The following is a 57,671-nucleotide window of genomic DNA, read 5'->3' on the forward strand; positions in this document are numbered from 1 at the left end:
TGATGGCGGTCTTCGAGCGATGTATCAGGCCAGGGAGCCGGTGGGCCAGCCGACCGAGTTGCCGCTGGTCGATATTTCAACCAGTCGCACCATCCGCTCGGCGCCAAAGCACCCCTTGTAGGCGCTTTTCTCGCCATCTGATGCGTCAGGAGCGGTCGGGGACCTTCCCTGTCGTCCCCTGGGTCACTTCTGGCTGAGGATCCACTTGACCAGTTTGGTCGCCTCCTCGGGCTTGACCGACGGGTTCGGCGGCATCGGTACCGGGCCCCAGACGCCCTTGCCGCCTTTGATGACCTTTTCGGCCAGCATCGCTTCGTCGTTGGCGGTGTATTTCTTGGCGACGTCCTTGTATGAGGGACCGACGACCTTCTTGTCCATTGCGTGACACGACAGGCAGTTCTTGGATTTCGCCAGGGCTTCATCCGCCTGGGCAGCGCCAGCCGACAGGAGGCTGGCGGTGGCCAGCAGGAGGAGAGGGATCGCTTGCATGGTTCTTGCTCCGTTGAAATGGTGGGGTTGAGACCCTCGGGTTACGCCCGAGGGGCAGCGGTGGGAAGATCGGGCAGCGGCCGACCGGGCGCGCTGCCCGGTCGGCCGCTGCCACTGCTCAATAGACGTCGTTCTGTGTGTTGTAGACGTTGAACTTGCCGGTCGGCGTGACCACGCGCGGATCCTTGATGACGGCCTTGAGCTTGCGCGTCTTGTCGTCCACGACGACGATCGCCGACTCCTCGCTGCCGCTGCTCCAGACCGAGAACCAGACCTCGTCGCCAGCGCGGTTGTACTCTGGCTGAACCACCCGCTTGGCACCTGGTTTGACGCCGGCCCACTCGGCGATGGGCAGGAGCTCGAAGCCTTTGTCGAGTTGGTTGATGTCGAATACGGCAACCGATTGCGAAATCGCCGGATCAGGATTCAGCGGTGCGTCGACCCACAGGTTCCTGGACTTCGGATGCGTCTTCAGGAACAGCGAACCGCCGCCTGCGCCCTTGAGCGTTTGTACTACCTTCCCAGGCGTTCTGCGGGTTCTTCTTCGGATCGGTACCGATCAGCGAAACGGTTTCGTCACCAGGTGACCCGTTGCCCAGACCGGGCCAAACTTCGGATGAACGAAGTTGGCGCCACGCCCCGGGTGCGGCGTCTTGCCGACCGAGACCACACCAGCGAGCTTGCCATCCTTGGTATCGATGACGGCAATCTTGTCGGAAGCGTTGGCGGCATCCATGAAGTAGCGGCCGGTCGACTCGAAACCACCGTCATGCAGGAAGCGCGGCGTCTTGATCATCTTGACCTTGAGGTTCTCGAGGTCCGTGTAATCAACCATGTGCACCATGCCGGTTTCCTTGGCATTGACCAGGAATTCCGGACGGTAGTGCGAACCGACGATGGCGGCAACGCGCGGCTCCGGGTGATACTCGTTGGTATCCGAAGTCATGCCACGGGTGCCCACGACCTTGAGCGGCTTCAGTGTATCGCCGTCCATGATGGTGTACTGCGGCGGCCAATAGGTACCGGCAATTGCGTAACGGTCTTCGTAGCCCTTGTACTTCGAAGTCTCAACCGAGCGGGCTTCCAGGCCGACCTTGATTTCCGCAACCGGCGCCGGCTTTTCCATCCACAGGTCGATCAGCACGATCTTGGCGTCGCGGCCGATGACATAGAGGTAACGACCCGACTTCGAAATGCGCGAAATGTGCACCGCGTAGCCAGTGTCGATCACGTCGAGAATCTTCTTGCTAGCGCCGTCGATCAGCGCAATCTTGCCGGCGTCGCGCAGCGTCACCGAGAAGAGATTGGCGAGATCGATATTGTTCATCTTGACCTTCGGGCGCTGTGACGGCGGAACGAGCAGCTTCCACGACGCATTCATTTCCTTCAGGCCATACTCCGGCGGTGTCGGCGGCTCGTGTTGCACGTAGCGCGACATGATGTCCACTTCCTTCTCGGTCAGAGTGCCGGAACTACCCCAGTTCGGCATGCCTTGCGGTGAGCCGTAATTGATGAATATCTTTAGATATTCGGTACCGCGATCCAGCGTGATGTCGGTCGTCAGGGGCTTGCCGGTGGCGCCCTTGCGCAGAACCCCGTGACATCCTGCGCAACGTTCGAAATAGATTTTCTTGCCGATCTCGAACTCTTCCTTGCTCATTGCCGGCGACTTCGGATTCAGTGCCTGCATCATCTCGACGTTGCCGACCGGCGACGTACCACCGACCTGCATGCCGCCTTCTTCAACTGCCTTGACCTTTTCGGGTTTTGTTTCCTGCGCATTGAGGTTCGTTATTGCCAGGGCAATCACAGACAAGGCCACGGACCATTTCTTTACACGCATTTGCTTCATTTTTCCTCCCTCCGTTGATTTGGCGAACTTCTCGACCCGAAAGCCCACGCAGCCTGCAGGCATGAATATCATTGGCCCACAGGGCGGTCCCGGTACGTGGCGCCAGCAATAACGCCAATATTGGATCACCGAGCAAAGCAATCGGTCGTTGATCCACGTCAAATTAGTGGGCGAACATCAGCCCGGTCCACGTTCGCACCGCTGGCCGACCGGCCCGGCGGAGCGGCGCCGGCGGTCTCCGGTTTTTTCTTAATCCACATCAAAGTTTAGGCCGTTTCGCCGGCCTAGACTGGCTCTCGGAATCTCGACGCGACAGATCGGTGTCGAGACCGTCAATCGCGAGGGGCGCGCAGTGGCATCGGAGAAGTTCAAGCAATGGTCGGTGGTGACGGCGAGCACTACCTCGTTCACGGTATGTTTCATGGTCTGGATGATGTTCGCCGTCATCGGCATCCCGATCAAACAGTCGCTGGGCCTCAATGAAACGCAGTTCGGCATTCTGGTGGCGATGCCGGTTCTCACCGGTTCACTGATCCGACTGCCGCTGGGGATGTGGACCGACCGCTTCGGCGGCCGCATCGTGTTCCTTCGTCCTGATGCTGAGCACCGTCTTTCCGATCTGGCTGATTTCTCGGGCCACCGAATTCTGGCACTTCCTGGTCACCGGCCTGTTCGTCGGCGTCGCCGGCGGTTCGTTCACCGTCGGCATCGCCTACTGCGCGCGCTGGTTTCCGAGGAACCGCCAGGGGCTGGCCATGGGCATCTTCGGCGTCGGCAATACCGGCGCTGCGGTCACCAAACTCGTTGCACCGACGATCGTCGTCGCCTACGGCTGGGAGAGGGTGCCGCAGACTCTATGCCGTGTTGATGCTGATCACGGCGGTATTCTTCTGGTGTTTTCACCTATACCGACGCAGAACATAGCGCGGGCGCTTCGCACGTCACGGTCAAAGAGCAGTTGATGACCTTGAAGGATCCGACTGTCTGGCGATACAGCCAGTATTACTCCATCGTCTTCGGCGGCTACGTCGGCGCTGTCGTTGTGGATGACCAAGTACTACATCAGCGAGTACGGTTTCGACCTCAAGACGGCGGCGCTGCTGGCCGCCGGCTTCAGCATCCCCCGGCGGCTTGCTGCGCGCCATCGGCGGCTGGTTCTCCGACAAGTACGGTGCGCATTCGGTCACCTGGTGGGTGCTCTGGGTCGGGCTGGTGTGTCTCTTCTTTCTCTCCTACCCGCAGAGCGACTTCACGATCCACACCGTGTCCGGGCCGAAGACCTTTCACATCGGGCTCAATGCGACGCTGTTCACCATCATCATGTTCACCATGGGCATGTCTTTCGCGATCGGCAAGGCGTCGGTGTTCAAGTACATCTCGGACGACTACCCGCACAACATCGGCGTCGTATCCGGCATCGTCGGCCTTGCCGGCGGCATGGGCGGCTTTATCCTGCCGATCCTGTTCGGCGCGCTGGTCGACTTGACCGGCCTGCGTTCCTCGGCCTTCATGCTGATGTTCGGCATCGTCTGGGTCTCGCTGATGTGGATGTACTTCGCCGAAGTGCGGCCAATGAGCGCGGCGGAAAGCAGCAAGCATCCGGCAGCCGCGCCGGTGCCACCTTAACTAAAACCCGACAGCAGCCCGCCAAGGCCACTCTCGTTCGCAGTTACGAGTCGCGGTGCAGGATGCCGTGACTGCGAACAGCGAATCGAGTGCACCGCCTGTCGATCCCCGGAAAACCGGAAACTGGAATCAAGATGAATAATCAGCAACAAGCGGCTACCGCGAAGGGAACGGCCGGCCACAGCTTCGCCGACATTACCAAGTGGGATGTCGAAGACCACGTCATTCTGGGAGTCGCAGGGCAAGCGAATCGCCTACCGCAACCTGTGGATCTCGGTGCCCGCTCTGCTGTGCGGCTTCGCCGTCTGGGGCATGTGGGGCATCATCACCGTGCAGATGCTGAACCTGGGTTTCCCGTTTACCCAGGCCGAACTGTTCACGCTGACCGCGATCGCCGGCATCTCCGGCGCGACGATGCGTATTCCAGCCTCGTTCCTGATTCGCCTGGCCGGCGGGCGCAACACCATCTTCCTGACCACAGCGATGCTGCTCGCGCCGGCCATCGGCACCGGCATCGCGCTGCAGCACAAGGGACTGGCCGCTGTGGGCTTTCCAGCTCATGGCGCTATGGTCGGGTGTCGGCGGCGGCAACTTCGCCAGCTCGATGTCGAACATCAGCACGTTCTTCCCGAAGCGTCTGCAGGGCACCGCGCTGGGCCTGAACGCCGGCCTCGGCAACTTCGGAGTGACGACGATGCAGGTCGTCATTCCCTTGGTGATGACCGTCGGCCTACTGGGCGCATTCGGCGGCGAGCCGATGACACTGGTGAAGGACAGCGGCTGGATCCTCGGCAAGATCGCCGCCGGCACACCGACCTGGATCCAGAACGCCGGCTTTGCCTGGGTGTTCTCGCTGGTGCCGCTGTCAATTCTTTGCTGGTTCGGCATGAACAACCTGAAGACGGTCTCGCCTGCCACCGGCAGCGCGATTGTCGCGTTCGCCAAGATCACCTACCTGTACACACTGGCGTTCGTGCCGGCCATCTTCATGCTCTATCTGTATCTGCCGCCAGCCCACGGGCCTGGGCGTTGCTGAGCATGTGGGTGGCCATCCCGCTGGACGTCGTCTGCGCGCTGCTGGTGATGCGGCTCGCCGCCTTCGGTGAAATGAAGGAGGGCGTCGCTAAGCAGTTTGCGATCTTCAGCAACAAGCACACCTGGTCGATGACCGCCCTGTACATCGTGACCTTCGGCTCGTTCATCGGCTTCTCGATGGCGCTTGCCGCTGTCGATCACGGTGATCTTCGGCATCAGCCACGTTCCCGACGCCAACGGCGTGCTGCAGCACACGCTGAAGAATCCCAAACTCACCATCGGCGCTGACCTACTCGTGGATCGGCCCCTTCGTCGGCGCTGCGGTACGCCCCATCGGCGGCTGGATCTCCGACAAGCTCGGTGGCTCGATCGTCACCCAGGTGATCTCCGCGGTGATGGTGGTCGCCTCGGCAGCCGTCGGCTACGTGATGATGCAGGCTTACGGATCGGCCACGCCTGAGCAGTATTTCCCGGCTTTTCTCGGCCTGTTCATCGTCCTGTTCTTCGCCACCGGCATCGGCAACGGCTCGACCTTCCGCACCCATCGGAGTGATCTTCGACCGCCAGCAGGCCGGCCCGGTGCTCGGCTGGACGTCGGCGATCGCCGCCTACGGCGCCTTCATCGCGCCGGTGGTGATCGGCGCACAGATCAAGGCCGGCACGCCGCAGTTCGCGATGTACGGCTTCGCCGTTTTCTACGCGCTGTGCCTGGTTCTCAACTGGTGGTTCTACCTGCGCGCCAATGCCTACGTCAAGAACCCCTGATTGTTCGATGCCCTGATTCTCGTCTGCCGCCTGTATTCCAACCTGTCTGTATTCCAACGTAAACCCTCTGGGAAAACCGCATGAGCCACTTTCTCGATCGACTGACCTATTTCTCCCAACCGCGGGAAACCTTCTCCGACGGCCACGGCGTCGCCACAGGGCGAGGATCGTACCTGGGAAGACGCCTACCGCAACCGCTGGGCGCACGACAAGATCGTACGCTCGACGCACGGCGTGAACTGCACCGGGTCGTGCTCGTGGAAGATCTACGTCAAAGGGGGGCATCGTCACCTGGGAAACCCAGCAGACCGACTACCCGCGCACCCGCTGGGACATGCCTAACCATGAGCCGCGCGGCTGCGCGCGTGGGGCGAGCTACAGTTGGTATCTCTACAGCGCCAACCGAGTGAAGTACCCGCTGGTCCGCGGCCGCCTGCTGAAGAGCTGGCGTGTAGCGCGCCTCAATCAAGAGCCCCGGTGGAGGCGTGGGCCTCCATCGTCGAATCCGACGCCAAGCGGCGCGAGTACCAGAGCGTACGCGGGCTTGGCGGCTTCGTGCGCGCGAGTTGGGATGAGGTCAACGAGATCGTTGCTGCAGCCAATGTCTACACGATCAAGAAGCACGGACCGGATCGCGTCAGTCGGTTTCTCGCCGATTCCGGCCATGTCGATGGTCAGTTATGCCGCGGGCAGCCGCTATCTGAGCCTGATCGGCGGCGTCTGCATGAGCTTCTACGACTGGTACTGCGACCTGCCACCGTCCAGCCCGCAGGTGTGGGGCGAGCAGACCGACGTGCCCGAATCGGCCGATTGGTACAACTCCAGCTTCATCATCGCCTGGGGTTCCAACGTGCCACAGACGCGTACACCGGACGCGCACTTCTTTACCGAGGTACGCTACAAAGGCACCAAGACCGTCGCCGTCACGCCCGACTACTCCGAAGTCGCCAAGCTCTCCGACATCTGGCTGCATCCCAAGCAGGGAACCGACGCCGCCGTGGCCATGGCCATGGGGCATGTCATCCTGAAGGAGTTCTATTTCGACAAGCGCAGTGCGTATTTTGACGATTACGCGCGCCGCTACACCGACCTGCCGATGCTGGTGATGCTGAAGGAACACGCTCTGCCGAGCGGCGAGAAGATTCTCGTTCCCGATCGTTATCTGCGCGCGTCGGATTTCGACGGCCAGTTCGGTCAGGCCAACAACCCCGAATGGAAGACGGTGGCCTTTGACGAAGGCGGTGCGGTGGTGCTGCCCAACGGTGCCATCGGTTTCCGCTGGGGTCCCGATGGTCGTGCCGATCAGGGGCAGTGGAACCTCGAAGCCAAGGAGGCGCAACAGGGGAGTGACGTGAAGCTGAAGCTTTCGCTGCTCGAGGGTGAGGCCCCGGATAAGGAGACGGCGAAGGTCGGCTTTCCGTATTTTGGGGGCATCGCCAGTGAACATTTCCCGAACAACGTCCTCAAGGGTGAGAGCGGCGACGTGCTGGTGCGCACTGTGCCGGTGCAACGCATTGCCCTCGGTCAGAAAGGTGAGCAGGTCGAAGCGCTGGTCGCCACCGTGTTCGACCTGCAGGTAGCGAACTACGGCGTCGCACGCGGCTTGGCCGGCGAACTGGCCGCCAGCACCTACAACGATGACACGCCCTATACCCCGGCCTGGCAGGAGCGGATCACCGGCACGCCGCGTGATCAGGTGATCACTGTCGCGCGCCAGTTCGCCGATAACGCTGACAAGACCGAGGGCAGGTCGATGGTGATCATCGGTGCGGCGATGAATCACTGGTATCACAGCGACATGAACTATCGCGGCGTCATCAACATGTTGATGTTGTGCGGCTGCATTGGCAAGAGCGGTGGGGGCTGGGCGCATTACGTCGGGCAGGAAAAGCTGCGGCCGCAAACTGGCTGGACGGCGCTGGCTTTTGCGCTCGACTGGATCCGCCCACCGCGTCAGATGAACAGCACCAGCTTCTTCTACGCGCACACCGATCAGTGGCGCTACGAGAAGCTGGGCATGGACGAAGTCATCTCGCCACTTGCCGACAAGAAGCTGTACGGCGGCAGCATGATCGACTACAACGTGCGTGCCGAGCGCATGGGCTGGTTGCCGAGTGCGCCGCAGTTGCAGACCAATCCGCTGCAGGTGGTGCGCGATGCGGCGAACGCCGGTATGGACCCCAGGGACTATGCGGTCAAGGCGTTGCAGGACGGATCGCTGAAAATGAGCTGCACCGATCCCGATCACCCGGACAACTGGCCACGTAACCTGTTCGTCTGGCGATCCAACCTGCTCGGCTCCAGCGGCAAGGGTCACGAGTATTTCCTCAAGCACCTGCTGGGCACCAGCAACGGCGTACAGGGCAAGGATCTCGGTGCCGAAGTGGCCAAGCCGGGCGAAGTGGTGTGGCACGACAAGGCGCCGGAAGGCAAACTCGACCTGCTGGTCACGCTCGATTTCCGTATGAGTACCACCTGCCTGTATTCCGACATCGTGCTGCCCACCGCCACCTGGTATGAAAAGAACGACCTCAACACCAGCGACATGCACCCGTTCATCCACCCGTTGTCCACCGCGGTGGACCCGGCTTGGCAAGCCAGGAGCGACTGGGAGATCTACAAGGGCTTCGCCAGGAAGTTCAGCGAAGTGTGCGTCGGTCACCTGGGGGTCGAAAAGGAGCTGGTACTGACGCCCCTGATGCACGACAGCCCGTCGGAGCTTGCCCAGCCCTTTGCGGTCAAGGACTGGAAGCGCGGCGATTGCGAACTGATTCCGGGCAAGACGGCACCGAATCTGCAGGTCGTCGAGCGCGACTACCCCAACGTCTACAAGCGCTTCACCGCGCTCGGCCCGCTGATGGCCAAGGTGGGCAATGGCGGCAAGGGCATTGCCTGGAACACGCAGACGGAAGTGCGGCAGCTCGGCGAACTCAGCGGCCTGGTGAGCGCCGAAGGCGTGAGCTGCGGCATGCCGAAGATCGAGAGCGATATTGACGCCGCCGAGGTGGTGCTGATGCTGGCACCCGAGACCAACGGCCATGTCGCGGTGAAAGCTTGGGAGGCTCTGGGCAGGCAGACCGGACTGGATCACACGCACCTCGCGATCCACCGCGAAGACGAGAAGATCCGCTTCCGCGACATCCAGGCGCAGCCGCGCAAGATCATCAGCTCGCCTACCTGGAGCGGCATCGAGTCTGAAACCGTTTCGTACAATGCCGGCTACACCAACGTGCACGAGATGATCCCGTGGCGTACGCTGACCGGTCGCCAGCAGTTCTACATGGATCACCCGTGGATGATCGCCTTCGGCGAGGGCTTCTACCAGCTACCGGCCGCCGGTGGACCTGAAGACCACTGCCGGAATCCAGGGCATGAGGCCCAATGGCAACCCGGAAATTGCGCTCAACTTCATCACGCCGCACCAGAAGTGGGGCATCCACAGCACCTACACCGATAACCTGTTGATGCTGACGCTCAGCCGCGGCGGACCCTGCGTGTGGATCAGCGAAGACGACGCGAAAAGCGTGGGCATCGTGGACAACGACTGGATCGAGCTGTTCAACATCAATGGCGCCATCGCAGCGCGGGCGGTCGTCAGTCAGCGCGTCAATCCGGGGATGGTGATGATGTACCACGCGCAGGAAAAAATCGTCAATACGCCGGCGGCCGAGATCACTGGCGTGCGTGGTGGCATCCACAACTCGGTGACGCGCATCGTGCTCAAGCCGACGCACATGATCGGTGGTTATGCGCAGTTCAGTTACGGCTTCAACTACTACGGAACCATCGGCACCAACCGTGACGAGTTCGTCGTCGTGCGCAAGATGAAGAAGGTCGACTGGCTCGACACACCGGTCGCTGATGAACTGGTCCGCCCAGTGCAAGCCCAGGGAGAAGTCGCATGAAGATCCGTGCTCAAATCGGAATGGTCCTGAACCTGGACAAGTGCATCGGTTGCCACACGTGTTCGGTCACCTGCAAGAACGTCTGGACCAGCCGCCCGGGCGTCGAGTACGCCTGGTTCAACAACGTCGAGACCAAGCCCGGTATCGGCTACCCGAAGGAATGGGAGAACCAGGACAAGTGGAACGGTGGCTGGGTACGCAAGGCAAACGGCAGTATCGAGCCGCGCCAGGGTGCCAAGTGGAAGCTCCTGATGCGCATCTTCGCCAACCCCAGCCTGCCGGAGATCGACGACTACTACGAGCCGTTCACCTTTGACTACGGGCACCTGCAGTCGGCGCCCGAGATGAAGGCGGCGCCCACGGCCCGCCCACGCAGCCTGATTACCGGCAAGCAGATGGACAAGATCGTCTGGGGCCCGAACTGGGAGGAGATTCTCGGCGGCGAGTTCTCCGGGCGGAGCAAGGACAAGAACTTCGACGGCGGTTTTGCACAGGCGCAGAAGGACATCTGTGGCCAGTTCGAAAACACTTTCATGATGTACCTGCCCAGGCTGTGCGAGCACTGCCTGAACCCGGCCTGCGTGGCGTCGTGCCCCTCGGGGTCGATCTACAAGCGCGAGGAGGACGGCATCGTGCTGATCGACCAGGACAAGTGCCGCGGCTGGCGGATGTGCGTCAGCGGCTGCCCGTACAAGAAGATCTACTACAACTGGAAGAGCGGCAAGGCCGAGAAGTGCATCTTCTGCTTTCCGCGCATCGAAGCCGGCCAGCCAACCGTGTGCAGCGAGACCTGCGTCGGTCGCATCCGCTATCTGGGCGTGCTGCTTTACGACGCCGACCGCATTGAAGAGGCGGCCAGTACCGAACACGACCGCAACCTGTACCAGGCGCAGCTGCGCATCTTCCTCGACCCGCACGACCCCAAGGTCATCGCCCAGGCGGCCATCGACGGCATACCCGACAAGTGGATGGAAGCCGCGCGCAATAGCCCGGTCTACAAGATGGCGGTGCAATGGAAGGTCGCTCTGCCGCTGCACCCCGAGTACCGCACGCTGCCGATGGTCTGGTACGTGCCGCCGCTGTCGCCGATCAGCGCCGCCGTCAACGCCGGACAGGTGGGCAGCAATGGCGAGATTCCCGATGTCAAGCAGTTGCGCATTCCGGTCCAGTACCTGGCCAACATGCTGACCGCCGGCGACACCATGCCGGTCGAGCGCGCGCTGGAGCGCATGCTGGCGATGCGCGCCTACCAGCGCGAAAAGCACGTCGACGGGCGCCTCAACCAGGCAGTGTTGACCCAAGTGGGCATCAGCCAGGCCGAAGTCGAGGAGATGTACCACGTGATGGCCATCGCCAACTATGAAGACCGCTTCGTGATCCCCTCGACGCACCGCGAATACGCCGAGAACGCTTTCAGCGTGCGCGGCGGCTGCGGCTTTTCAGCTTCGGCAACGGTTGCTCCGAAGGGCGCCAGCGAGACCAGTCTGTTCGGCAGCGAGAAGAAGCGCACCATTCCGATCAAGGCGGAGGTTTGACCATGTCCGCCGTTGAACACCCCGGCCATCGATGTCGAAGAGCCTGCGCGTGCTTGGCAGCCCTGCTCGGCTATCCCGACGCGCTGCATGCGAGGCTATCTGCCGGAGATGCGCGCGCTGCTGTGTGACGAGTGCGCCCTGTCGCCCTACGTTGTGCAGAGCTTCGATGCCTTGATCGACTCCCTGCAGCACGAGTGACCCGCTGCAGACCGAGGCTGACTTACGTCGAGCTTTTCGACCGCGGCCGTGCCACCTCGCTGCATCTCTTCGAGCATGTTCACGGCGACTCGCGGGAGCGCGGCCCGGCGATGATCGATCTCGGCCAGACCTACGAGACAAGCCGGTCTGATCCTGGCCGCGGGCGAGCTGCCCGACTACCTGCCGGCGATGCTGGAATTCGTCTCGACCCAGCCGCCAGACCGAGGCGAAAGGCCTTCCTCGGCGAGATGGCGCACATCCTCAATGCCCTCTTCGGTGCGCTTGCAGCGGCGCAACAGTCGCTTACGCCAGCGTGCTTGGCGCGCTGCTGGACCTGGCCGGCGAGCAGGCGCGGCCGATCGTACCCGTTGCCGAAGAGTCGCTGGACGAGAGCTGGGCCGAGCCGGTGGTGTTCGACGGCTGTTCGGTAAGGGGCCAGGGCCAGCCCGGCCAGACGCAAGCGATCCACGTCGTCCAACCGCTGCAACCCCCCAAGGCCTCTCGCGGGCGACCAGTGCCCAGGCTAACCCGCAATCAGGAGTCGTCGCATGAACCCCGTCATGTCCTACCTGCACAACTTCTTCTTCAACGTCTACCCGTACATCTGCCTGGCCGTATTCTTCATGGGCAGCTTGGCGCGCTTCGACCGCGATCAGTACACCTGGAAGAGCGACTCGTCACAACTGCTGCGCACCGGCACGCTGCGCTGGGGCAGCAACCTGTTCCATATCGGCATCCTGTTCCTCTTCTTCGGGCACTTCGTCGGTCTGCTTACGCCGCACTGGCTCTATGAGCCCTTCATCAGCGCGCCGGACAAGCAACGCATGGCCATTTACTCGGGTGGTGCGGCCGGTGTTGCCTGCTTCATCGGTCTCACCCTGCTGCTGCACCGGCGCCTCTTTGATCCGCGAATTCGTCTGACCAGTCATCGCACCGACATCGCGATCCTGGTGATCCTCTGGGTGCAACTGGTGATCGGTCTGATCACGCTGCCGTACTCGTTCGGCCACACGGATGCCAGCGCGATGCTGATACTGGGTGACTGGGCCCAAGGCATCGTGACCTTCCGCCCCCATGCCGAAGGGCTGCTGCTGCTGGACTGGCCGTACCTGATTCACCTGATCCTCGGCATGACGATCTTCCTGCTCTTTCCATTCAGTCGCCTGGTTCATGTCTGGAGCGGCTTTGCCACGGTCGGCTTTCTCTTCCGGCCAAACCAGGTAGTGCGCAGCCGGCGCCTGAACGTGCCGGCCGGCCACAATCTGCCGAGCCAACCAGGCACCGGTGTCTGAGTTCCGCGGAGTCTCCACCATGCCTGTGCAAACTGTCGATTGCCGTGCCGCCGAGCCGGCCCTACCGGTGACGGTGGCTCGCATCAACGGCGTCGCCCTGAACAAAGCGGCCGAGTACGTCGCGCCCGAGGAACTACGCCAGCGGGCGTGCACCGAGCTGCCTGCGCCAGGCGGCCATCGAGGCGGCTCTGCTCGACGCCGACGACGTCGTATCTGACGACGGGGTGATCAGCGAAGCCGCGGCCAACGCCATTGAAGCTCTGCTTGGACAGAATCTTCCTTTGCCCCGAAGCTTCTGAAGAAGCCTGCCGCCGCTACCATGCCGCGCACGCGGGCGCTTACCGCAGCGGTGAACGCGTTCGCGTGCGGCACATCCTGTTTGCCGTGACGCCGGGGCTGAACCTTGCGGCCCTGCGCCAGCGCGCCGAGGCCTGCCTGCTCGACGTGCGTTGCCACGATCGGCAAACGAGCAGCAACGCCACTGATCGCTTTGCCGACTCGGCCCGCGAGCTGTCCAATTGCCCCAGTGGCGAGCTGGGTGGTGAGCTGGGCTGGCTCAGCGCGAACGACTGTGCCCCCGAATTTGCACACGAGCTGTTCGGTCACGTCGAGGTCGGCGTGCTGTCGCGCTGGTGCACAGCCGCTTCGGACTGCATGTCGTCGAGGTCCAGGAACGCGATCCGGGCGTGATTCAGCCGTTCGAGGCGGTACGCGGCACAGTTGCAAATGCCCTGCGCCAGCAGGCGTTCGTGACGGCGTTGCGCCAATACCTGCGCCTGTTGGCCGCTGCGGCGATGGTCGAAGGCATCGTGCTCGAAGTGGCCGACACGCCTTTGCTGCAGTAGCCTGGGCTTTTCGAGGTCGGAGTGCGCTGCGCTGGCTGCGAGCGGGGGGAGATCGCTGGTCGCCCGCCGACGGAGCAAGCCCCGTCGGCGACGTTTCAGTCGAAGCTGCCCTGGTCGACGCGGGCGGCCAGTTCCGGCGTTGCCTGGGCGAAGCTGATGATGCGCCGGCCCTTGTGGTCCTTGACGAAATCCTCGGCGTCGGCACGCGTGGCCAGCGGTACGAACTCGTTCCCCATCGGGCCAAGCGTATCCGAGCCGACGACGTAAAAAGCCTGACGGGCGTCGATCCGGGTCAGGCCATAGAACTCGGTGACCCAGATACCGGCAATGTCGGCGAGCTGGTGACCAGGTGCGTACTTGGGGACGTTGCCGAGATACTTGAAAAGGTCCTTCGCGCCGTCGAAGAAATGCGCATGGCCGTCCTTGTAAACGACGATCGCGAGCCAGTTCGGGTACTTGGCGACGAGCATCCCGCAGACCGGGCACAGATCCCGGTCGGAGGGTTTCGGTAGCTTGTCCGGGGCCGCGAAAACGCCCCCGGCAGCGCCTAGAGTCAGTGCAGCGAGCGTCAGCAGCAGCTTGCGGCGGCGCATCATCGGCTCGAGTTCTCAGCCCTGGCGCTGCGTTGCTGCGCGCTGCCGACGTTCTTCGCGGACCTTGCGGATCATCGAAACGTCCTGCGACATGTCGGTGTAGGCGGCGAGCAGGGCCTGGTCGAACCTGCCGAGTTCGCCGCCGTTGGCAGCCATCGCCGCTCTTGCCGCGGTTTCGCTGCCGTAGGCGACCTTGCTGCGTTTGCTCATTACGCCCTTGATCTGGCTGCCGATCAGGAAAGTCGCCTGGTCGACGTCGATCAGCGGCTTGATTTCCGCGGTGGAGGCGTTGTCGGCAACCCAGATCCGCTTCGGTTCGCGGTCCACGTTGACCGCCAGGCTGATCGCGGCACAGTGCAGCGAGCAGACGCCGTCCGGCAGGTCGTCGCTATACTGGATCAGCATGCGCGAGTGATGGTACTGACGGCGATCCATGCCGCAATAGGGACACTTGGGGAACTTGTCGAGGTCGTTCTCATACGCCTTCGGGTCAGCGGCTTTCTTTGGGATGAACTGTGCGGGTGTGCCGTCGGTGGCACACGACTGGGCATGGGCGGTGGCGGCGGTGGCCAGGCCGGCGGTAGCGAGCGAGAGTTTCAGCATACTACGTCGATTCATGATGACACTCCTTCGGTCGGTTCACGATGACACTCCTTCAGGTGGACGAAAGCGCGGCCGAGGGGCATCGGCGGTCATCCCGAATGGTAGGTTTTTCGCCGGCTCGCGTCCTGCGGCAAATCGTCGCAAGCGCTGCCTCTTCAGCCGAGCAGCCGCTGCATCACCAGGTAGTAGCGGATGCCCTGCCAGACGGTGGCGATGCCGAGAACGATGACGAACAGCGCGGCGCCCTTGAGCAGCCAGCCACGCGTCCTGACGCCGAGCCTGCCGAAGAGAAAACTCGCCGAGAGCATCGAGGGCAGGGTGCCGGCGCCGAAGGCCAGCATCAGCAGGCCGCCTTCGAGCACCGATGGCGCGGTCGTCGCCTTGACCGCCATGGCCATCGTCATCGAGCAGGGCATCAGGCCGTTGATCGCACCGCCAATGATCGCGCCCGGCAATACGCCGCGCGAAGTCGCCGCGAGAAACTGGCGGCGCAGCCAGGCGATCGGCGCGAAGCCGAGCGAGTTGCGCCAGGGCGAGACGCCGAGAAGGTCGAGGCCCAGCAGGATCACCAGCAGGCCGGCGACGATCTGCAGCAGCCCCTGCAGCTTGCCGAAGGAGCCGGTCTGCAGGAGGACCGTGCCGAGGGCGGCGGCGACCAGGCCGATCAGCGCATAGACGCCGACGCGCGTCAGGTGGTAAGCCAGATACGGGGCGAAGGTTCGGGTGCCGAGTTTCATGAAGAAGCCGGAAACCAGGCCGCCGCACATGCCGAGGCAATGGCCGCTGCCGAGCACGCCGGTCATGAAGGCGAGTCCATACGACAACTCGACGAGCAGCGGGTGGTGGCTGTGATCCACCGTTCAGCCCCGCTGCAGACGCAGCGAATTGGCGACGACCGAGACCGAGGAGAAGGCCATCGCTGCCGAGGCGACCATCGGGTTGAGGCGGCCGGCGGCGGCGATCGGGATGGCGACGACGTTGTAGCCAAGCGCCCAGAACAGGTTCTGGCGAATGATGCGCATCGTTTGCCGCGACAGCTGGATGGTCAGGGCAACGCGCGCAATGTCGCCGCCGGCGAGCGTGATGTCGGCGGCTTCCAGCGCGATGTCTGCGCCGCCGCCGATGGCCAGACCGACGTCGGCGGCAGTCAGCGCCGGTGCGTCGTTGATGCCGTCGCCGATCATGCCGACGCGTTTGCCCTGCTGCTGCAGTTCGCGGATCAGCTCGAGCTTCATTGCCGGCGTCGCACGGGCGATTACCCGCTCGATGCCGACCTGGCGGACGATGTGCTGCGCGACGGCCGCGAGGTCGCCGGTGGCCATCACCGTCTCGATGCCCAGGCGGCGGAGCGAGGCGATCGCTTCGCGCGCACCCTGGCGCGGCTGGTCGGCGATCGCCAGCAGTGCGGCGATGCGGCCGTCCACGGCGACGAAGACCGGTGTCTTGCCCTGTTCGGCAAACGCTGCCGCCTGCGGCTGCTGCGCGCTGCAGGAAACGCCGGCTTCGTCGAGCAGTGCGGCGTTGCCGATCAGCATCGGCAGACCCTGGCAGTGGGCGCGTACGCCGCGTCCCGGGATTGCCTCGAAATCGCTGCAGGCGGCCGGCTCGGCACCGCGGGCAAGGCACCAGGCAGCGATCGCGCGCGCGAGAAAGTGCTCCGAGCCGGCCTCGGCGCCGGCCAGACGGGCAAGCAGGTTCGCTTCATCGACACCCTCGACGGCGATGAAGTCGGTGACGGCAGGCTTGCCTTCGGTGATGGTGCCGGTCTTGTCGAAAACCACGGTCGTGAGGCTCGACGCCGTTTCGAGCGCCTCGCCGTTGCGGATATAGATGCCGCGCCTGGCGGCCTCGCCGGTGCCAACCATGATCGCCGTCGGCGTCGCCAGCCCGAGTGCGCACGGGCAGGCGATCAGGAGCACGGCGATGGCGTGTGCCAGGGCCGTGGCCGGGTGAGCGCGCGCCAGCAACCAGCCGCCGAGGGTCAACGCGGCGATGCCGCCAACCGCCGGCACGAAGCGCGCCGAAATGCGGTCGGCAAGCTTCTGGACCGGCAGCTTGCTGCCCTGCGCGTGGTCGACCAGGCGGACGATTCCGGCGAGCACGGTGTTTGCGCCGACGGCCGTGACGCGCAGCGTGAAAGTGCCGTTGCCGTTGAGGCAGCCGGCGTGCACCGTGTCGCCCGGCTTCTTGCTGACCGGCAACGACTCGCCGCTGAGCATCGCTTCGTCGACTGCCGAACTGCCGCAGACCAGCAGGCCGTCGGCCGGAATGCGGTCACCGGGGCGCAAGCGCAGCAGATCGCCGACGACGACCCGGTCGATCGGCACGACCTGCTCTTCACCATCGCGCAGGACAACGGCAGTTTCCGCCTGCAGTTCGATCAACTTGCGGATCGCCTCGCTGGCCTGGCCCTTGGCTCGCTCTTCGAGAAAACGGCCAAGCAGGACGAAACCGACAATCCCGGCCGCCGCTTCGAAGTAGACGTGATGCTGCGGCCGGAACAGCCCCGGCAGGCTGTACAGGTAGGCTGCCCCCGCGCCGAGCGCGATCAGCGAATCCATGTTGGCGCTTTTCTGCTGCGCCAGCTGCCAGGCCCTGGCGAAGATCTCCCTGCCCGGGCCGAACAGCACCGGCGTGGCCAGCGCGAATTCGAGCCCGCGCAGCGCCGGCGAGCGGTGCATCGCCATGCCCAGGAGCATCACGGGTGCAGTCAGTGCCGCAGCGACGATGACCCGCTTTTTCGCCCGCGCCAGCTGTTCCTTCTCGCGCTCGACGAGCAGGCGGCGTTGCGCCAGCGTGTCGATCGGCTGTGCCCGGTAACCGAGCCTGCCGATCAGCGCGAAAACGTCGTCGCGGCCGAGCGTGCCACGGACCAGCGCGGTCTGCGCGGCAAAGTTCACGTTCGCCACTTGCACCCGCGGATCCCGGCGCAGCGACAGTTCGATCAGCAGCGCGCACGAGGCGCAGCTCATTCCTTCGATGGCCAGCGAGCATTCCTGCAGGGGCGTGTCGTCGGCGACTGCCGCCGCCGGCTTCGCCGGCGGGCAGGCAATCAGGTTGTCGAGCAGGCCATCGACGATCGCCAGCAGGCGCTGCTCGGGTAGGCGGCGCGGATCGTAGTGGATCGCCAGCGAGCCAATATCCGGCACGGCCCGCACCTCGCTGATTTCCGGGCGCTTGCGCAGGAGGATTTCGAGGATGTAGCAGCGCTCGGCATTGCGGACCAGCGGCGGCGCGAGCAGGCGAACGCGCCGGGTCAGCCGGTGCACGACGCGGCAGTTCCGCTGGGCCTCGCCGCTCATTTGCCCGTGCCGGTCTTGCGATAGCGAACCAGCAGGAAGACCAGGTAGAAGATCGTCAGCCAGGCGTAGCGGAACTTCAGCGGCTCGCGCAACCAGCGCTGGGTGATCAGGTCCCAATGGACGCGGATCAGGTAGAAGGCCAGCAGGTCGTTGAGAAAATTGATGATCGCCTGCTCGGTCAGCGCGCTCTCGAGCATCGGCTGCACACGTTCCTGCACGCCGCGCAGCTGCGGGTGGCGCGACATTTCCTGCATCACCCGGCGCAGGGCCCGCCGGGCGCGCGCTTCGATGTTCAGGCTGCCGCCGGCGCGGCGCGTCTTCGCCGGCGACGCTGCAGTGGCCCGATCGTCGCGCGCCGCCATGGTCGCCGTATCGTCGCCCGCCGGGAGTTCGCCGAGCGCTGCGAACAGCCGGCGCGCGACGGCATGCAGATCGCAGACATGCTCGTCGTAGAACACCGACAGCTTGCGCTCGGCGGCATGGATCGTCACGCGATAGACGCCGTCCTGACGGCGCAGCGCGGTCTCGATGGCGTTTGCCGCGGCGAGGGAACACAGTTCGGCCGGCAGGGCGAAGCGGACATGGCCAGGATCGCGGTAGCGAACGACGATCTGTCTGGACAGGGCGTCTGGATCGGGGGCTGCAGTCATCGCCTGGCTCCGGTAACGCTGACCCGCATCAGCCGGCCTGGGTTGCCGGCTCGTCGACGCCGGCCGCAGCCGGGGCCGGCTGTGCCGCTCGCGCTTCGCTTTCCTTGGCCTCTTCGATCAGGTCGGCGAGGCTTTCCTTCTGCTGCAGGGCGAAGTCCTTGCCGATGCCACAGGCTTTCGAAACGGTCAGGGCGATTTCCTTGCGGTAGCGGTGCAGCAGGTAACCGGCGACGACACCGCCGGCGACGCCGACGGCCAGCAGCGTCAGCGGATTGACCAGCAGCGTGCGGCCGACCACTCCACCAGCCGCCGCGGCGGTGGCGCCCGTCGCGGCTCCCTGGGTAACCGGCTTGCTCATCAGGTGCCCGAGCGTTCCCATCGCTCCTTCGTTCATCATCATGTTCATGGATCTTCCTTTCGTTCTCAAACGCTTTCGTTGTCATTCTGCGGCGAATCCGGCGGTACTTCATTGATCTCGTGCAACATCTGATAGATCCCCCGACAACCTTCGCAGCAGAACGGCAGGCGCCGCTCCGCTGTGCGCAGGATCAGGGGCCGGAGGCCGCAGTCGAGGCCACACAGGGCACAGGCCTGGCTGTCGCTCACTGCAGCAGGTCCACTGCCAGGCGCTCGAAGGTGGCTTCGTCGGCTTCGCCAAGCACTTTGCCACGGATCCGGCCGTCGGCGCCGACGAAGTAGGTCGTCGGCAGCGCGACGACGCCGTATTGTCGTGAAATCGCCGCCTTTTCGTCGAGCAGCGCGGGGTAGGTGACCCCGATCCTGCCGATGAACGCGTCCACTTCCTGTCGGCTCTGGCCGGCGTTGACCGCGATCACCGCCAGCCCCCGCTCCCTGTGCCGTTGCCAGACGCGTTCGATGGCCTGCATCTCGTTTTCGCAGTAGCGGCACCAGTCGGCCCAGAAGCGAATGACGACCGGTCTGCTGCGCAGGTCGTCAGGGAATCTGACCGGGGCACCGCCGAGGCTGCTGGCGGTGAACGCGGGCGCGATGTCGCCGCTGTTCAGCCTGTTGGCGTTGCCTTCATCGCAGGCCGTCAAGGTCAGGACGGCGAGGAAGCTCAGCAGGGCGATCGGTTGCCGGAGCATGCTAGCCATCGAGCAGAATCAGGCGCGAGTTGAGGATCATCAGCGAAGCGACGGCGGCGACGACAACGAACATCGCTGCGGCCACGGTCGCCAGTCGCTTGCCGACGGCCGGTATGATGCGCTCCAGGCTCGGAATGCGGGCGAAGGGCTGCATGGCACCGACGCCCAGCCCGGCAGCCGTGGCGACGAAAAGCGGCAGATACAACCAGTAACCCTGGTAGCCGTATTCGGGCTTGAGGATGCAGAAAGGGCAATGGTGCTGCGGGTGTTCGTAAACGTAGAGCGAGACGAACGAGAGGATGCCGGCGATGGTCACGACGAAGGCCACGCCGGAGAGCAGCGCGACCAGCCAGGGCGCGCATTGCCGCAGGCGGTAGAGGAGTCCGGCGCCAGCGGCCAGCAGCAGTGTGAGGTAGAAAGCGATCATCGTCGGCAGCGGTGGCGCAGCGGCGACACTGGCGCTGAGGCTCGGCGTTGCTTCCGAAAACAGGCTGCCGCAGCAGGAAGTGATGACATCGGCCTTGAGCCCGAGAAAGTAGCGCAACTGTAGCACCGCGCTGGCGATGACGCAGGGCAGCAGGATCAGCAGCAGCAGGTACTTGACGCGCACCAGCGGGTAGTCAGGCGCGAGGGTGTCGACGTGATTGATCACCAGCCAGCTCGAGGCCAGGAAAAAAATGAGGATCTGCGCGATCAGTGCCGGGAAGCCGAAGGCATTGACCTTGAACGCGCCAACCGCGCACATCGCGCCGACGAACATCGACGACATCCGGTCGGCGTTGAAGACGAACAACAGCAGCGCGACGAGCTGGCTGGCGAAGAGGAAGGAGAGCAGGGTCGACAGCAGGTAGGTTCGGCGTTCGAGCACGAGCTGGCGTTCGCTGCCGCTGCGGATGTCCCAGTGGCGCACGAGGTCGATGGCCAGCGGCGCGGCGGCGAGCAGCAGGCCGACGCAGACCAGCGAGGCGAGCAGCAAGGCGATGATCGCGGGCTGGAAGATCATCCATTCCCCCCGGGCGGCGGTGGCACGATGCAACCGTCGCGCAGGTCGATCACCTGATGGACGATCGCCGAATCGACGACCAGCGGGTCATGACTGGTCAGGATCACCGTCTTGCCGATGCCGTGCAGCCTTTCCAGGATGGCCATGAATTCGAGCGCCAGCGCGCTGTCGAGATTGGCCGTCGGTTCGTCGGCGATGATGATCTGCGGATCGTTGATCAGCGCGCGCGCGATTGCCACCCGCTGCTGTTCGCCGCCCGAGAGGTGTTCGACGGCGGCCGCGCGCCGATGCGACAGGCGCAGATCACCCAGCAGGCGCTCGGCGCGCTCGTGCAGCGTACGCCAGTGGCCGCCCAGCGGGTAGGCCGGCAGCATGACGTTTTCCTGGGCCGAGAGGCCCCTGATCAGATTGAATTGCTGGAAGATGAAGCCGAAGCTCTGGCGCCGGATGTCGGTCAGGAAACGCTCGGGGAGTCCCGAGATGTCGCGGTCGCCGAGGCGGACGCGGCCGCTGGTCGGCCGTGAGAGGCAGCCGATGATCGACAGCAGCGTCGTCTTGCCCGAGCCGCTCGGCCCGCGGAAGGCGGTGACGCGCTGCGCCGGCAGATGCAGGTCGATGCCCTTGAGGGCATGGAACTCGTTCTCCCGGCCGGCGTTGAAGGCCTTGTGGATGTCTTTCAGCTCGATCATCGTTGGCTCAGCCGCGCATCACTGCGTCGGGGTCGGTAATCGCCGCCCGCCAGATCGGCACCAGGGTTGCCGCAGCGTAGGGGAAGACGGTGAAAAAGAACAGCGTCGCGACCTGGAAGCCGTCGATCACCGGGCTCAGTTCGAAGCGCGGGTAGAGCACCGCCCAGCCCTTGAGGACCGGTGCGAAGAGCGACGAAGAGAAGCGGAAGACGTGCAGGTAGGCAGTGAGATAGCCGATCAGGAAAGCCGCCTGCGAGATCAGGGCCCCTTCCCAGAACTTCATCTTCAGGACATCGCCGGTTTCCCAGCCGATCGCCTTGAGAATGCCGATCTCGCGCTTCTCGTCGGCCGACAGGCCGGAGGCCTTCTCCCAGGCGAGGATGGCGAAGGCGAGGATGGCCAGCGAGGCAAGCGCCAGGACGATGCCCTCGCGCCAGTTGAAGACCGACTCGTAGGTACGCAGGATTTCCGCACGCAGGATCGGCCGTGCATCCGGGAACTGCTGCGCCAGCTTGCTGGCGATGTTGCGCACTTCGAGCGGATTGGCGACCGACAGGGCGATGTCGGTGAAATGGCCGGCGGCGATGGCGAAGAAGGCGCGGAAGTCTGCTTCGCTCAGCAGCACCAGGTCGGCGCTCACCAGCTCCGAGTCGCTGGGCAGGATGCCGGCGATCGTGAAGCTGAAGAGCTGTCCCGAATAGGAACGGAAGGAAATGAGGTTGCCGACGGCGAGGCCGCGTGCCCGGGCCATGCCCGCGCCGACGAACAGTGTGCCGGCAGCGATCTCCTGATGGTTTGGCACCATGAAGGTGTAGTTGGCCTTGACCACCGGGTCGTAATAATAGCCCCAGAGGCGGCCTTCCTTCTCCTGCACGCCGCGGATGCGGCCGATACGTTCGAGGTAGCCGGGCGGGATCAGGTCGTGGCGGCCGGCGACCATCCGCTGCAAGACGATTTCCGGTGCGCCGGCGAGAACCTGGGTCGCGGCCTGCCGCAGCGCGTGGGTGAACAGCATCACCGAGGCGAGCAGAAAGACGATCAGCGTATAGACCAGCAACAGACCGAGGTTTTTCGCCTTGCGCCGCGCCAGCGACGAGAGTGTGAAATCAATCAGGTACTTCTGTTTCTCGATCCAGGCGTTCATTGGCGGCAGTCAGGCTGGCGGGCGGCGGGACCAGCGAACCGGTCGGAAAGTGTTCGAGGCCCAGCGGATGATCCTGGAACGCCGAATGCAGGTCGGCCTGCGACAGGTGGCGCGTGTAGCGGGCTTCGGTGAACAGGCAAAGGTCGGTCAGCTGCAGTTGGACGACCAGTTCGCCCATGCGCACGCCGGCAGCGGCGCGTTGCTGGCGCAGCCAGGCGGCATCCGCAAAGCTGGCAGCGACCAGGCTGACGGCGCAGGCGAGGGCAATCAGGGCGCGATGGCTGCGGCGGGCAACGGGCATGGCTTCAGGCAAGAAGCGGCCGCAGACGCCGGCTTGCGCCGATCACCTGCGGCCAGAAAAACCGGCAACCATCGCGTCAATGCCGCCGGCGGCCAGGGGCGAGTGGCGGGCGACGCCTGCCGGCCGGTAGGGCATCAAACCCGATTCGCAGCCCGCATCAGGGCGCCGCGCAGCGCGATCGTCAGGCTGCTGCCAATGCCGACGCGCTGCGCCAGCGCCGGCAGAATGATCAGGGAGGCAAGCGCGAAACCGGCACCGAGCAGCAGTGAGGTCAGTTCGCCATCGTCTTCGCTGCAGTCTGGATGGTTGTCTTGCATGGTGGGCCTCCCCTGGCGCGATCGGTTCTCAGGTCTTCGGATAGAATGGACGAATCTTAGTGTGCTTCCCGGTTTTGTTGAATGCGGCAAATTGTCGCAGCACCTTTCTCTGCGAGTCCTGCCCGATGATCTCTTCGCCTGTTCGTGTCGGCTTGCTGGCGCTGTTGCTCTTATCGTCCACCGGCAATGCGCAGCTGGCGGCGGAAGCGGTGGCGCCGTCGCCGGAGCGCCGGAAGGAGCTCATTCACCTGGTTCGTCAGGATTGCGGTTCGTGCCACGGCATGACCTTGCAGGGTGGGCTCGGCCCCTCGTTGAAGCCCGAAGCCTTGCGCGAGAAGCCGGTCGATTCGCTGGTCGCCACGATTTACGGCGGTCGCCCGGGGACGCCGATGCCGCCCTGGCATCGCTTCCTGACCGAGGACGAGGCGCGCTGGGTCGTCGATCAGCTGCTGGCGGGGTTTCCCGAATAAACTGCGGCACCGGAGATACTGGCCGAAAGGTTGCCCGCCCTCCGGCAGCCCGCCATCGCCAGGAGGGAGAGCCGGCCGGCTTGATGCCAACAAGGCGCACGCCAGCCGGTGCGGGCAACGGGTCTAGTAGACCGCCTCCCAGTCGCCGGCCGGATTGCGCACCACGACCATTCGCGGCGGGAATGCGCTATAGAGTGCCATGCCGGCACACATCCGGGCTTCCTCTCCCTTGATCTTCTGGAATTTTGCCGGGTCGGCTGGACGGAACAGATCGCCGCTCGTGCTGCGCAGCACCACCTCCGCGTTGCCGGTCAGCGTCGCGTCCAGTTGACCGGCCGTCGGAGCGTTGATGCGCACCCCGGCAGCGTAAGCCTTGTCAAGACACTTGCTCTTGCGGACGTCTTCGACCTTGATCTGCGGGCTGGTCTTGAGCGCCGCATAGACTCCCTCGAATGGCGGCCGGAAGCTGTCGGCACGCGCTTTCACCAGCGCTTCGAGGGCCTGCCTGTCGGCGCTGCCGAGTGCTGTCACCGCCGGCGCGCGATGCCAGGGGTATTCAGTGGCAAACGGCGCGTCGAACTCGCGCGCCATGCTGAGTTTCCCGGCCGCTGCCTTTTCCTCGACGCCTTCGCCGCTCTGATTGGTCGACGTGATCTGCCCGGCACTTCGCTGCTCGGTCGCCTCGTCATTGACGACAGCCCAGCGCAACTGGGCGCGATAGCTGGCCTTGGCATCGCCGGGCTCGAAATCAAAGCGAATGCTGTTCCTTCCCCGGCGCAGCGCCGGTCCGATGGAAGCCACGGGAACCCACACCGAGGGTGCGATCTCGCGCGCCTCGAAGAGTACCGGCACCTTTTCCTGGCGCACTTCCTGCTCGGCAAGGAAGATGTTGTTCAGGTAGACCCGCGCCTTGCCCGCAACGGTCGTCACCTGTTCGTCCTGCTTCGCATTGCCTGTGAATGGCGTGAACTTGAACTCGACGTTGATCACCGCCGCCGACGTCAGTGACGTGTAGACGTACATCAGAACCGCTAGCGCTGCCTTTTTCATGACTGGTCCTTTCCCTGTCGTGCGACCGCATTGATTGCTGAACTTGTCAGTCATTGCTTGACGTTCTTGCATGTCTGACTACTCCCACTCGATCGTCGCCGGCGGTTTGCCCGAGATGTCGTAAACGACCCGGTTGATGCCCCGCACCTCGTTGATGATCCGGTTTGACACCTTGCCGAGCAGGTGGTGCGGCAACTCGGCCCACTGGGCGGTCATGAAGTCCTGCGTCTCGACGGCACGCAAGGCGACGACGTATTCGTAGGTCCGGCCATCGCCCATGACGCCGACCGACTTGACCGGCAGGAAGACCGCGAAGGCCTGGCTGGTCTTCTCGTACCAGCCGGCCGCACGCAGCTCGTCGATGAATATGGCGTCGGCCCGGCGCAACAGCTCGGCGAACTCGGGCTTCACCTCGCCGAGGATCCGGACGCCCAGGCCGGGGCCCGGGAAGGGGTGACGGTAAACCATGTCATGCGGCAGGCCGAGAGCGATGCCGAGTTCGCGCACTTCATCCTTGAACAGTTCGCGCAGCGGTTCGAGCAGCTTGAGATTGAGCTGTTCGGGCAGGCCGCCGACGTTGTGGTGGCTCTTGATGGTGTGCGCCTTCTTGGTTTTTGCGCCGGCGGACTCAATCACGTCGGGGTAGATCGTGCCCTGCGCCAGCCACCTGGCGTTGCCGAGCCTGGCCGCCTCGGCCTGGAAAACCTCGACGAACTCGCGGCCGATGATCTTGCGCTTCTGCTCGGGATCGACAACTCCTTCGAGGTGGCCCATGAACTGCGCAGTGGCATCGACGTGTACCACCTTGACGCCGAGATTGCGGGCAAAGGTGTGCATTACCTGTTCGGCCTCGTTCAGGCGCAGCAAGCCGTTATCGACGAAGACGCAGGTCAGTTGTTCGCCGATCGCGCGATGGATCAGCGCCGCCGCCACGGAAGAGTCGACGCCGCCCGAAAGACCGAGAATGACCTCCTCGCTACCCACCCGGGAACGAATCCTGTCGACTGCCTCGGTGACGTAATCGGGCATGTTCCAGTCGCGTCCGCAGCCGCAGATGTCGCGGACGAAGCGGCAAATGATTTCCTTGCCTTTGAGGGTGTGGGTGACCTCCGGATGAAACTGCACGGCGTAGAATCCGCGGCGCTCATCGGCCATTGCCGCAATCGGTGTCGATGCGTTGCTGCCGATGACGCTGAACCCCGGTGGCAAGCCGGTGACCTTGTCGCCATGGCTCATCCAGACGTCGAGCAGCCCATGACCCTGACCATTGCGGCGGTCCTCGATGCCCTTGAACAAGGCAGAGTGGCCGTGGGCGCGCATTTCCGCATAGCCGAACTCTCGCCTGGCCGAGCTTTCGACCTTGCCTCCCAACTGCGCGGCCATGGTCTGCATGCCGTAGCAGATACCGAGGACGGGCACGCCGAGTTCGAACACCACCTGCGGTGCCTTGAAGTCCTCGACCTCGTAGACCGAATTCGGACCGCCCGAGAGGATGATGCCCTGCGGCTTGAAGTCGCGGATGAACTGCTCGGCGACGTCATAGGGATGCAGTTCGCAGTACACCTGTTGCTCGCGCACGCGGCGAGCGATCAGTTGCGCGACCTGCGAGCCAAAGTCGAGAATCAGGATCTTTTGATGGGACATCGTGCGGCCTCAAATGACACGGGCGGCCTGCCGCCGCCCGCTGATCGTCGCGTGCTGCTCAATCGACGTGATAGTTGGGAGCTTCCTTGGTGATCTGAACGTCATGGACGTGCGACTCTCGCACGCCTGCCGAGGTGATTTCGACGAAGCTGGCCTTGTCATGCATTTCGGCGATCGACTGGCAGCCGAGGTAACCCATCGACGAACGCAGGCCGCCCATCAGCTGATGAATGACGGCCAGCACAGAGCCCTTGTAGGGTACGCGGCCTTCAATGCCTTCCGGAACCAGCTTGTCGAGGTTGGCGGTATCCTGGAAATAGCGGTCCGCCGCACCCGCAGCCATGGCGCCGATCGAGCCCATGCCGCGGTACGACTTGTAGGAACGACCCTGAAACAGCTCGACCTCGCCAGGTGCTTCCTCGGTGCCGGCAAAAAGGCCACCGAGCATGACCGCGTCACCACCCGCGGCGATCGCCTTGGCGATGTCGCCCGAGTAGCGGATGCCACCGTCGGCGATCATCGGCACGCCGCTGTCCTTGAGGGCTTCAAAAACCATCTGGATAGCGGTGATCTGGGGTACGCCAACGCCGGCGACGATGCGCGTGGTGCAGATCGAGCCCGGGCCGATGCCGACCTTGACGCCGTCGGTTCCATGATCGATCATCGCCCGCGCTGCATCCGCCGTGGCAATGTTGCCGCCGATCACTTCAACCTGCGGAAAGTTGCGCTTGACCCAACGGACGCGGTCGAGCACGCCCTGCGAGTGGCCGTGTGCCGTATCGACCACCAGCAGGTCGACACCTGCCTCGGCGAGCAATTCGGCGCGCTCCTCGGTGCCCGGGCCAACACCCAGGGCAGCGCCGACGCGCAGGCGACCAGCGGCATCCTTGCTCGCATCCGGGTGTTCGGTGGTTTTGATGATGTCCTTGACGGTGATCAGGCCGCGCAGTTCGAAAGCATCGTTGACCACCAGCACGCGCTCCAGGCGGTGTTTGTGGATCAGCGCCTTGCCTTCCTCGACGGTTGCTCCCTCATGCACCGTCACCAGACGGTCGCGCGGGGTCATGATGTTTCTCACCGGTTGATCAAGCATGGTCTCGAAGCGCAGGTCGCGGTTGGTGACGATGCCGACGACGAGCTGGCCGTCGAGCACCGGCACACCCGAGATCCGGTGCAGGCGGGTCAGTGCCAGCACGTCGCGCACGGACATGTGTGGCGGAACGGTGATCGGATCCTTCAGAATGCCTGATTCAAAGCGTTTGACCTTGGCCACCTCAGCCGCCTGCGCCTTCGGGCTGAGGTTCTTGTGCACGATCCCGATACCGCCCTCCTGTGCCAGGGCGATCGCCAGACGACTCTCGGTGACGGTATCCATCGCCGCCGAAACCAATGGCAGATTGAGGTGGATATTTCGCGTCAGGCGCGTCTTTAGCGTGACATCGCGCGGCATGATCGTCGAGTGGGCGGGGAGGAGGAGGACGTCGTCGAACGTCAGCGCCCGTTGGATTAAACGCATGGCCTTTGATCCGAGGTCACAAAAACGTATTATACAGCCTGCTCCCTTAGGGCTGAATGACCATGAAACGCTTCGTTTTCGCCACCCTCACCCTGTCCGCTGCCATTGCCGCGCAAGGCCAGATTTATCAGTGGCAGGATGAGCGCAACCGGACCGTGATTTCCGACCGACCGCCGACCGGTCAGGTCCGGCAGCAACGCACGGTCGAGGCAGCGGCGCCGGCGCCAAGTGAAGCCGGCAAGACGCTGGCCGATCGCGATATGGAATTCCGCAAGCGTCAGAAGGAGTCGCGGGACGCGGCCGAAAAGGGCGAGGCCGATCGCCGTGCCAGCGCGCAAAGACAGGAGGGCTGCGAAGCGGCACGCAGCGCGCTGCAGACCCTGCAGTCCGGTGACCGGGTGGCGATGCATGACAGCAAGGGCGAGCGTTATTACCTCGATGACACGCAGCGTCAGGAGGAAATCGCCAAAGCCCGCCAGGCGGTGCAGGCAAATTGCCGGTAAGCGCTGCTACTCAACCTCGCTCTCGCCGGCGCCTTTTTTCATCACCTTCCCTGCGGCGGCTCGCTGCTTGCGCACTTCCTTGGGATCGGCGATCAAGGGCCGGTAGATTTCCACCCGGTCGTGATCGCGCAGGAGCGCCTCTGGCTTGCTGAGCTTGGCGAAAACACCGATCTTGTTTTTTGCCAGATCGATCTCCGGATGCTTCTGCAACAGCCCGGAAGCGTCTATCGCCTGCCGTACCGTGCTGCCCGCTGGCAGCTTCAGGGTGATGAGCTGCTGCTTCGCCGGCAGGGCGTAGATCACTTCGATGGTCAGCATCTCAGGCATTCGGCACTCCATGCACCTCGTTCGCACGCTTGACGAAGGCGTCGACGAAAGTGTTGGCAATCTGGCTGAACACCGGGCCAATGACCTTTTCGAACATCTTGCTTGAAAACTCGTAGGAGAGCTGGAACTCGATCTTGCAGGCTTCGGCACTCAACGATTTGAAACGCCACAAGCCATCAAGTCGGCGAAACGGGCCATCAACCAGCGTGATCTTCATCGACGACGGGGACTCCTTGTCGTTTTCGGTCGTGAAGTGGGACTTGACGCTGCGATAGTTGATGTGCAGGGTGGCGACGGTCTTCCGGTCGTCGCGGAACTCGCAGCGTGTCTGGCTGCACCACGGCAGGAACAGGGGATAGTCCTCGACACGGTCGACCAGGTCGAACATCTGTTGCGACGAACGCTCGATCAGCACCGATTTCCTGACCATGGCCATCCTCTGCCACACCTCGTGAATCCTGTAGAATCGCGGATTCTAGCACTCCCGAACCCTGCTTACCCGAGAAAAGGCACCATGAGCATTGTCGCCAACAAGAAGGCTTTTCATGATTATTTCATAGAAGAGAAGCTGGAAGCGGGTATCGCGCTGGAGGGCTGGGAGGTCAAGGCGATCCGCGCCGGCCGCGCGAGCATCAAGGAATCCTATGTCGTCATCCGCGACGGCGAGGTCTTCCTGTTCGGGATGCACATCACGCCGCTGCTGGCCGCCTCGTCGCATGTCAAACCCGACCCGGTCCGCACCCGCAAGCTGTTGCTGCACAGCAAGCAGATCAGCAAGCTGATCGGCCAGGTCGAACGCGCCGGCTACACTTTGCTGCCGCTCGACTTGCACTTCCAGCGGGGTCGCATCAAGATCGAGATCGGCCTCGCCAAGGGGAAGAAGCAACACGACAAGCGGGAAGCCGAGAAGGAGCGCGACTGGGTACGCGAGAAGGCGCGGCTGATGCGCGTCAAGGTCTAGCGCGACGGTGCTTTCGCCGTAACGTTCCGCAGCCGCCTGGCCGCTCCCAAGGGGCTGGCGCCGATTCAGCCAACTGCGCTCAACTGAGGTGCCGTAGCGAGCGCTGCTGCCTTTCCCCGGAAAGCGCCGCGTCGCTGAGGCGCTGACGGACATAGTTGATGTGGGTTTGTGCAGCAAGCCGGGCGGCGTCCGGTCTGCGGGCAACAATCGCATCGCGGATCGCCTGGTGTTGCGCCATCAGATGCCGACCGGTATCCGGGCTGACTGCCATCTCCCGCAGGCTGCGCCGAACATGTTCGTGCAGCAGGCGCAGGACGCTGGCCACCAGGTGACCGAACAGGGCGTTGTGCGCCGATTCCGCAACCGTCAGATGAAAAGCGACATCGGCAGCGACCTGCGCGCTGCGGTCTTCGCCATGATATGCCTCGTCAAGGCGCACATAGGCCTGTTCGAGACGTTCCAGGTCGGCGTCGGTGGCCCGCTGGGCGGCCAGTTCGGCGGCGGACGCTTCAAGCAGATGGCGGAACTCTAGGACGTCGTCCTGCAGAAAAGGGTGTTGATCAAGCAGCTGTTGCCAGGGATCAATGAAGCTCGCCTCCAGCCGGTCGGTCACGTAGGTGCCGCCGCCATGCCGGCTCACCAGCAGTTCCCGGGAAACCAGCTTCTTGATCGCTTCGCGCAGTGACGGGCGGGAAACCCCGAGTTCGATCGCCAATTCGCGTTCGGCAGGCAGGCGATCGCCGGGCTTCAACGAGCCCTCGAGAATCCGCGTCTCCAGCTGATGAGCGATGGCGTCGGGGATGCGCGGCAGGTTGAGCTTGCTGTAGGTCATGTCGAGTGGCAGGGTCTTCGGATCCGGTGCGGCTGATTATTGCAGGAATTCAGTGGTCTTACCAGTTTTGCTCGATGCGCGGTGCGCAGGCGATCGACTCGGTCGCCGAGTCCAGCGACCAATCCCTGCCAATTGACAAAGCGGACGCTCGCGACTAGTGTACTCGGAAAGTGGTCTTACCACTTGTCAGCCAACGTCAACCCAAGGAGCATGCGATGGACGAAACAGGCAGCCGCCAATACCCGGAAAAGCCGGCCAGGGTCTACCTCTTCGGGACCTGCCTGATCGACATGTTCTGCCCGGAGGCCGGCATGGATGCCGTACGCCTGCTCGAGCGCGAGGGAATCGAGGTTCATTTCCCGGCTGACCAGACCTGCTGCGGGCAACCAGCGCACAGCAGTGGCTTTCCCGAGCAGACCCGCGCGGTAGCGCTCGCCCAGTTGCGTCTCTTCCCGGAGCCGTGGCCGGTGATTGTCCCCTCCGGATCCTGCGCCGGCATGATGCGGCACCACTATCCCAAGATTTTCGCCGACGATCCGAGACTGCTGGGCGAGGCGCGAGCACTCGCCGACCGTATTTTCGAACTCTCCGAGTTCCTGCTCAATGTTGCCAGGATCAGGCTCGCCGATCAGGGGGCGCCGGTGCGGGTCGCGCTGCACACCTCGTGTGCTGCTCGTCGCGAGATGGGCACGCATGTTCACGCCCGCGCCCTGCTGGGCCAGTTGCCGGGGGTCGAAGTCGCCATGCACGGACATGAATCCGAATGCTGTGGCTTCGGTGGCACTTTTTCGCTCAAGCATCCGTCGATTTCTTCGGCGATGGCCAGCGACAAGGTCGATGCGCTCAAGGAAACAGGTGCCCAGACCTTCCTCTCGGCTGACTGCGGTTGCATGCTCAACCTCAACCACACCCTGCAGAAGCGCGGGGACGGTTGGCAGGGACAGCATCTGGCGACCTTTCTCTGGCAGCGCACGGGCGGCGAAGGAGGGCGGCAATGAGCGCCCGCGACAACATCCTGCAACGCCTGCGCGCGGCGCCGCAGGGCACGCCACCGCTGGCGCCCGACGTGCGTGCTTTCCATCTCGCGTGCAGCGCCGGCGCGCCAGTCAGCACCCGCGCCGCGCGCATCGAGCTTTTCTGCGAGAAGATGGCCTTCTGGCACGGCGAGGTCGTTCGGGTGACGCGCGAGACCTGGCCGCAGAAGCTCGCCCAGTTGTGCGCCGCGAAAGGTGTCCGTTCGCTGCTGCACGGTGAGTCGTACGCTGCGGCGCTGACCGGCGCCGGCATCGGTGGTCTGAAGCCTTACGACCGACCGGTCGAGGAGTGGAAGCAGGAACTGTTCGAAGACACCGATGCCAGCCTGACCTCGACGCGCGGCGGCATCGCCGAAACCGGCACGCTGATCATCTGGCCGGATGCCAACGAGCCGCGTCTGATGTCGCTGGTGCCGCCGATTCATTTTGCGCTGCTCGACGCCGGCCAGCTCTACGACACGCTGTTTGCGGCGATCGTCGGGCAGGGCTGGAGCGCCAGCATGCCGACCAACGCGTTGCTGGTCTCGGGCCCGTCGAAGACCGCCGACATCCAGGTGACGCTCGCTTACGGCGCGCATGGCCCGAAGGAGTTGATCGTGCTGTTGCTGGTCGATGAGGAGGAAATGCAATGAACGCACAGCCACTGAACTTCGTCCCGGCCAGCGAATTCAAAGCGCGCGCTGCAGCCGCGGTGTCCGATCCGCACCTGCGCCAGAGCTTCCGTGGCGCGATGGATTTCCTGATCGGCAAGCGCGCGGCGCAGTTCCCGGACGCCGACCTGCTCGAGCGCCAGCGCGGGCTCGCCGAACACATCCGCAAGTACAGCCTGGCTCGCCTGCCCGAGCTGCTCGAACAGCTCGAGCGCAAACTGACCGAGAACGGCGTGCAGGTGCACTGGGCCGAGAATCCCGAACAGGCGAACCGGATGATCATTGACATTGCTCGCCGCCATTCGACCAGGCTGATGGTCAAGGGCAAGTCCATGGTCAGCGAAGAGATCGAGCTCAACCATGCGATGGCCGACGCCGGCATGGAAGCGCTCGAAAGCGACATGGGCGAATACATCGTCCAGCTCGACGGCGAGAAGCCATCACACATCATCATGCCGGCGATCCACAAGACCAAGCAGCAGATTGCCCGACTGTTCGCCGAGAAAGTGCCGGGCGCCGGCTATACCGAGTCGGTCGATGCACTCATCGGCATCGGCCGCGCCGTCCTGCGCGAGAAGTTCATGACCGCCGAGGTCGGGCTATCGGGGGTGAACTTCGCCGTCGCCGAGACCGGCACCCTGTGCCTGGTCGAGAACGAAGGCAACGGCCGCATGTGCACCACTGTGCCCGAGGTGCACATCGCGATCACCGGCATCGAAAAGGTCGTCGAGAAACTCGAACACGTGCCGCCGTTGTTCGGGCTGCTGACGCGCTCGGCCACCGGCCAGGCGATCACGACCTATTTCAACCTGATCAGCGGTCCGCGCAAACCGGGCGAAAAGGATGGTCCGCGCGAAATGCACCTCGTGCTGGTTGACAATGGCCGTACCCAGGCCTACAGCGACGAGCAGCTACGTTCGACCTTGCAGTGCATCCGCTGCGGCGCCTGCATGAACCATTGCCCGGTCTACACCCGCATCGGCGGCCACGCCTACGGCACCACCTACCCGGGGCCGATCGGTGAAATCATCTCGCCGCACATGCTGGGTCTGGCGGCGACGCACGTCCTGCCGACCGCGTCCAGCCTCTGCGGCGCCTGCGGCGAGGTCTGCCCGGTGCGCATCCCGATTCCCGACCTGCTGATCCGCCTGCGCGGCGAGGCGCAGCACGACGCACGCCCCGGACACGCGCCGATGCTCGGCCAGGGCGCGGCAAAAAGCGGCCTGGTCGATGCCATCTGGTCGGGCTGGGCAGCGATGTACACCCGCCCGGCGCTCTACCGCGCTTTTGGCTGGCTGGCGACCCGCTTCCGGGCGTTGACGCCGCCGATGCAGTCTGGCTGGACGGTCAGCCGCACGCCATTGAAGCCGGCAAAGCGGACGCTGCACGAAGCGATGGCGGCGAGGAGAAGAGGGTGAGCAGTGCTGCCAGGCGACATGACGGCAGCTTTCGGAGACTGATGGCGATGGAGCAGCGGATGACCAGAACAGAGGCCGCAACGAGGATCTGGCTTGGCGAAGGATGCCGTCTCCTGCTCCTGCAGGGGGAAAGTCGATTTCCGTTTGGTGCTCTGACGATAGCCCTCATCGCCTTGCTCGGCGCTGGATCAATCCACGCACAAGGTGGCAAGGAAGCCTTGTCGATCGACCAGCAAGGCAATGTCGGCGTTGGCACAGGCGTCCCACAGGCTTTTCAGGTCGAACTGCCGGAAAGCGCCAAACCTTCTGCTCCCAGGCCCGGGGTCACGCTGTCCGGAGGCGCCGACGGCAACGCCAACATCGAACTGCGCAACAATGGCAGCGGCACGCCCTACATCGACTTCGCCCAGGGACGCGGTGGGGATTACGACGCTCGCATCATTCTGAAGGAGCCAGGAAAGCTGGCAATCGAAGGCGCCACCTTGAGCGCCAAATCCGTTGAGACCGATTCGGGTATTTCGTTGGATGCGCTCCGGAATGCCCTGAACATGCTCGTGCCGATCGGTACGATCATGGCCTACGGCGGCGACACCACCAAAGCTGACGTAGTCAGCCAGTTGGCAGCGCAGGGATGGCTTCCCTGCGATGGCCGCGCCGTGAGCAAAACCACTTATGCCGACCTTTTCAAGGTGATAGGAACCTCTTTTGGCGCCGAGGGGCGCTTGGACCTTTGGGGTGCCAGCGCTACTAGTGGTCCGATGATCATGAACCGCGTTTTTGCTGTCACAAACCCTGACGGGTTTCGCGTCCCTGATTTGCGCGGGCGCTTTCTTCGTGGAACCGACCAGAGGCAACAGAGAGATCCGGACGCAGCCTTACGCCAGGATTTAGCTGGGGGGGGAAATGATGGCGACAGAGTCGGGTCGGTGCAGGAAGATCAGTTCCGAAGTCATAAGCATACCTTTGACGCTTGGCATGGTGGGGGTATTGACGGGACTTCTCAGGCGGATCCGCCGGCAATGGCTGGATGGATCAGAGGGTCGCCGGATGCCAAGGCTGTTCAGGCAACGGGGGGCGCAGAAACCCGCCCCAAGAACATCTATGTGAACTGGATCATCAGGGCGAGCCACCTGCTTCCGCGCGTGCCTTGAGCCTGCATCGAACGATTCCCCGGCAGAACCGGGGGGTTCCCGCTTTGGCTGATCTGCGTCGTCCTGGTGTTACTCCTACTCCTTGCTCACTGCTGTGCGATCACCTGGTTTTGGTCTCGGAAAGCTGCGCTACTGCGTCTATCGTGCCTAATGCTTGCGTTGCGGCGACACGTTGTAGCGTGGCCTCAAGCCGCGCTATCTGCTCTTTGACGGCGGCCAGCTCCGCCAGCTTCTGCTGGATGGCCAGGTTGCCCGCCGCCAGACGCGCGATCTCCTGCTGTTGTTGGGCAACCAGCTGGGCCTGCTCCTTGACTGTCCTGTCCTGCTCTTTGAGGGCTTCGATCAGAAGCGGAATGAGATCGTCATACCGCACCGATTTGTAGCCCGCTTCATCCGTGGTCACGGCTTCGGGCAGCACCGCTTCCACATCCTGGGCGACGACGCCGACCTGAGTCGTACTTAGTTCCTTGTGGCGTTTGTCCCGCTCCGTTTTCCAGAGCTGTTCGTTTTCTGCCGCCGTCGCGTCAGGACCGACGGAGATCGTTGTTTCGATGTCGCGGGTAAAATATTTCAGTGCTTCATCATTCCATTGATAGCTCACTCCGCGCAGCTGAAGAATCTTGTCTAATGCCGTTGGCAGCGTCTGCACGTCGCTCTTGAGGCGTACATCAGACAGCACCGGTGCAGCTGCGGGGTCCGTGAAACTCCATTCCCAAGACCCACTCCTTTTGCTCCTTAGCAGTCTCCACTGATTCTCCACTTGATGTAGCAAACGGCCAGTGACGAAAAGATCACCCGAGACAACGAGTTGGTCCCAAATTCCCACTCGTCGTCTGTCTCCGCCCGCTGACTTATTGCCGATGATCATCAACGTTTTAAAACCGGTCGTGTCATTGGAAATCTCCGCCTGATTGGTGACGTTATCCGGGAAACCACTCCACTCTGAGGTGAAACGAATTGGATTGGAACCCGTCAGAATCCGTAGATTCCCCGCCACGTCAAGCTTATCGTTCGGTTCAGCTGTCCCGATGCCGACCTTGCTGCTCTTCCCGTCATTTCCGCCATCGGTCACAACGAATCGTCCCCGGGGTGTAGAGGGAGCATCCACCTCAAGCGAGCCGTTTTCACCCAACGACACTTTCTGCTTGTCGCCCAATTCGAAGCGAACCGATTTATTGGCGCCAACATGCAATGCGTTCCCAGGGTGTGGCATGCCGATGCCGACGTTGCCCGCGAAGGACGAATTGCCCGTTCCCATGACGGTCAACCCGCCATCGGGCCCGGTCGTCAAAGCCATCCGCTCATTCGCTCCATTCTTGTCGCGCCATGAGTGTCTGCCGTCAGCCGCATAGAATAAGGTGTAGGGGTTGATGCCCAGACCGAACCCGCTCCACAACTGCAATTTCAGGTTGTTGGCCGTATCCGTATCGGTGAACCTGATCTTCTGGTCGCCGTCGAGTTGAATTTTTCCCTTGCTGACTTCCAGTCTCTCGCCTGGATCCGCCGTCCCGATGCCGACCAAACCTTGGGGGTTGATGAACAACGCCTCGTCGGCGCTTACCGCGCTACCCATGAAAAGCAGGCAGACGAGAAACGGTACCAGGCCCAAGACCAGGCGCTTTGCAGAATCGTGATGGCGCTCGGACTTGCCGGCAACCCTGGACGTGCTCTGTGTCGCTTCGAGCGCGCCCGGTCGTCTCCGTACGGCAGTTAGCCCCTCTTGCAGGTCGCCGCGAAATTGTTCAGGCATGACTTTCTCCTGGTTAGGTGTTGTAGAGCCTGAGCGGAATGGTCTGCCGCTAAAGGATTGGTTTCGGCTGGGGACGAGTTGCATCGACTCCTGCTCGTTGACCGCCGGTATCCCGGGCTCGGGCAGCGGTGCACTTCTCATGGGGTCGGCGTCCCGGTCGCGATTTTCAGGGTGGCGCCTCGCCTGACTGTGAAACCCTTGCCAAGCAGCACGTTCCCAGCTGCCTTCAACACCGTCGACTGGCCGGCCGCTCCATCGACCCACAGGTGGGTGGGACTGTAAATGTTCGCGTCGGAGTCCGCGCTCAAGGTGTAGTGCGGCACGATGGCCCGCAGAACTCGATCCCCTTCGACGGTGTTTGCATACAAAGTGCCATCGCCGCCAAAGAGCAATTGGGCCTGCTCTGGAATGCCACCAGCCGGCGAGTGAAGACGGCCGGAAAAGGCGGAACCGAAGGCAAACAGATCAACCTCGCCCGCCCCGTTCCACACGAAGCGAGTGCCGGCCTGATCCGACGCCAGATTGCCACCGTTGAGTAGATACGCTGAATCGCCCACCGCAAAGGTGGGAGCTATCGCCCTTGTTGACCCTGTCAACCAGTCAATGCCAGTCAGTGTGCCCCGCTGATCTGCGACTCGCACCGCGTAGATCTGCTTGCCGGAGGCAGGTTGTTGCGCACTGCCAGGCGATAGCTGATCAGGTATCGGTTGGCTCCACAGGCCCGTCAGGGGCGGCCAATTCTCCGCAGCGGCGATCGCTCCCGAACGGTTGTTGAAGCACGCGAGCACGCCTTCGTTTACGGAGTTGGCGGCGACATAAACCTTCTCCGATCCATCGGGGTGCAGGATGACTACCGGGGCGTGGAGAGAGGGAAAATCGGCCTTGGCAAGCGCAGCCTGATTGAGAAGAGGGGTTCTAAAGGATTCGCCGGTCTGCGCATTGATGGCGACCAGTCCTTCCTTCTTGGCCGTAAGATAAACGAATCGACCGCCGGGGCCGATCGTCACGCGGCTGGTTTTTGGGTCAGCCAGTGTCACCTTCCACAGTTCCTGCAGATCCGGATTGAAGCCGTAAACCTCCTGGCCGTTGACAAGATAAAGGCTCCCACCGGGACCGAGCGAAGGCGGATTTTCAGGGTTCAGTCCCGTGAGCTCACGGACTCGGGCGGCCGCCGGAGCCTGGGCCGGGTTGCCGGAGTCGAGTTGGTAGCTAATGATCCTGCCATTGCCAACGATGTAGAGGCGACCGGACTGCGATACCAGCAGATGCTGGCCCGGGTTGCCATCTACGCTGATCGGCCAAACAGGCTTGCCACCTACCTCGATCGGCCAGACAGGCTTGGCACCGAGCGGACTCAGTGCCCGTAGCGCCTTTTTTCCTTCCTTGTCGGTCATGAGATAGACCAAGCCATTGTGGAACACCGGCGTATACGACCACGCGTTGGCGAACGGTCTGGTCACATAGGAAAACGCAACGCTGTCCTTGCCGCCAATTCTTGCCGTGGGCAGAAATGGCCGTGCGCTTTGCACGGCTGGCAGGCCGTCCGACTGGGTCAGCGCTGGCTGACCAGCCAGGGTATATTCGAGGATCAGTCGCGGCCGATGACTGAGGTTGGTCGTGCCTGCCGAAAACCAAGTGCTCCTGGCGCTGGACGGTGTCGTCAAAAGAAGCGAAAACTTTCTTTCTCCGACTTGGCCTTGTAGCGTACCCAAAAAGTCCTCTCTCGCATCCCAATATACGCGCTCCTCTTTCGCGGCTTTGAGTGTCTTGCTGCCGAAAGGAGTTCCGGTAGCCGGCTTTGGAGTCAACGTGGCATCAGAGGGGTATTCGGCTACGTTGACGGTCTGCTGGGCGGTCGCGTGTCCGCTTGAAACGAGGCTGAGGCGAGCCGCTGTAACCTTGGCTTGGGCCGGAAGCGAACTCGCTTGAAAACGAAGGAGAATATTTTTCTCGCCAAATTGGCCGCCGGCGATTTCGGCGGTTTCCACCTCCGACTGAGGAGCGGCAGTTGGCATGAGCGTGATGACACTTCTTGGTTCGCCTGCGGCTAAAGTCGCAGGAATTGCGCACGCCAAGAGCGCCAGAAACCAAATTGACAAAAGGTTGCCGATGTTGAACCGGAATCTGCGGCCGGTTGACAACCGGAAAAACTTGTTCATAACGATTCTCCCCACATGGTCAGTGAGATACCAGGATATTCAACTTGCCTGTGGATTCCGGGTCTTTCAGGAGCGACCAACAGAATAGAAAACGGTTGAAGACAACGGCTTGCATATAAAAATTCTGGCCCTGGAATTGCTGCCATCCGTCAAAGACAGGGCGCCCCTCCCATAAGCCTGTGCCTGGATGCCACTCAAACAGGAAGGAGAAAATCCGGTTACCTTGATCTTTGCCGTTCCCATTCGTGGCCAACTCCTTGAATGAGCCCATAAGGAGAAGCCGATCCGATTGGGGCATTTCAGGTGATTCCGCCTGCCGAAAGGCGACGAGTGCCGAGGCGAGCGGCGCCCCGGGATCCGGCATGATCGGAACAGGTGGACGCCGATTTTCATCCATCTCTTGCCAGGTTTCACCATCGCGCGTTGACCAGAAGTCGCGCAGTGGATCAGGCGTTTGTGGAGACTTGCTGCCCCCGTATATCCAGACCTCGGGCGAACCATCGGGAGGCGTCCAGGCAGCGGCGGCAGGATTGAGGCGGCCAGCCCACTCGCATGGCTTGGCCAAAGGAGGCCCCTCTCTTGGCACAGTGGACTTCTCTTCCGGCAAAGGAGACCACTCGAGTTGCGCATCGGGTTTCTCCTTGCCCTGCCAAACATCGCGATAGGCAGTGCCATTGTTGTAACCTCCGATGACCCATAGCGTGTCGTTGAAGACTAGGCAGGCGTGGCCCATGCGCGCCGGCATTGTAGAAGGAAAATCTTCTTCCCTCTTCCAGGACTGGTCCGCTCCATGACACCAGACCTCATTACGCGGACTATCTGGGTCGACCGAGCTGCCGCCGATCAGCCACAGCTTGTTCTTGTAGTAAATGCCAGGGCTCGTCGCCATATGTTGCGGAACGTCGCCGGGCTCAGGACGCCAGGCATCGACGCCCGTGGCCGAGGAATAAAGGGCGTAGGTGCCAAGCCCGTTCTTGAAGATGCCATACAACCGGTCCGAGCCGCTGCCGCTGAAGTCGTTCGCGACGAAGAGCCGGACCGGAGATCCCTGGGGAAGCGCGATCCGGTTCCAGCCGGGGGAAATGACCTGGACCGTTCGGTCGAGAGCATTCCGAACTTCGGTCTGATCTGCGGGTTCCTTGTATTTGCCCTCAAGGCGGTAAACGGACGTAATCGACGGCTTTTCAGTTTCGGGAAATTGACCCAGGACGGGAAACGCACCTGAGATGATCCTGTTCCCGGCATCTTGGGCGGTCCAGTTTCCCACCTCTTCATTATTCCGAAACAGGGTCAGCGTGTCGTAGCCGGTTGCGCAAAAGCCCACCGTGACCCCCGTCTGGCCGGCATGCAGAATGTAGCTGGGATTGACCGTGAAATAGCGAATGTCGGGTTTGCCCCGAGGTTCCAGTTCTTTCGTGACCGTTATTGAAGACTTCTCGCCAGTTGACCACTGTTGCCTACCCGTCGAGGTCTCAACGAGGACTTCGATTTCGGCGTTGCCCGGCGGCGTGTTGGACACGAAGCCTTGCAGTGAGATCGAAACCGGCAGGGCGGTCGGGACAGGCCCGGTATTCCACGCTTTCTTGCCGGCTGGTGGGTTTTGCAGCGGAATGATCTTCGCCGTCTTTCCAGCCGATTGCCCCGTGACTTTCAAGAATTCGTCTCGCGAAGCCAACAGGTCAACTTCCTTTGCGCCGCAACCGACTGTGACGGTCACCCTGACCGTAGTTCCTGCCGGAAGTTGCGGGATGGCGTTTACCTCAATCCCGACCTGGTTGGTGGCAGCAAAGGAGTCGCCAATTTTTACCGCCGTGTCAGCGGTTCGTGCAATGGTGAAGTCGTTCATGCGAAGTCCTTGCGAATCTAGGGTGCTGTGGTTGGTGCGGCGTCGATCGTGATGGTGAGTCGTTTTGCGTTCGCTGGCATGTCCTCGGCGCAGGCAGTGAGGCGATAGGTGGTATCGGCCTCGACGGTCACAGCGTATTCCCGCGGAAAAGGCTGCGTATCCCATTTGGCGATCAAGACGGTCGCCCCGTCATTTCGCATCTGCTCCAACTGCAATGACTCTGCCCCCTGCAGCGACCAGGCCAGATGGATGCGTGTCCCTCTGGCGACTGCCTCGGCGCCTTCGCGCACCCAGAAACTCAGGACCTTGACCGGGGCGATAGCGAGTTTCAGCCAACCCTCGGCGATAGCCGGCCAGGTATCGGAGAAAGCGGCACGGTCGGTGGCTTCCACGATCGCAGGGTCGAGTTTCCACTGGGTGACATCCGGGCGATAAGCCCACGACCATTCGCCATAATCGTCCGATGGCCTGGGCATCTCCGGCGTGGAAGAGAGCCCCAGGACTGGCGCCGTTTGAAAGAAGACCTCGCGCGCGCGCCTCGCGCCGGTCGCATCCTCGGGCGGCAGTTCGACAAAGGCTCGCGGCAGGGCCCCGGTCGTGGCGTGTACACGCGCCTGCGGATCGATCAGCATCGTCACCTGCAGCGGCTGCATGCAATCGATGTCGAAGTCCTGGACGGCAAAAAACCCGGCCGTGTTCCCGACCACGGCGCGCTTGTCCTCACCCCAGGCCGGGTAGAAGGCACCGCTGGTGATGACCCCTCCGCCCGATGGCGCAGCGGCGCATCGGAAGACACCGACCAGCCCGTCATCGGCGGCGTGGACGTCGCCGAGACGCAGAGGCCACTTGAGCTGCTGGAAACCGAGCGTGTCAAGGAGAGCATCGACGGGCGCTTCGCCGGCATCGGCGGCGCGCAGTTCGGGGCGATGCGCCGGCAGGCCGGCCGTTTCGAACCGTAGACTCGCCCGCACCAGCGCCAGCGGATGTCCGACAAGGACGGCGACACCGGGGTCTGCTTCGGGAATGCGCTCGTCGGTAGAAGCCATCACATGGTCGATGCAGGCGGAAAAGGTGTTGCCATGATCAGGGATGAGGGCCAGGACCCAGTCACGGAAGTAACGCAGGTACGGGTTGTCGATGGCCTCCGGCGCGACGCCAGGAACATCCAGCCAGTAGAACGCGGGTGCCGAGCTGCCGGACTTCAGGCCAAGCTTCCTTTGCAGCACGCCCAGAGGTTTGCCCGACGCGGAATAGATCGTCAGGCTCTTTTCCAGATGGTTGGGGACTACCCAGCCACAGACCGGTCCGCCATTCTCCTCCGGATGGCCGGAAGCGTCTTCCCACTCGAAACGCAAGCGCATGGGCTGAGTGAAGCGGGGACGCAGCTCGATGAACTTCGCGTCATGCGCAGCCACAGTCGAGCCGACCACGCACGATCTCGCACGGCGCAGTAACCGAGCCTCCCAATCCCCCGACACCGATTGATTGATCTGATCGACCGGCAGTTTCAGCGTCTGGCCGAAAGCGTCGACGACGGAAAGGCGCTTGATCTCCAGACGCCCGGCGCGGATCGGGAGGAACGGTCCGTCAGCGACGCGCGGCGCAGTACGGAAGGTGTCGCGCCGCTCATCGAAGCCGTCATTGATGGCGGCATCCACGGACGCAAGTTCATACGATTGACCCGCACTGTCGAGCCACTTGTCATAGTCGAGCGGCGGCAGTTGAATGCCGGGTTGCTGCAAGAGTAATGCGTCGTTGAAGCCGTCGAGGCTTTGCGCCAACACCCTCTGGTTCTTCATGATATTGACCAGGGGGTGAGCCTTGTCCAAGGCTTCCAGGCGTTGTACCAGGTTGTTTGCCGTGCTCGGGGTCAGGATCGCATAGCCTTGATAGCTTGCTTCCTCAGCGGAACCAGCCGGGTAGGGTCCTTCGTCTTTCAGCATCAGATCGCCGCCCGCGTTGTCCACGAGGTGCCACCGGCTGCTCAGCAAGTCTTGCGGCAGGGCGTCGTCGCTCGCGGTGGGTGACGCGTAAGCAGACTGCCACGAAACTTCCCATACGAGAAAGAGAGGAAGCCAGGGGTTGCCATCCCATTTGATCGGGAAACTCTGGTCGGGCAGGCGACCGATCAGCGAATTGGGAGCCGTAGCAGGCTTCTGCTGTGCCGCTGTACTCCCCGGATTCTGCAAGGCTCTGACGGTATCGGTCAGTTCTTTCTCGTGCTGCCTGGACGCCAGTCCGGCGATGGTGGCCGCATTACACTCATCGAGCAGAAGAGCCTCAAGAAACAGGGACCAATGGATTCCGCCCGGGACAGGCAGCGTGTTCGGCTGGGGAAACAGGTCGGCAAACAACTGCTCGGCCGTGACCGTACGGATTGGGCCCGACGGGATCGCCAGCGCGATCCCCGTGACCTCCTGGCCGGAGATGCGGCACGCCAGTTTATTGTCGGTCGACGACCAGGTCTTGAGCCGCGCCATGGCGGGCCCCTGGAGCGCAATCGCCGGATCGCCCGGCCTCTGGAAGGGTGGCGCTGGCATCGACGCCAAACGGTATTTCAACTCCCGCTTTCCAGAGTTCAACGTCGGGCTTCCATCCGGCTGAGTCTTGAATTGCTCGCCCAACGCGTCATGGAGGCTTCTCTCGCTGGCATCCCGCCCTTTCCTGGCGAGATGCCAGGCGGTTTGCTCGGCAGCGAGGGCTCTTTTGGCGACCTTGAGCTGTCTGTCCAGCTCGTTCGACCGCGCGGAGACGCCACGACCTCTGAGCTCGTGGGCCCACAGATACCAGAGCGCATAGACCTGCCAGCGCAAGTCCTCCACACGGCGAGAGAGGTCATCGCAGCGTTGTTGCCTGGCATTCAGGTCACGCAGTAACTTCCGGAGGCCTGCCGGGATCGGGTTGGTGCCCGCCGCCTTTGGCGGCCCGGCAGTTTGGTTGGTGTCAGGCAGATCGGGTTCCGGGCGAATGAGGAAGATGCTGCCGCCGCGAACGCCATTGAAGCGGCGTTCATGCAATTCATGCTGCAGCTCGGCGGCAGTAACGGACTGAGACAGCAGGTCGTCCTGCAGGGCCGTGAGCAAATCCTGATCGACCGCTCCCGGCACGAGCAGGGCCGCTACCGCTTCCGCTGCGGTATTGCCGACCGCAAGCTTGTAAGCCTTCGTGTGGTTATCCGGATTGGCGGGAAAGACCGCGGGCTGACTCGAAGCGGCCCCCTCCTCGGACTGCATATAGTTGTGCGTTGGCCCCTGCCAGGTGATTCCTCTCACCAACCCGTGGCAGAGAAGGCGCGCTGGCGAAGTATGCGGCTTGATCTCCGTAATGCTCCAGGCCTGCTCCTTGGCCCACCGCTGAAGCTCGGTGAAATACTTGTCCTGCTGCTCCGGAGTGAGGTCCCCCGGTGGCATGGAATTGTTCGCGCGGAACTCGGCAAGCAACCTCGCCAGCGGGTCGTCCTCTGGGTCGGCATACCAGCCGGTGACGAGGTAGGACAGGCGGCTGCCTTCGGGGATGCCCGTCACTGGGTCATGAAAACCGAGCACTCCGCGACACGCGGGGTAATAGGCGCTGAAGGCCGGATCCCCGGGACCGATTGCCGTGATCGTCACCAACGTGGCTTCGTCCTGTTCTGCGAGGGTTCCCGTCACCTCGGTGCAGGCACCAATCTTCTGGAACTCTGCCGCTTTGTCCTTGTGAAAAGTCGGCCAGGTGATTGCGCTCGCAGGGTCGGCTGGCTGACCATCGCTCCTGATGAACCAGGCCTTGCCGGATAGCTTGCCATTTGCTGCGCCGCTGCCGCCGTAGCGCTGCACCAGCCAACGATTCGGAATCGGAGGAAAGGAAATCTTTTCAGCTCCCGACTGACTGCCATGCGTCAAGGCCCGCGGCAGCCGAAAGTGAAGATGAATCCCCGGCTGCAGGTCAGCCGCCTTCTCGAACGGATTGCCATTACTACCGCTGTCACCGCCAAGTTCCGCCCCGAAGAGGTAGCTGCCACTCAACTTCGCAAAACTCGCGGCCAGATTCGTCCACTGAAATATTTTGTCTGATGGGAACGACGTTCCTACCACCAGTCCATCGATGTGAATGGGCACCAGTAATCTGGCGGGTTCGTCGCCGTTGTTCATCGCGCGTCGGTGTCCTGAGGGTTTGCTACGTCAAAAACGACCCGGCCCGGGCTGTCTACCATCTCCACTCCGAAGTCGGCGGAGGTGAATTCCTGCGTAGCTTCCCTTGTTCTGAGTGCCTCGAGTTTCTCCTTCAGCGCTTTCGCCAACTGCGCCACCTCCACGACGCGCGGCGCATCGGTTCGCAGAGGAACGAGCACCTGGGAGCTACCAGTGAGCTGATGGCCTGGTCCCGGCGCGACGCCGTCCTTTTCGTCATGCTCAGGGTTGTCATTGAGCCGCCGCAGACGAAGTTTCCGGAAGCCCGTGCCATCGACGGAAGCGCCGAAATGCATGCCCTCCGGCGGCTGCCTGACCTCGATGCGATCAACCTTTCCATTGAAGATGCAGAGCATGATGTCGGGAGCCAGGCGGTCGATGCGCAGCGGATCGAGGGGGATGGTCGCAGCACTGTCTTTCCAGGCGCGCATCTCGAGCCCCTGCCAGCCTTCCACCGCCGGTGAGCGAAGAAGGAAACCGGTGAGTGGCCAGTTGGGGCGCCTCCCGGCTGGCTGTCTCACGGCGATGTCTGACGGCTGCGACCGTACAAACGATCCGCCCTGGCCCTCGCCCCGACTCGCATCGACGGGCAGCGAAAAAGTCGTCGGGCCAAGGCAGGTCACCGGGTGCTCACCGTTGATCTCCGCGTTTGACCCGGACACGCCAGAAACCAGGATCCTCTCGTTGCTCTTGAGCGCATGCGGAACAAGGGTCGTCACTACGGTGGGATTGGCCGCCGAGTTCGAAGTGATCAGCTGCGGCTTCGTCCGAACTTCCAGTGACTGCTCTATCGCGAAGTCGAGGAATTTGTCGCGCAAATACTCGTCCACGAGCTCATCGTGGGCGACGCTCCTGCCGACGCTGCAGGCTCCTTCCAGCAGGCACTTGAGCCAGCCAGGATCGAGGTAAAAAAAGCGCAGGCTATCCGGCGGCAGCATCCGTTCATCGGCAACCAGATAGGTGAAGGGAACCCGATAGAGCAGCACCAGCCGGGCCAGCCACTGACAGACCGTCTGCGGGATCGTCAGGTCGAAATCCGTGGTGAGTTGCAACTCGCCAGCTTGCGTTGCCTTCTCGTCCTTCGTCTCCCGCAGGAAAGCGTCGCTGCTGGGTGGAAGGTCTGCCCAGGTTTCACTTCCGCTTTGCGGGGTCTGGCCGTTCTGCATCGCCTTGACGCAGGAAGTCATGATATCGCTCTCGGCGTTGCCGGGGGTGCCCAGAAACGCCCTGAGCCGGTTGCGGCCCAGCACCTCATTGATCTGGCGCCTTACCCTCTTGCGATGGGCGTGTAGCGCCGTGGCGAAGTGCCGATCCTGCAGGGCCAGCAGGCGGCCAAGCTGGAAGGCGGCGGCGTACGTGACATCCATCATTCCGTCCAGCGGGCTGTAGCGCAGGGCCGCGTCGGCCGCAGGCAGGAAACGGTACTTGGTTTCCCTGGAAAGATAGAGCGGCACGAGCGGGCCGCGATACCAGGAGACCGTCTTTTCGCCGAGCCGCGTGCTGTGGTTCAAGGCCGTGTAGCCCAGATCCCAGGCGTCGTAGACCTGTTTTTCCGCAGGCGTCAGGGTGGCGCCCGCGGCGCCGTCAGCCTGCCGGGGAATACGGAGCAACTGCACCTTGAGCTGGTTCATCGACGCCTTGAAGGCGAAGGCCTCACAGCAGTGAAAACTCCAGCTCGAAAGCACGGCCAGCCGCACGGGCTTGTCTGCCGCCGGCTTCGCGGCGCCGGGAAGATAATCCTGCAACCCTTCCAGGGAGACAAGGTAGGCCCGGTTCTCGAGCGCCTTCACCGGACTCTTGTCGGGTAGCGGGAAACGGTTGGCAAGGACGACGGAAAACCAGCCATCGGCGAGAAAGGAAAGCGTTTCCTTGGCCCCGGTATTCACCTCCCGGACGTGCGCGAGATAGGCAAGGTCATCGAGGCGCGGCGCGGCGCGCTGAAAGACCTCCCAGGGAAGGTCGATCGTATGGCACAGATCATCCTCTGACTCATAGGAGGCAAGTTCAACGTGTGGGCCGACCCACGTTTGGTTCGCCGCCGGGTTGATCAATTCACCAAGCTTGCGCGTCTTGCACTCCGGAAAGTCCTTTGCCGGAAAATCCGCCGCACTGACAACCAGCAACGCCATCCATGGCCGCGTGTCACCTGTTTTCCGCGAGCCGGCGATGATGCTCCTCTCCCAGGGTAGCGTGCGCCGGGTGAAAACGACGTGTGGCAGGGAACTTGCAAAATCGCCAATCCGCCCCTTGGGAGGATACACGGAGTACACCTCCGCTGGATTCAGCGCAAAGCGGGGACCGGCCACGGAAAAGCTGAACTTGCTGCGGTAGCTCCCCTTGGAAGTCGGGTCGTCGGCCAGCTCTTGCACGGTCTGCGCGACTTCGACATGGTATTCGCCCGGTTCGAGCGGCGGCTCACACCACTGGTGAAACTGAATCTCGCCAGTGGCGAGTCTTGTTTGATGTTCGCTCATCTAGACAAATGCCTCACCGAGTCGGCAGATTTTCGGGTCGGCCTGAAAATACGATTCACGGGCCTCGGCCAGCTCGTCAAGATTCACCTTGTTCACATCAAAGGGCGACTCCCGGGCGAGAACGGCGAGCACCGCGTTCCGCCTTGGTGAGGAAACATCATCCATCACCGTCCAGATCTCCTTTCTTTCGTTCGCTGCGATGGTTTCAGCAACCTTCAACTGATCGTCCCACGGGATAGGCTTGTCAAAGGTCTCATAGGCAAATTTTTCAATCGCCATCGCCGGCAGCGCGCCCTGCGGATGAATGGGATCGAACGAGATCCGAAGGCCAGCCCAGGCCTGGAGCGTGATGGCCTTGGGCGCCTCCGGCAAGGGCACCTTGCCTTCTTCGAGGCTCTTGCCCCAGAGAGCATCGGGAACAGCGGTCTTGACGAGCGAGGCGCGCATATTCTTTCGCACCTCTGTCCGGCCATTGATGCTGACCTTGTAGCTTGACCTCAACCCGGTTTTGCCCATCGAACGGATGCCCAGTTCTGGCGGACTGGAGGTGAGAGCGTCTTGCGGTTTCAGCCCCGTGAACTCGGATACGGGAATCAGTGACTGGGTGGTCAACGCCAAAGCATGCGCATTGACGACGCGAAGCATCGTCCCACTCCTTGTCTTTTCCTCGCGGATCAGCCCGCTGTTGATCTGGGTTACGATCACATTGCTGCTGTCCGGGCTTCCCTTCAGCGTCGGGGGCAGGAAGGACTCGACAAACTCCTGCGCCCTGAGCGGCGGCGGTGGCTGTTTGTCCGGACCGAAGCGGACGGTAACCGTGATGACCGTGAGGTCGATCTGGATGAGCCCGGCGAACGCCGGACCCCAGAGGTGCATTTGCGCACCAAGGTGGATCCTGATCGAAAAGATCCCCAGGTCGACTTCGACACCGAGCGCAACTCCCACGTCGATCAGGTAGTAGAACGGCTTCCAGCTCAGCAGGAAATCGGCGTAGGCAATAAACCAGACCTTGACGCTGGACGACTGATAGACAGCGGCAAGTTTGCCGCCGGCCATCAGACACGAGGGGGTGAGCGCGAAGTACATTCCCCCCGTAATGCTCATTTCCTTGGTGACCTGCCAGTTGATTCCCAGCCGGGGCACGATCGGATAATGCGGCGGAGGCATGAACTTCGGGTGGTAGCCTCCCAGCGTCAGGACGAAGTCACCGGCGAGCGGTCCGCCAAACCAGATGTAGAACGCGAAGCCGCCGGTGAGGTGGCAGTCCTTGCAGAATACGTACGATTCGTCGGTGAGCCGGGCTTCCAGCCTGATCGTCCCTTCGGCGGGCTTGATCACCACCCTGAGCGCCAGCTCCGCATAGGCGACCGCTTTGCCCGGCTCACTACCTTTGGGAATCGTCATCGCGGCCAACCCAAGGAGCCCGATCTCCACCTCATTCCCGAAGGAAACCGAAAGCAGGGCAAACGCCTGGATCATTTCAAAGGAACTGAAGCGGATACCGATCGCGAACCAGTAATCGCCGAGCGAAGGCGGAATGAATTTCTGCAGTTTCCCGATGGCATCCTGCATCAGGCTACCCGGTCCGGAGGACAGGTAAGCTGGATCGAGGGCGGCGCGTACGAGCGGGAAATTGGCGACCTCTTCAATCGGCGGCAGGGTCAGTTTGCGGTTGTAACCGAATCCCGCTGCCAGACCGTTAACCCGAAAGCAGGGCGGCCCGCCCAATTCCAGGTGCACGATGGCGAATATGTACAGCGAAGCCCTGCCGTCGACCGACGCATATGAGCCAAATCCGGTAATGGCGAAGTTCGCGGCCTGGATCATGGCCATGCCGTCGTACTGAACCGCTTTCTGGCCCTTGACCGAGATCTCGCTCTTCAGGAAGCTGCCGCTGATGCTGATCGGCCCACCCCGATAGGCCAGGTCGATGCCGTCCAGCGCCAATTCCAGATTCGCCGGTTTCGGGTCAGACGGCGGCAAGCGAACGCACAGTCCGGTCAAACCGAGATGCAATCCACCGACGTCAACGGCCGAATCCAGGAGCAGTCCGATCTTGCCGTCCTTCCACTCGCCGCCCACGCGCCCAAGGCGCAGCGGGCCGATCGTCTTGCCGACCACGAACCACTTGCGCATGCCATCCGCCGAGTCCACAGCAGCCGTTTGCGATCCTCCGCCAGCTGTGCTTACGACTGATCCCGACGGCGCGGAACTCCCGGCCGCTTTCCCTGCCGGCCGGCCAACGGCGGGCACCGCGATCGGCTTGGCGCCGATTCCCCCGATGGCGACGCCCGCGACAAAACCCGACCCCCCGGAGTCAAGCAGGAGCCTGGCCTGAGAAAGTTGGCCGATCATCGCGCGGCGCATATCCGGAGTGAAACCCGCGACCTGCCCGATGCACAAGTCACTCAGGGTCAGCCCCTTGCCGATCAGCGTTGCAACCACCCCGGAGGCGGGGATCACAATGGGTTTCTCGTGGACCAGGCCCCAGAGCGTGGGCGGCTCATTCCCTTTCGAGCCCTTGACGTAGAGGAAGCTGAGATCGGCGATGCCGAAAGACAGGCCCTTGTAATCATTACCCGAGAAGCACTCGGCGTAGATGCTGCGCAGCCTGATGTCCGCAATGCCTACCTGCGGCAATTCGCCCAGACTCGGCAGCACTTGTTTGACCACATCATCGAGGGTCCTCTCCCCGAGGTCCCAGTGCCAGCCAAGCCTCCAGCCGGAACCGCCATGCTCGGCGCTCAAATCGACGGGTTCCCCCGCCAGTCTCGCATCGAGAACGAGCGCGAACTGCGTCGACTCGGACGCTCGCTGGATCGCCTCAAGCAAGCGCTCCTTGCGCTCTTTTTTCATGTGGTGACGCCTTCCGGATGGATGCGGTCAAGCAGAGGTCCTTGATCCCGTGCCACGCTTGGCGAAGGCAGCGACCACCTCTTCCCCCCGCGGATCGCGAACCAGTGCGAACGGCGTCGATTCGGCTGCGACATGTTGGCGACGATCCTGATGGTCATGGCCCCCGTCTCAGCTCGAAGAATGGTCTCGCAAGTACTGCTCCAGCAGTCGTCGGGAACCCGCACGGCAGCGAAGCGCCCGCACACTGGCAAGGTCCGTCACGGCAAACAGATCCTCGATTCCCTCCAGCCCGGGTACCTTGCCAATCCACTGCCCATCGCCCTGCGCCTTGAACAACACGACAAGGGAACCGTTCTCCGCCTGTTCGGGCACCACGGATGTCCCGCCTGTTGCCTGTAGCGCCTTGGCGGGAGGGAAGAGAACTTGATAGAAGAGATCCGGGTTTTCTTCAATGAGAGGTCTCAACCACTCGGGCACGGACATGCCATTCGCTTCGAGCAACACCGCCACCGGTTCTGCCATGTCGTACGCCTCCTGAACACGCGCGACGAGGCGCGGAATGGCCGGCGCGGCTGCGCAGGGAGCCGCGTCCGAACCAGGTGCCCGCGTTCATCCACTCGCCGCCTGCAACTCCCTCCCGCCTGAACTGCACTCGCGCATCGGGCCCGCGGTCCCAGCCACAAACCATCCGTTCGCCGGGTAGCCCGCGACGCTTCGGCTCCTACGCCCCCGTGGCGCGGATAACCGCAAGCGCAGTTGCCCGGAGCCGGATCCTGGCGTGGACCGTCGAAACGGCAGCCGGGGAAATCATGGTCACCGCAACAGCCTCACTCTTCGCCAAGCAGCGCTGCGTACTCCTCGAGAATCTTCTTCGAAGAGTCGCGACATCTGAGCACCCGCAAACTCGCACCGGTTATGTCAAACAAATTGCCGAGATCCGCATCCCCCGTCAAGGCGCCAATCAAGCCTTCGCTAAACTTCAGCTCGAACATCATCAGGAAGGCGCCGTCGTCGACCTTGATCGTCGTTACCTTGGTGTCCTTGTCGTTTTCGCCGCTGTGATCTGCAAGCCAAGCTGCTTTCTCCGTGTCAGTTAACGCTCGTTCGTTCTTCGAGAAGTAGAAGGCGTCGCAGGAGATCGACGTTGTGTTCAGAAAGTTTTTCACTTCATCCGGCATGGACACGTTCTTGCTCTTCAAGTAGGCCGCCAGATGCTCTCCCTTTATGGTCACAGGTTTCGTTATATAGACCGGTTGTCCCTTGGTGATGTTGGTTGCGTCGGGAATCATGAGATAAGACTCTTTGCCGTCAGCCTTTACTGCCACCGCCACGCCAAAGTGTGTCTGGCCGTCGAAAAGAGTCGCCGGGCAAAGCGTTCCTCCGGACAGTACGGGTAGATTTGTGCCGCTTTCGTTTGCCATACGTGGTTCCTCCATGGAAAGGTCAAAAGTGCCAACCAGCAGGGTCGGATTCATGACCCATGCAAAGCCCTCTATCTTTCTTCTTCGCGTTGCCGCTCTGGGTGTGGGCGCCTCTTAGCGAATTGAACGAGGGTTAGTTCAGGGTCCTGCCAATTCGGACCGACTCGCTTTCGTGCACCGTGGCCGCATCCAGTAGGAGCGTCGCGGCGACCGTCTTGTCCGCGCCATTGTTTGCCAGGTAACTGCGCAGCGCATCTCTCGCGGCCCTGTGATCGTCTGCGATGTGAGCGTCGTCGAGTATCTGCACCCCCAGGGCGAGCCACTCTGCGCATTTGGCACGCCAGGAATTGTTCAAGTCCCGGATGACCGCGAGCTCGTTGCTTTCGGCCTCGCCGCCCGGGTTATAGGGTTGGTACAGGGGCGCCCAGGACTCACCTCTACCGAGATGGATGGAGGTCGGAGGATACCCTTGCGCAACCATGAACAGGGTGCACGGGAGACACGAGGCCATCTTGGTCGTGACCGCGCCGACTGCGATTTCGTACGGGGTACAACTGGGGCCGAGCGAGTAGCCTTTGTAGATGGCCTGAATCATCCCGTGCGTATAGGCCGCGATATCAGCAGGGCCAGGGTCGCCGTTGAATACCATTTTGTCCGTTGCGCTCATTTCTCCGGTGATCTGGTCGGCCAGGTTTGTCGCACGGGTGACGTTGGACATCCTTGAGTCGGGCTCTTTTCCAGCCGCATCTCCGCCAATCATTCCCCAGGGAACATACGAGTCGGTTGTCCCCCTCCTCAACCGGGATATCCAGGAGGCGCTTCCGGTTAGTGGGAGCCATCGCGGGTGTAGCCCGCCCATCGTCGGGTCGTCAGCAGGGACGATATCCGGGTCCGGGGTCAGAAAGCGCGCGGTGGGTCGGGGGCCGACCGGGTCGGTGTTCCCTTCGGTGTTCCTGTTGTCGACAAATCCGGTATACGCACCCCGTCCCGTGTATTGGGTGAGTTCCAGGTTCTTTATCCTGTCGTACAACGCCTGGCCCTTGACGGACAACACCGGATCGGAGACCGACACGGGGGCCGACTGGTTCGCCAACGCATAGACCCCCATGATGACTGCGCCCTTGCTGTAGTCGGGGGCGAGACCGGCGTTGACCTTGCCTGCTGGCTCCAGGTTGTTCCTTTTCAGGTAATCCACGACCGCTTTTTCGATCTTGCCGACCACCGCCTGCAACCCTGTCAGGTCTTTGGCCCGATCCTTGGGATCGATATCGAACCGCAAGGGGGTGCCGTTCGCTACATATGACGCGGCGAACCCCAGTGCCGCTGCGGTCATGATCACGTCCGCTTCTTTCCGGGGATCCGACGAATCAGAGTCCGTGACGATACCCCTGGTTCTTCTGAACGACATGGCTGGCCCCCCCCTGGTGGATGAAAGCTTGCGTCTGGACTTGACCTAGACCTAGTCTAGACGAAGCCGAACGGCCGAACCATCAGGATTTTCGATGATCCATTGCGAAGTCTTTTGTGCGCTTCTTGCCGATGACTTGGGCCGTCACCCATCTGCGGAGAGCGGAATCAGCCATGAGGAACCATCGTCATTGAGTTCACCCGTAACGCCTGGGCACGCTCGGGCTTCCCCGGCTCAGCGAGATCCGGCCAGCAGGAAATCGATCGCCTGCCGCCACCAGGCTTCGTCCAGCCGGTCGAACCAGTCGTTGTGCCCGGCGCCTGCGATCACCGACAGGCGCTTGGGTTCTGCCAGCGAGTCGTAGAGTGCCCGGCCGAAACGGCTCGGGACGATTTGGTCGTCGCCGGCAACGACCACCAGCACGGGGCGTCCGATGGTCGCCAGGTGGCCGACGCTGTCGTAGCGGTCGCGCAATAGCCACTTCACCGGCAGCATCGGGTAGTGGTGGCTGGCGACGTGTTCAAGCCGGTCCCATGGCGTGATCAGCAGGAGGCCGGCGATCGCCTCGCGATGGCGCGCACTGGCTGCGGCTGCCACGCCGGCTCCGAGCGATTCGCCGATGATCAGCAGCGGCCCGCCGTGGCGAGCGTGCGCCAGGGCAATCGTCTGTTCGGCGTCGGCGACCAGGCTTGGCTCGCCGAGTTCGCCGGCGCGTGGCCCATAAGCGGGATACTCGGCGAGGATCACGCGCAGACCGAGGCGGGTGAGGACGTCGGCGTAGAACTGGCGGTGGCCGGCGTGGCCGGCGTTGCCGTGGAAAACGATCGCCGTGGCGCGTGCCGGTGACGCAAGTGGTTCGGCCGACAGGCCGCGGAAGTCGCTACCCGTTGGCCAGGGCGAAAGCCCACCCGAGACCATTTCCGCCACGCTGGCCTGGTCCGGGAAGTAGAGCAGATGATTCTGGAACATGGCGATTCCCGTCAGGGCGATCAGATAACTCAAGGCGCTGAGGACTACGATCCGCCGCGTCGCCGCAGCCGTGGCAATGAATCGCGAGCCGCCAGGGCGGCTGCGCAGGGTGGACGACGACAGTGGGCGCAGCACAGTGCTCCTATTTTCGCTTGAAATAGCGAGGGTCTTCGAACAGCGAAAGGATCTCAACCTTGCCAATTTCCGGGTTGTCCGGCACGAGGTAGAGGATCGGCGTGATCAGTTCCTCGAAGATGCCGCGCAGGCTGCGGGCACCGGTCTGGTATTCAATGGCGATCTCGGCAATCTGCTCGAACACCCGCGGTCCGATGCTCAACTCCACGCCTTCTCCCCGGAAGATTTCGATGTACTGCCGGTAGATCGAGTTCTTCGGTACGCTCATGATGCTCACCAGCATCGCCTTGCTCAAGGGGTGGAGGTTGGCGATCACCGGCAGGCGGCCGGTGAACTCGGGAATCAGCCCGAATTCGAAGAGGTCGGTGGGCTTTACCCGCTTGTTCAGACGGTCGAGGATGTTCTGGTTGTCATCAGTCGAGGTGGCGATGAAGCCGAAACCATGCGTTCTCGACATGATGTTTTCGAGGCCGACAAACGCTCCGCCGCAGATGAACAGGATAGTGCTGGTGTCGATGTACTGGTTGTTCTTCAGCTTGACCGGCGAACCTTCCATGATCTTCAGCAGTGCGTGTTGCACACTCTCGCCTGAAGTCGCCGCCGACGGGGCGTGCGTCGCCTTCAGTTTGTCGATTTCGTCGATGAAGATGATCCCGTGCTGCGCCTGCTCGATGTTGCCGTCGGCCTTGTCCAGCAGCCGCTGCAGTGCGGCCTCGATCTCTTCATTGACATACTTGGTCTGCGCCAGCGAAGTCGCATCGGCGGTGACGAAGGGCACCTTGAGCATTCTCGACAAGGTGTCGCAGAGCAGGGTCTTGCCGGTTCCTGACGGTCCGACGAGGAGGACGTTGCTCTTTGCCATCGCGCCCCTGTCGTTGTGAAAGGTGGCGATCTTCCGGTAATGCGAATAGACGGCAACGGCCAGGACCTTCTTGGCCTCATCCTGGCCAATGACGTACTGATCGAGATACCTGACGATCGCGCTGGGTGTGGTTTCTCTGGCTAACAAGGCGTACCCCGTGGAATCGACAAACGTTGCAACAGGCTTTTGGTTCGCTTGCCAGGCTGCTTCCAGGCGGGCCGTCTGCCAGGCGCCCATGTTATGCCGAAACGGTCGCTCGTGCGGCTCGGCATGGCCGGGCCGGGCCGGGTGAAGGTCCGGGGCCGGCCGTGGTCAGCTTTGCGCGCACGCTCAGGTGCATCTCTGTCCCCGGGTCAGGGCCAGGTACGACAGGGGCGCGGCTAGCGTGCAGACGGCCACGGCCATGGCCAGCACTGCACCGCCGCCGGCCAGCGCGTGGCCTACGGCGATTCCCACCAGCGCGGCGATGGTCATCTGAACGCAGCCCATCAGGGCCGAAGCCGCGCCAGCCATTGTCGGATAAGGGGCCAGCGCCCTGGCAATGGCATTCGGCATGACCAGGCCGGTTGCCACGGTACAGAAGAACATCGGTCCAAGGATGGCGGCGATGCTGCGGACGCCCGAGAATTCGAGTGCCGCCATGCTGACTCCGGCGATGGCGCCGAGCCAGGCGCCGCGAAGGAGCAGGTAATCGCTGCCGAGGCGTCTGACCAGCCGGCCGGAGGCCAGCGAGCCCAGCAGGTAGCCGGCGATGACGACGCCGAAGCACAGTCCATACACCTGTGGCGTCAGCCCGTGGCGATCCGCGAGCACGAATGACGAAGCCGAGATGAAGGCGAACAGCGCGCTGTAGGAAAAGGAGAAGCTGAGCAGGCAGCCAGATAGTGGCGGTCGGCGAGCAAGCGGGCGAAGTTGGCGACCATCTGGCGCGGATTGCTTGCCGCTGGGTCACGATGGACATTGCTTTCGCTCAGCATGCAGGCGACGGCGACAAGCTGCAATGCGCCAATGAGGAGCAGCAGCAGGAAATTGGACTGCCAGCCGAAGAGAACGGTCAGGAAACCACCGAGCGTTGGTCCGACCAGCGGCGCAATGGCCATTGCGCCACCCATGTAGGCAATGATCCGTGCCGATTCGCTGGCGCCCCAGAGGTCGCGGACGACCGCTCGGCCGATCACCGGCCCCGCGCAGGCGCCAAGGGCCTGCACGAAACGGGCAAGGACGAGCATCTCGATGCTTGTCGCAAGGACGCAGCCGATCGAGCCCGCACAAAAGAGCGCCAGGCCGCCGAGCATGAGAGGTCGTCGCCCGAAGCGATCGGACAGCGGACCATAGAAAATCTGTCCGCAGGCAAAGCCGGCAAGGAACACCGACAGCGTCAGCTGCACCCGGCCGCATCGGTGGCAAAGACTCTGGCCAGCGTCGGCAGTGCCGGCAGGTAGAGATCGGTGGACAAGGGGCCGAGGGCGACCAGCGTCGTCAGCAGCGCTGCCAGCGCGAAGGACGGACGGGCGGAAGTCATCCGCTACGACGGCGGCCCGGGCAGCATGTTCTGGTTCCCCGCTCCGCTTCAGCCAGCCTGCAGTGCCGCCAGTTCCTGCTCGTCGAAGCCCGCGGCGCGGCGCGCTCGAGGTTGAAAGGCCCGCGCAGGCGCGGGCGCGCGATAGCTCTGGCGAGCTCGGCGTAGCAGGCCACCGGATCCAGGCCGCGTTGGTCGCAGAGCCAGCGGTACCAGCGGTTGCCGATGGCGACGTGGCCGATCTCGTCGCGAGGATGATTTCCAGGATCGCCGCACCGCGCTCGTCGCCGACGCGCCGCAGCTTGTCGCGAATCGGCGGCGCCGCGTCGAGGCCGCGCGCCTCGAGCGTTCGCGGCACCAGCGCCAGGCGCGCCAGGAGGTCGTCGCTGGTCCTTTCTCGGCCATTTCCCAGAGGCCGTCGTGGGCCGGGAAGTCGCCGTAGCTGAAGCCCATCGTTTGCAGATGTTCGCGCAGCAGTTCGAAGTGGCCGCCTCCTCCCTGGCGACGCCGATCCAGTCACGGTAGAAGTCGGCGGCAGGCCGTCGAAGCGCCAGACGATGTCGAGCGCCAGATTGACCGCGTTCAGCTCGATATGGGCCAGCGAATGAATCAGCGCCGCGCGTCCCTCAAGGGTGCTGACCGGTCGCTTGCGCGAGCTGCGCCGGCGGCACCAGCAGGGGCCGGGCACTGCGGCCGGGAAGCGTTTCGCTGGCCAGGCGGCTGGATCGGGCGGCGATTGCATGATCGCTCGCGGGCGGCGCGATGGCCATGGACGGCCGCGCACTTTGCTCCCGGGCTCCTGAGCAGCAAGGCGTCGAGGGCGAGTTGGCGCAGGTTCAAAGGTGCTCCCGCGGCATCGTCGCCTGCGGTGAGGCGACGAAGCCATAGCGTCCGGGTACTTCCGATCGGTGCAGCGAGCGCACCGGCAGCCGCTGGCCCTGCCAGTGGAGCGTCAGCAGCGTGCTGGCGCCGGGTCACCGGCTGCTCGATGGCTGGCGAGGAGGCTCGCGTCGTCGGCGACCTCGCCGTTCGGCAGGCGCAGGCAGCGGCGCAGGGCGGGCAGGTCGCGGTCGCAGAGCAGGGCGATCCCGTCGGGATCTCGATCAGGAGATTGCCTTCGTCGTCGATGCCGGCGCCGCGAATTTCGTCGACGACTTCGCCGACATGCGTTTCGAGGCGGTCTTCCGCCGTCAGGCGCAGGACCCACGGCGTGTACTCGAGTTCGACGAACACCCGTTGCGGGCCGTTCTGCACGAAGTAGTTGCCGTCCTGGTCATGCGCGTACTGGCGGTTCAGG

General features: G+C 63.0%; 47 protein-coding genes and 8 pseudogenes (1 of these 55 running past the window's edge). 18 read left to right on the plus strand and 37 right to left on the minus strand.

Going from position 1 to position 57,671, the window contains the following annotated elements; translation table 11 throughout:
• Window positions 1-183: 183 nt before the first annotated feature.
• Both V5B44_RS13855 and V5B44_RS13860 read right to left on the minus strand, forming a co-directional pair.
• Window positions 184-489 carry a c-type cytochrome gene (locus V5B44_RS13855; protein ID WP_332359623.1) on the minus strand — a complete coding sequence of 102 codons (306 nt, stop codon included), beginning with the start codon at window positions 487-489 and terminating at the stop codon, window positions 184-186.
• 118 nt (window positions 490-607) lie between these two features.
• A pseudogene (locus V5B44_RS13860) lies at window positions 608-2,413 on the minus strand (cytochrome D1 domain-containing protein).
• Between the two features lie 280 nt (window positions 2,414-2,693).
• On the opposite strand from V5B44_RS13860, the pseudogene V5B44_RS13865 reads away from it, so the two are divergent.
• Window positions 2,694-3,967, plus strand: a pseudogene (locus tag V5B44_RS13865) (MFS transporter).
• A 222-nt stretch (window positions 3,968-4,189) separates the two neighbouring features.
• On the opposite strand, the gene V5B44_RS26710 reads toward V5B44_RS13865, so the two are convergent.
• A complete protein-coding gene (locus tag V5B44_RS26710; RefSeq protein WP_434735456.1) occupies window positions 4,190-4,582 on the minus strand; it encodes a hypothetical protein in 393 nt (130 codons plus the stop codon).
• On the opposite strand from V5B44_RS26710, the gene V5B44_RS26715 reads away from it, so the two are divergent.
• The 10 genes and pseudogenes from V5B44_RS26715 to V5B44_RS13915 all read left to right on the plus strand — a co-directional run bounded on the left by V5B44_RS26715 (window position 4,572) and on the right by V5B44_RS13915 (window position 13,542).
• A complete protein-coding gene (locus V5B44_RS26715; protein ID WP_434735457.1) occupies window positions 4,572-5,003 on the plus strand; it encodes a hypothetical protein in 432 nt (143 codons plus the stop codon). The genes V5B44_RS26710 and V5B44_RS26715 overlap by 11 nt on opposite strands.
• Before the next feature lie 92 nt (window positions 5,004-5,095).
• Window positions 5,096-5,767 (plus strand): annotated as a pseudogene (locus V5B44_RS26720) (MFS transporter); the annotation flags it as partial.
• An 80-nt stretch (window positions 5,768-5,847) separates the two neighbouring features.
• Window positions 5,848-5,892: pseudogene (locus V5B44_RS13875) on the plus strand (hypothetical protein); the annotation flags it as partial.
• A complete protein-coding gene (locus tag V5B44_RS13880) occupies window positions 5,876-6,109 on the plus strand; it encodes a hypothetical protein (RefSeq protein ID WP_434735465.1) in 234 nt (77 codons plus the stop codon). The pseudogene V5B44_RS13875 and the gene V5B44_RS13880, both read left to right, overlap by 17 nt.
• Window positions 6,102-9,224 carry a nitrate reductase subunit alpha gene (locus tag V5B44_RS13885; protein WP_332359624.1) on the plus strand — a complete coding sequence of 1,041 codons (3,123 nt, stop codon included), beginning with the start codon at window positions 6,102-6,104 and terminating at the stop codon, window positions 9,222-9,224. The genes V5B44_RS13880 and V5B44_RS13885 overlap by 8 nt, the downstream gene beginning before the upstream one ends.
• Complete coding sequence (locus V5B44_RS13890) at window positions 9,139-9,672, plus strand: molybdopterin dinucleotide binding domain-containing protein (protein ID WP_332359625.1); 534 nt, start codon at window positions 9,139-9,141, stop codon at window positions 9,670-9,672. Before V5B44_RS13885 ends, V5B44_RS13890 begins: the two co-directional genes overlap by 86 nt.
• Window positions 9,669-11,207 (plus strand): annotated as a pseudogene (gene narH / locus V5B44_RS13895) (nitrate reductase subunit beta). Before V5B44_RS13890 ends, narH begins: the two are co-directional and overlap by 4 nt.
• A 12-nt stretch (window positions 11,208-11,219) precedes the next feature.
• The gene (locus tag V5B44_RS13900; protein ID WP_332359627.1) at window positions 11,220-11,405 is read left to right on the plus strand and encodes a hypothetical protein; all 186 of its coding nucleotides are present in this window, start codon (window positions 11,220-11,222) and stop codon (window positions 11,403-11,405) included.
• Window positions 11,406-11,965: 560 nt separating this feature from the next.
• Window positions 11,966-12,697, plus strand: coding sequence for a respiratory nitrate reductase subunit gamma (narI, locus tag V5B44_RS13910; RefSeq protein ID WP_434735466.1), 732 nt, complete (start codon window positions 11,966-11,968; stop codon window positions 12,695-12,697).
• A gap of 19 nt (window positions 12,698-12,716) precedes the next feature.
• Window positions 12,717-13,542: pseudogene (locus V5B44_RS13915) on the plus strand (peptidylprolyl isomerase).
• 95 nt (window positions 13,543-13,637) lie between these two features.
• On the opposite strand, the gene V5B44_RS13920 reads toward V5B44_RS13915, so the two are convergent.
• From V5B44_RS13920 to V5B44_RS13975, 12 genes are all read right to left on the minus strand, one after another.
• Window positions 13,638-14,135, minus strand: coding sequence for a nitrous oxide reductase accessory protein NosL (locus V5B44_RS13920; protein WP_434735467.1), 498 nt, complete (start codon window positions 14,133-14,135; stop codon window positions 13,638-13,640).
• Between the two features lie 15 nt (window positions 14,136-14,150).
• Window positions 14,151-14,753 carry a nitrous oxide reductase accessory protein NosL gene (locus tag V5B44_RS13925; protein ID WP_332359630.1) on the minus strand — a complete coding sequence of 201 codons (603 nt, stop codon included), beginning with the start codon at window positions 14,751-14,753 and terminating at the stop codon, window positions 14,151-14,153.
• 140 nt (window positions 14,754-14,893) lie between these two features.
• Entirely contained in the window at window positions 14,894-15,595 is a 702-nt protein-coding gene (locus V5B44_RS13930) for a sulfite exporter TauE/SafE family protein (protein WP_332359631.1), read from the minus strand.
• 3 nt (window positions 15,596-15,598) lie between these two features.
• Window positions 15,599-18,040 carry a heavy metal translocating P-type ATPase gene (locus tag V5B44_RS13935; protein WP_332359632.1) on the minus strand — a complete coding sequence of 814 codons (2,442 nt, stop codon included), beginning with the start codon at window positions 18,038-18,040 and terminating at the stop codon, window positions 15,599-15,601.
• Entirely contained in the window at window positions 18,037-18,690 is a 654-nt protein-coding gene (locus V5B44_RS13940; protein ID WP_332359633.1) for a heavy metal-associated domain-containing protein, read from the minus strand. Before V5B44_RS13940 ends, V5B44_RS13935 begins: the two co-directional genes overlap by 4 nt.
• A 28-nt stretch (window positions 18,691-18,718) precedes the next feature.
• A complete protein-coding gene (locus tag V5B44_RS13945) occupies window positions 18,719-19,096 on the minus strand; it encodes a hypothetical protein (RefSeq protein WP_332359634.1) in 378 nt (125 codons plus the stop codon).
• Window positions 19,097-19,292: 196 nt separating this feature from the next.
• Complete coding sequence (locus V5B44_RS13950; RefSeq protein ID WP_332359635.1) at window positions 19,293-19,805, minus strand: TlpA disulfide reductase family protein; 513 nt, start codon at window positions 19,803-19,805, stop codon at window positions 19,293-19,295.
• The gene (locus V5B44_RS13955) at window positions 19,798-20,799 is read right to left on the minus strand and encodes a hypothetical protein (protein ID WP_332359636.1); all 1,002 of its coding nucleotides are present in this window, start codon (window positions 20,797-20,799) and stop codon (window positions 19,798-19,800) included. Before V5B44_RS13955 ends, V5B44_RS13950 begins: the two co-directional genes overlap by 8 nt.
• On the minus strand, window positions 20,796-21,488 hold the full coding sequence (locus V5B44_RS13960) for an ABC transporter ATP-binding protein (protein ID WP_332359637.1): 693 nt from the start codon (window positions 21,486-21,488) through the stop codon (window positions 20,796-20,798). The genes V5B44_RS13955 and V5B44_RS13960 overlap by 4 nt, the downstream gene beginning before the upstream one ends.
• Before the next feature lie 7 nt (window positions 21,489-21,495).
• Window positions 21,496-22,632: an ABC transporter permease gene (locus tag V5B44_RS13965; RefSeq protein WP_332359638.1), complete on the minus strand. Its 1,137-nt coding sequence runs from the start codon at window positions 22,630-22,632 to the stop codon at window positions 21,496-21,498.
• The gene (locus V5B44_RS13970) at window positions 22,595-22,933 is read right to left on the minus strand and encodes a hypothetical protein (RefSeq protein ID WP_332344865.1); all 339 of its coding nucleotides are present in this window, start codon (window positions 22,931-22,933) and stop codon (window positions 22,595-22,597) included. The genes V5B44_RS13965 and V5B44_RS13970 overlap by 38 nt, the downstream gene beginning before the upstream one ends.
• Before the next feature lie 134 nt (window positions 22,934-23,067).
• The gene (locus V5B44_RS13975) at window positions 23,068-23,250 is read right to left on the minus strand and encodes a hypothetical protein (protein ID WP_332359639.1); all 183 of its coding nucleotides are present in this window, start codon (window positions 23,248-23,250) and stop codon (window positions 23,068-23,070) included.
• Window positions 23,251-23,375: 125 nt separating this feature from the next.
• Here V5B44_RS13975 and V5B44_RS13980 point away from each other — a divergent pair, with 125 nt between their 5' ends.
• On the plus strand, window positions 23,376-23,720 hold the full coding sequence (locus V5B44_RS13980; protein ID WP_332359640.1) for a c-type cytochrome: 345 nt from the start codon (window positions 23,376-23,378) through the stop codon (window positions 23,718-23,720).
• Window positions 23,721-23,843: 123 nt separating this feature from the next.
• Here V5B44_RS13980 and V5B44_RS13985 read toward each other — a convergent pair whose 3' ends face one another.
• The 3 genes from V5B44_RS13985 to guaB form a co-directional block, all read right to left on the minus strand.
• Window positions 23,844-24,770 (minus strand): hypothetical protein, encoded by a 927-nt coding sequence (locus tag V5B44_RS13985; protein ID WP_332359641.1) that lies wholly within the window; start codon window positions 24,768-24,770, stop codon window positions 23,844-23,846.
• Window positions 24,771-24,848: 78 nt separating this feature from the next.
• A complete protein-coding gene (gene guaA / locus V5B44_RS13990; protein ID WP_332359642.1) occupies window positions 24,849-26,414 on the minus strand; it encodes a glutamine-hydrolyzing GMP synthase in 1,566 nt (521 codons plus the stop codon).
• A 58-nt stretch (window positions 26,415-26,472) separates the two neighbouring features.
• Window positions 26,473-27,930 (minus strand): IMP dehydrogenase, encoded by a 1,458-nt coding sequence (guaB, locus tag V5B44_RS13995; protein ID WP_332359643.1) that lies wholly within the window; start codon window positions 27,928-27,930, stop codon window positions 26,473-26,475.
• Between the two features lie 62 nt (window positions 27,931-27,992).
• Here guaB and V5B44_RS14000 point away from each other — a divergent pair, with 62 nt between their 5' ends.
• Complete coding sequence (locus tag V5B44_RS14000; RefSeq protein ID WP_332359644.1) at window positions 27,993-28,433, plus strand: DUF4124 domain-containing protein; 441 nt, start codon at window positions 27,993-27,995, stop codon at window positions 28,431-28,433.
• Between the two features lie 6 nt (window positions 28,434-28,439).
• On the opposite strand, the gene V5B44_RS14005 is transcribed toward V5B44_RS14000, so the two are convergent.
• Both V5B44_RS14005 and V5B44_RS14010 read right to left on the minus strand, forming a co-directional pair.
• Window positions 28,440-28,760, minus strand: coding sequence for an RnfH family protein (locus V5B44_RS14005; protein ID WP_332359645.1), 321 nt, complete (start codon window positions 28,758-28,760; stop codon window positions 28,440-28,442).
• The gene (locus V5B44_RS14010; protein WP_332360045.1) at window positions 28,753-29,196 is read right to left on the minus strand and encodes a type II toxin-antitoxin system RatA family toxin; all 444 of its coding nucleotides are present in this window, start codon (window positions 29,194-29,196) and stop codon (window positions 28,753-28,755) included. The genes V5B44_RS14005 and V5B44_RS14010 overlap by 8 nt, the downstream gene beginning before the upstream one ends.
• Window positions 29,197-29,274: 78 nt before the next feature.
• Here V5B44_RS14010 and smpB point away from each other — a divergent pair, with 78 nt between their 5' ends.
• Window positions 29,275-29,721, plus strand: coding sequence for an SsrA-binding protein SmpB (smpB, locus tag V5B44_RS14015; protein WP_332359646.1), 447 nt, complete (start codon window positions 29,275-29,277; stop codon window positions 29,719-29,721).
• A gap of 79 nt (window positions 29,722-29,800) precedes the next feature.
• Here smpB and V5B44_RS14020 read toward each other — a convergent pair whose 3' ends face one another.
• Window positions 29,801-30,553 (minus strand): FCD domain-containing protein, encoded by a 753-nt coding sequence (locus tag V5B44_RS14020; RefSeq protein ID WP_332359647.1) that lies wholly within the window; start codon window positions 30,551-30,553, stop codon window positions 29,801-29,803.
• Window positions 30,554-30,768: 215 nt separating this feature from the next.
• Here V5B44_RS14020 and V5B44_RS14025 point away from each other — a divergent pair, with 215 nt between their 5' ends.
• From V5B44_RS14025 to V5B44_RS14040, 4 genes are read left to right on the plus strand one after another with little or no spacing between them, the layout of a single operon-like run.
• Window positions 30,769-31,551 (plus strand): (Fe-S)-binding protein, encoded by a 783-nt coding sequence (locus V5B44_RS14025; RefSeq protein WP_332359648.1) that lies wholly within the window; start codon window positions 30,769-30,771, stop codon window positions 31,549-31,551.
• A complete protein-coding gene (locus tag V5B44_RS14030) occupies window positions 31,548-32,219 on the plus strand; it encodes a LutC/YkgG family protein (RefSeq protein ID WP_332359649.1) in 672 nt (223 codons plus the stop codon). The genes V5B44_RS14025 and V5B44_RS14030 overlap by 4 nt, the downstream gene beginning before the upstream one ends.
• Window positions 32,216-33,655, plus strand: a complete 1,440-nt coding sequence (locus V5B44_RS14035; protein ID WP_332359650.1) for a LutB/LldF family L-lactate oxidation iron-sulfur protein — start codon at window positions 32,216-32,218, stop codon at window positions 33,653-33,655. The genes V5B44_RS14030 and V5B44_RS14035 overlap by 4 nt, the downstream gene beginning before the upstream one ends.
• Window positions 33,652-34,806 carry a phage tail protein gene (locus V5B44_RS14040; RefSeq protein ID WP_332359651.1) on the plus strand — a complete coding sequence of 385 codons (1,155 nt, stop codon included), beginning with the start codon at window positions 33,652-33,654 and terminating at the stop codon, window positions 34,804-34,806. The genes V5B44_RS14035 and V5B44_RS14040 overlap by 4 nt, the downstream gene beginning before the upstream one ends.
• 100 nt (window positions 34,807-34,906) lie before the next feature.
• Here the strand turns inward: V5B44_RS14040 and V5B44_RS14045 are convergent, their stop codons facing one another.
• From V5B44_RS14045 to V5B44_RS14120, 16 genes and pseudogenes are all read right to left on the minus strand, one after another.
• The gene (locus V5B44_RS14045; RefSeq protein ID WP_332359652.1) at window positions 34,907-36,556 is read right to left on the minus strand and encodes a tail fiber domain-containing protein; all 1,650 of its coding nucleotides are present in this window, start codon (window positions 36,554-36,556) and stop codon (window positions 34,907-34,909) included.
• Between the two features lie 137 nt (window positions 36,557-36,693).
• The gene (locus V5B44_RS14050; protein WP_332359653.1) at window positions 36,694-38,220 is read right to left on the minus strand and encodes a PQQ-binding-like beta-propeller repeat protein; all 1,527 of its coding nucleotides are present in this window, start codon (window positions 38,218-38,220) and stop codon (window positions 36,694-36,696) included.
• A 514-nt stretch (window positions 38,221-38,734) separates the two neighbouring features.
• Window positions 38,735-40,561, minus strand: coding sequence for a kelch repeat-containing protein (locus V5B44_RS14055; RefSeq protein WP_332359654.1), 1,827 nt, complete (start codon window positions 40,559-40,561; stop codon window positions 38,735-38,737).
• A 17-nt stretch (window positions 40,562-40,578) separates the two neighbouring features.
• Window positions 40,579-44,691, minus strand: coding sequence for a hypothetical protein (locus V5B44_RS14060; protein ID WP_332359655.1), 4,113 nt, complete (start codon window positions 44,689-44,691; stop codon window positions 40,579-40,581).
• Window positions 44,688-47,204, minus strand: a complete 2,517-nt coding sequence (locus tag V5B44_RS14065; protein WP_332359656.1) for a hypothetical protein — start codon at window positions 47,202-47,204, stop codon at window positions 44,688-44,690. The genes V5B44_RS14060 and V5B44_RS14065 overlap by 4 nt, the downstream gene beginning before the upstream one ends.
• Complete coding sequence (locus V5B44_RS14070) at window positions 47,205-50,060, minus strand: DUF6603 domain-containing protein (protein WP_332359657.1); 2,856 nt, start codon at window positions 50,058-50,060, stop codon at window positions 47,205-47,207.
• Window positions 50,061-50,228: 168 nt separating this feature from the next.
• Window positions 50,229-50,582: a hypothetical protein gene (locus V5B44_RS14075; protein ID WP_332359658.1), complete on the minus strand. Its 354-nt coding sequence runs from the start codon at window positions 50,580-50,582 to the stop codon at window positions 50,229-50,231.
• Between the two features lie 305 nt (window positions 50,583-50,887).
• A complete protein-coding gene (locus V5B44_RS14080; protein WP_332359659.1) occupies window positions 50,888-51,535 on the minus strand; it encodes a hypothetical protein in 648 nt (215 codons plus the stop codon).
• 79 nt (window positions 51,536-51,614) lie between these two features.
• A complete protein-coding gene (locus V5B44_RS14085) occupies window positions 51,615-52,820 on the minus strand; it encodes a hypothetical protein (protein ID WP_332359660.1) in 1,206 nt (401 codons plus the stop codon).
• Between the two features lie 303 nt (window positions 52,821-53,123).
• Window positions 53,124-53,858, minus strand: a complete 735-nt coding sequence (locus tag V5B44_RS14090) for an alpha/beta hydrolase (RefSeq protein ID WP_332360046.1) — start codon at window positions 53,856-53,858, stop codon at window positions 53,124-53,126.
• A gap of 142 nt (window positions 53,859-54,000) precedes the next feature.
• Window positions 54,001-55,002: an ATP-dependent Clp protease ATP-binding subunit ClpX gene (clpX, locus tag V5B44_RS14095; protein ID WP_332359661.1), complete on the minus strand. Its 1,002-nt coding sequence runs from the start codon at window positions 55,000-55,002 to the stop codon at window positions 54,001-54,003.
• A 183-nt stretch (window positions 55,003-55,185) separates the two neighbouring features.
• A complete protein-coding gene (locus V5B44_RS14100) occupies window positions 55,186-55,668 on the minus strand; it encodes a hypothetical protein (protein WP_332359663.1) in 483 nt (160 codons plus the stop codon).
• Window positions 55,644-56,243 (minus strand): MFS transporter, encoded by a 600-nt coding sequence (locus tag V5B44_RS14105; protein ID WP_332359664.1) that lies wholly within the window; start codon window positions 56,241-56,243, stop codon window positions 55,644-55,646. The genes V5B44_RS14100 and V5B44_RS14105 overlap by 25 nt, the downstream gene beginning before the upstream one ends.
• Complete coding sequence (locus V5B44_RS14110) at window positions 56,234-56,377, minus strand: hypothetical protein (protein WP_332359665.1); 144 nt, start codon at window positions 56,375-56,377, stop codon at window positions 56,234-56,236. The genes V5B44_RS14105 and V5B44_RS14110 overlap by 10 nt, the downstream gene beginning before the upstream one ends.
• A gap of 48 nt (window positions 56,378-56,425) precedes the next feature.
• Window positions 56,426-57,214, minus strand: a pseudogene (locus V5B44_RS14115) (ferritin-like domain-containing protein).
• A 249-nt stretch (window positions 57,215-57,463) separates the two neighbouring features.
• Window positions 57,464-57,671, minus strand: a pseudogene (locus V5B44_RS14120) (DUF2946 family protein) (its annotated part continues 111 nt past the right edge of the window); the annotation flags it as partial.

The organism is Candidatus Accumulibacter necessarius (assembly GCF_036625085.1).

Excerpts from the sequence above, each read along its gene's own strand:
- guaB (WP_332359643.1), bottom strand. The coding sequence starts at position 27,930 with ATGCGTTTAATCCAACGGGCGCTGACGTTCGACGACGTCCTCCTCCTC.
- V5B44_RS13885 (WP_332359624.1), top strand. The coding sequence starts at position 6,102 with ATGCCTAACCATGAGCCGCGCGGCTGCGCGCGTGGGGCGAGCTACAGT.
- V5B44_RS13985 (WP_332359641.1), bottom strand. The coding sequence starts at position 24,770 with ATGAAAAAGGCAGCGCTAGCGGTTCTGATGTACGTCTACACGTCACTG.
- V5B44_RS13955 (WP_332359636.1), bottom strand. The coding sequence starts at position 20,799 with ATGATCTTCCAGCCCGCGATCATCGCCTTGCTGCTCGCCTCGCTGGTC.
- V5B44_RS14090 (WP_332360046.1), bottom strand. The coding sequence starts at position 53,858 with ATGTTCCAGAATCATCTGCTCTACTTCCCGGACCAGGCCAGCGTGGCG.
- V5B44_RS14020 (WP_332359647.1), bottom strand. The coding sequence starts at position 30,553 with ATGACCTACAGCAAGCTCAACCTGCCGCGCATCCCCGACGCCATCGCT.
- narI (WP_434735466.1), top strand. The coding sequence starts at position 11,966 with ATGTCCTACCTGCACAACTTCTTCTTCAACGTCTACCCGTACATCTGC.
- V5B44_RS13945 (WP_332359634.1), bottom strand. The coding sequence starts at position 19,096 with ATGAACATGATGATGAACGAAGGAGCGATGGGAACGCTCGGGCACCTG.
- V5B44_RS13940 (WP_332359633.1), bottom strand. The coding sequence starts at position 18,690 with ATGACTGCAGCCCCCGATCCAGACGCCCTGTCCAGACAGATCGTCGTT.
- V5B44_RS14110 (WP_332359665.1), bottom strand. The coding sequence starts at position 56,377 with ATGACTTCCGCCCGTCCGTCCTTCGCGCTGGCAGCGCTGCTGACGACG.
- V5B44_RS14070 (WP_332359657.1), bottom strand. The coding sequence starts at position 50,060 with ATGAAAAAAGAGCGCAAGGAGCGCTTGCTTGAGGCGATCCAGCGAGCG.
- guaA (WP_332359642.1), bottom strand. The coding sequence starts at position 26,414 with ATGTCCCATCAAAAGATCCTGATTCTCGACTTTGGCTCGCAGGTCGCG.
- V5B44_RS13960 (WP_332359637.1), bottom strand. The coding sequence starts at position 21,488 with ATGATCGAGCTGAAAGACATCCACAAGGCCTTCAACGCCGGCCGGGAG.
- V5B44_RS14065 (WP_332359656.1), bottom strand. The coding sequence starts at position 47,204 with ATGAGCGAACATCAAACAAGACTCGCCACTGGCGAGATTCAGTTTCAC.
- V5B44_RS13935 (WP_332359632.1), bottom strand. The coding sequence starts at position 18,040 with ATGAGCGGCGAGGCCCAGCGGAACTGCCGCGTCGTGCACCGGCTGACC.
- V5B44_RS13975 (WP_332359639.1), bottom strand. The coding sequence starts at position 23,250 with ATGCAAGACAACCATCCAGACTGCAGCGAAGACGATGGCGAACTGACC.
- V5B44_RS14075 (WP_332359658.1), bottom strand. The coding sequence starts at position 50,582 with ATGGCAGAACCGGTGGCGGTGTTGCTCGAAGCGAATGGCATGTCCGTG.
- V5B44_RS13855 (WP_332359623.1), bottom strand. The coding sequence starts at position 489 with ATGCAAGCGATCCCTCTCCTCCTGCTGGCCACCGCCAGCCTCCTGTCG.
- V5B44_RS14005 (WP_332359645.1), bottom strand. The coding sequence starts at position 28,760 with ATGCCTGAGATGCTGACCATCGAAGTGATCTACGCCCTGCCGGCGAAG.
- V5B44_RS26715 (WP_434735457.1), top strand. The coding sequence starts at position 4,572 with ATGTCGAACATCAGCACGTTCTTCCCGAAGCGTCTGCAGGGCACCGCG.
- V5B44_RS14060 (WP_332359655.1), bottom strand. The coding sequence starts at position 44,691 with ATGAACAACGGCGACGAACCCGCCAGATTACTGGTGCCCATTCACATC.
- V5B44_RS13970 (WP_332344865.1), bottom strand. The coding sequence starts at position 22,933 with ATGCCCGTTGCCCGCCGCAGCCATCGCGCCCTGATTGCCCTCGCCTGC.
- V5B44_RS13950 (WP_332359635.1), bottom strand. The coding sequence starts at position 19,805 with ATGGCTAGCATGCTCCGGCAACCGATCGCCCTGCTGAGCTTCCTCGCC.
- V5B44_RS14030 (WP_332359649.1), top strand. The coding sequence starts at position 31,548 with ATGAGCGCCCGCGACAACATCCTGCAACGCCTGCGCGCGGCGCCGCAG.
- V5B44_RS14000 (WP_332359644.1), top strand. The coding sequence starts at position 27,993 with ATGAAACGCTTCGTTTTCGCCACCCTCACCCTGTCCGCTGCCATTGCC.
- V5B44_RS13925 (WP_332359630.1), bottom strand. The coding sequence starts at position 14,753 with ATGAATCGACGTAGTATGCTGAAACTCTCGCTCGCTACCGCCGGCCTG.
- V5B44_RS14045 (WP_332359652.1), bottom strand. The coding sequence starts at position 36,556 with ATGCCTGAACAATTTCGCGGCGACCTGCAAGAGGGGCTAACTGCCGTA.
- V5B44_RS13965 (WP_332359638.1), bottom strand. The coding sequence starts at position 22,632 with ATGAACGCCTGGATCGAGAAACAGAAGTACCTGATTGATTTCACACTC.
- V5B44_RS13980 (WP_332359640.1), top strand. The coding sequence starts at position 23,376 with ATGATCTCTTCGCCTGTTCGTGTCGGCTTGCTGGCGCTGTTGCTCTTA.
- V5B44_RS26710 (WP_434735456.1), bottom strand. The coding sequence starts at position 4,582 with ATGTTCGACATCGAGCTGGCGAAGTTGCCGCCGCCGACACCCGACCAT.
- V5B44_RS14035 (WP_332359650.1), top strand. The coding sequence starts at position 32,216 with ATGAACGCACAGCCACTGAACTTCGTCCCGGCCAGCGAATTCAAAGCG.
- V5B44_RS14025 (WP_332359648.1), top strand. The coding sequence starts at position 30,769 with ATGGACGAAACAGGCAGCCGCCAATACCCGGAAAAGCCGGCCAGGGTC.
- V5B44_RS14010 (WP_332360045.1), bottom strand. The coding sequence starts at position 29,196 with ATGGCCATGGTCAGGAAATCGGTGCTGATCGAGCGTTCGTCGCAACAG.
- V5B44_RS14055 (WP_332359654.1), bottom strand. The coding sequence starts at position 40,561 with ATGAACGACTTCACCATTGCACGAACCGCTGACACGGCGGTAAAAATT.
- smpB (WP_332359646.1), top strand. The coding sequence starts at position 29,275 with ATGAGCATTGTCGCCAACAAGAAGGCTTTTCATGATTATTTCATAGAA.
- V5B44_RS13920 (WP_434735467.1), bottom strand. The coding sequence starts at position 14,135 with ATGCGCCGCCGCAAGCTGCTGCTGACGCTCGCTGCACTGACTCTAGGC.
- V5B44_RS13890 (WP_332359625.1), top strand. The coding sequence starts at position 9,139 with ATGAGGCCCAATGGCAACCCGGAAATTGCGCTCAACTTCATCACGCCG.
- V5B44_RS14080 (WP_332359659.1), bottom strand. The coding sequence starts at position 51,535 with ATGAATCCGACCCTGCTGGTTGGCACTTTTGACCTTTCCATGGAGGAA.